The following is a 52,788-nucleotide window of genomic DNA, read 5'->3' as shown; positions in this document are numbered from 1 at the left end:
GCCTCGGGGGATGGACCGGATACTACGGAAAACCCGGCCCCGTCGTCATGCTTCAGGGCTGGCTCGAAATCCAAACCGCCAAGCGCGCCGTCCAAACCCTCGCCGCACACCTCAATGTGTGAATCTAGTAGCCCCTCAGGGAGAGGGGCCGAAACCAAATCCACCAACTCCCGCGCCGTCCCATAGAACAGCGCGTCCCGCTGCGCCGTACTCAGCCCGATCTGCCGCGCCCCGCGCTTCATCGCGCGCAACTGCTCGTAGCGGATATAGGTCATCCGCCCGTCGCAATGGCTCAGGCCCATCGAGTGGTTGGTCGGCGAGAGGTAAGCCCAGGCCCGGCCAAAGGTGATGTATTTGCCGCGCATCGGCCCGATCATATCGTCCGAGCCGTACATCACCCGCTCCACCCCGACCCCGGTATAGAGCGCGTCGAGCGCATCGGAATCGCACACCGTCGAGGTGTCGTACCAGACGTTCGGCAGCCCCCTGAGCCGCGCTGCCGCCGTCTCGATCGCCCAGGCCGAATAGCTGCGCGCGCAATGCGCCAGCACCCATTTGGCGCCCGGATATTTCTCGCTGAGCCGCACCATGTCCTCGATGTTCTCGGGGTCGGCGATGGCGTCGCGCTTGCCCAGGTGCATCATGATGATCAGCCCCAGCCGGTCGGCCACCGCGATCTGCTGCTCGGGCAGCATATCGGTGATCCGGCATTGCACCGGGTCGGCGGCATAGAAGCGGTAGGGCTTGAGCCCGATCAGCCCGGTGCGCCGGATTTCGGCTTCCACCGCCGCGGCGCTCATCCCCGGGTGCACCAGCATCAGCCCGCGCGAGCTGCCGCCGCCCTTCGCCACCTCGGCCGCGACATAGCTGTTCGAGCCCTCGAAGTCGCAGGGGTTGGGGAACGGGAACGGGAACGACAGCCGCTCGATCTGCCGCCCCGGGAACAGCGTTGCATCGACCTCGTCGGCCAGTTCCCAGGTCACTTCGGGGAAGTACGCGCCGATGCTGCCGGCAAACGGTCCGCTGAGCCGGTTCGGGTCGAGATCGAAGGCCCAGCGATAGATATGGGTATGGACGTCGAACACCCTCTGCGGGACGAAATCGGCAAGCTCGTCCTCCCAGATCTGCCGGTCCAGGTCGGTCGGGTCGAGATCGCGCATGAACTGGTGTGCCTCACAAGGTGTCCACCCTTGACACCGATACAGATGTTATAATGATAAGCTAATAGCAGAGACAAGGGGTGAGGGCCGCCATGAGTCGCTATCCGCGCACCGTGCTGGGCACGGTCTGCCTGCCCTGGCGTGACGATGGCGCGCTCGACGAGCCGCTGTTCCGTCGCACCATCGGCACCCTCGTCGCCGCGGGGCTGCCCGACCTCTACATTTTCGGCACCGCCGGCGAAGGCTACGCCGTCACCGACGGCATGTTTCGCCGTGTCGCCGCCATCTTTGCCGAGACCGTCAACGAAGCAGGCGGCGCCGCGCCGATGGTGGGCATCGTCAGCCAGTCGCTGTCCACCATGCTCGAGCGGATCGACTATTGCCTTGGCCTCGGCATAGCCAGCTTCCAGGTCTCGCTGCCCAACTGGTCGGTGGTCACCGATACCGAGTTGCGCCGGGTCTTCGCCGAACTCTGCGGTGGTTTCCCCGAAGCGAAATTCCTCCACTACAACCTGATGCGCTCGGGCCGGCTGGTGTCGCCGCGGCTCTATGCGGAACTGGCGGCTGCCCATCCCAACCTCGTCGCCACCAAATATGGCGGCGGCGATCCGTTCTTCATCTCGGGCCTGATGCAGCACGCGCCGCAACTGCGCCACTTCTTCACCGAGCAGGGCTACTATATCGGTGCCCCGCTGGGCGAATGCGGGTTGTTGACCTCTATCTCCTCGAGCAACCCAACGCGGGCCTTCGAATATCTCAACGCCGGCGCCACCGGCGACTGGCCGCGCCTTGCTACGCTCTATCGCGAACTTTGTGGCGTGCTGCACGCGTTGCTCGACAGCGCCGGCGGCAGCTTTGTCGACGGCGCCTACGACAAGACTATCCTGAAACTCTCCGAACCTGATTTCCCCCTGCGGCTGCTGCCGCCCTACGAGACGGTGGGGGAGGGAGTGTTCGAGGCGTATCGGAAGCGGCTCGCCGCGGAGTTCTCGGATTGGCTGCCGGCTGACTAGCTCCAGCGGCTTTCGCCTCCCTCCCCCTTGAGGGAAGGGCAATCGCATATGGGTCTCCCCACCGGCGTCTCGGTGGTCCTCCACCGTGAAACGGGGGAGGGGGACCGCCGAAGGCGGTGGAGGGGGCGGCAGGATACGCCGGTGTTTGGGGTCGCCCCCTCCACCAGCTTCGCTGGTCCCCCTCCCCCGCTTCGCAGGGGAGGACCACGGCGAGCTCAGCGGCTGTCCATATGCGATAGCCCTCCTCTCAAGGGGGAGGGGAGTCCCCGCGCATACTTGACGGCTACTTGGTTATTCTCATAACAATATAGCATTGCGTTGGGGGAGACGGAATGGGCAAGGGGCAGGACCTTTGGAAGACGGCGAAGACCGTCATACCGGGCGGCAACATGTTGCTGTCGAAGCGCCCCGAAATGTTCCTCCCCGAGCAGTGGCCGGCGTACTTCTCCAGGGCTGCCGGCTGTCGTGTCTGGGATCTCGACGGGCGCGAATATATCGACATGTCGATCATGGGCATCGGCTGCAACACGCTTGGCTATGGCCGGCCGGAGGTCGATGACACCGTCAAGCGAACCGTTGATCTCGGCAACATGGCGACGCTCAATGCCCCCGAGGAAGTCGAGCTGGCGCAGCGGCTGATCGCGCTCCACCCCTGGGCCGACATGGCGCGCTTTGCCCGCTCGGGCGGCGAGGCCAACGCCATCGCCATCCGCATCGCCCGCGCTGCGTCGGGCAAGGATGGGGTGGCGCTATGCGGCTATCACGGCTGGCACGACTGGTATCTCGCCAGTAACCTCGGCGACGAGAGCAAGCTCGCCGGCCACCTCTTGCCGGGGCTCAGCCCCAACGGCGTGCCGAAATCGCTGCGCGGCTCGGTGTTCACCTTCAACTACAACAGGCTCGACGAGCTCGAGGCGCTGATCCGCACACAGGAGATCGGCGTCATCAAGATGGAGGTGTCGCGCAACTACGACCCTGACCCGGGGTTCCTGGTCAGCGTGCGGAAGCTTGCCGACCAGCACAACATCATCCTGATCTTCGACGAGTGCACCTCCGGCTTCCGGCAAGCCCTCGGCGGCCTGCACAAAGTCTATGGCGTCGATCCGGATATGGCGGTGTTCGGCAAGGCGCTCGGCAACGGTTATGCCGTCACCGGCGTCATCGGCAAGCGCGACATCATGGAGGCGGCGCAGAACACTTTCATCTCCTCGACCTTCTGGACCGAGCGCATCGGCTCGGTCGCGGCGCTGGCAACGCTCGAGGTGATGGAGGCGGAGAAGTCCTGGGAGAAGATCACCGATACCGGCCGGGCCATCACCGCCCGCTGGCAGGCGCTGGGCCAGAAATACGGATTGCCGCTCACCACCGCGGGCGTCCCGGCGCTCACCGGCTTCAGCATCAAGTCGCCCAACGGGCTCGCCTACAAGACCCTGATCACCCAGGAAATGCTGGCGGCCGGCTACCTCGCCGCCACCAGCGTCTATACCTGCACCGAGCACACGCCGGAGATCGTCGACGGTTATTTCGCGGCGCTCGAGCCGATCTTCAACACCATCCGCGAATGCGAGGATGGCCGCGACGTCAAGGCGCTGCTCAATGGCCCCGTCGCCCATAGCGGCTTCACCCGGCTCAACTGAGAGTCCTTGACCATGTCCCTCCCGCCGCTCGCCTCCGCCGACCTCTCTCCTTTCGCCACGCTCGTCCGCGCCGAGGGCGGCAAGTTCACCACCATCCCTCAGGTGCTGGAGCCGGGCGACGTCCCTGGCCAGCACGCCTTCGCCGTGCTCTGTCCGCAACCGGTGGACCCCCAGTCGATCAGCATCAGCTTCCTCGAGCGCCACCCGCACTCGACCCAGACCTTCGTGCCGCTGCAGGTCGGCCGCTGGATCGTGCTGCTCGCCCCGACGCTTCCCGACGGCGCGCCCGATCTCGCCAACATCCGCGCTTTCCTCGCCGGCCCGGAGGATGCCGTCTGCATCCATCGCAATGTCTGGCATGCCGGCCTCACCGTGCTCGATCGCCCGGCCGAAGTCGGCATGATGATGTGGCGCTCCGCCGCCGGCCCGGCGGATGACGGCATCGTCTTCGAACTCAAGGCCCCCATCGTTCTCAGCGTGTGAGGCATGCGATGACGCGACTGGTCTATATCTCGGGCGAACTGGTGCCCGAACACGAAGCGCGGATTTCCATCTTCGACAGCGCCATCATGCTGGGCGACACGATGACGGAATCGACCCGCACCTTCCGCCACATCCCGTTCAAGCTCGACGAGCATATCGAGCGGCTCTACCAGTCGCTGAAGCTGACGCGCATCGATCCGCAAATGAGCCCGGCCGAAATGAAGCGGGTGACGCTCGAGGTGTTCGAGGCCAATCGGCCGAACTACGCCCCGCATGAGGATGCCTGGATCGTCCACAACATCTCGCGCGGCCTGTCGGTCGCCGGCGCCGATCCGACCAAGCAGCTGGGCGCCGCCACGGTGATGATCTTCACCCAGCCGATGAACCTCCTGCCCTGGGTGGATTTCTATTCGAAGGGCTGCCACGGCGTCACCCCGATGAGCCGCATGGTGCCGAGCCAGTCGCTCGACCCCCGCATCAAGAACCGCAGCCGCCTCGCCTATACGCTGGCCGAGATGGAAGCCAAGCTCGTCGACCCCCAGGCCCAGAGCGTCATCCTCGACCTCGATGGCCACGTCGCCGAAAACAAGGGCGGCAACATCTTCTGCGTTTCGAAGGGCGTGCTCCGCACCCCCTCCACGGTCAACTGCCTCGCCGGCGTAAGCCGCGCCACGGCGCTCGAACTGGCAAAGGGGCTGGGTATCCCGACCGAGGAAACCTCGCTGCTACCCTACGACCTCGCCACCGCTGACGAGATGTTCTTCACCTCGACGCCTTACTGCATCATGCCGGCAACCAAGTTCAACGGCTTGGCGGTGGGGGATGGGAAGGTTGGGCCGGTGACCAAGCGGTTGTTGGCGGCGTGGAGCGAGCTGGTTGGGGTGGATATCGTGGCGCAGGCGGAGGCGCAACGGGGGTAGTCTCACTCGGTTGAAGACAACATCAGGCCTTCCGCACTCACATCCCGCCAAAAACAAAAGGCCTCCCGTGAGGGAGGCCCTTGCGTAGCCATTGGTGCCCTGGAGAAGACTCGAACTTCCACGTCTTTCGACACACGGACCTGAACCGTGCGCGTCTACCAATTCCGCCACCAGGGCAATCCGATGGGCGCCGTTCACTAGGTGACTGGGAGGGGGCTGTCAACTCGGTTTCTTGCCCGACCACCTTTGCTCCACTCGACACGTCGTGACCCGCAGGCTAGAAGCGGCGAAACCCTAGCTCGATTGCCTTGCCCGGAGCCGCCTCAGCCATGGAATCCACCTCGAACCTGGTCACCATTTTCGGCGGCGCCGGTTTCATCGGGACCCAGGTGGTGCAGCTCCTGGCCCGTCGTGGCTATCGCATCCGCGTCGCGGTGCGTCGGCCCGATCTCGCCGGCCATGTGCGCCCGCTCGGCGCCGTCGGGCAGGTGATGCCGATCCAGGCCAATATTCGCAACCGCGAATCGGTCGAGCGCGCCATCCGCGGCGCCGGCGTCGTCATCAACCTCGTCGGCATCGGCCACGAGGGCGGCAAGCAGCGCTTCCGCGCCGTGCATGCGATGGGCGCGAAGAATGTCGCCGAAGCCGCCAAGGCACTCGGCGTCAGCACACTGGTGCATGTCTCGGCGCTGGGCGCCGACCCGCAGGCGCCGAGCGGCTATGCCCGTTCGAAGGCGCTGGGTGAAACCGAAGTGCTCGCCGCCTTCCCGTCGGCAGTGGTGATCCGCCCCTCGATCGTCTTCGGGCCCGGCGACGGCTTCTTCAACCGCTACGGCATGCTCGCCCGCATGCTGCCGGTGCTGCCGGTGATCGGGGCGAAGTCGCGGCTGCAGCCGATCTATGTCGGCGACCTCGCCGAGGCGATCTGCCGCGCCGCCGAGGGCCAGGTGAAGGGCGGCAAGATCTATGAGCTCGGCGGCCCGGAAATCGCGACCCAAAAGGAATTGGTGGCGCGGGTGCTGACCGACACCGGCCGCACCAACCTGCTGCTGCCGCTCCCCGCAGGGCCGGCGAAGCTCCTGGCGCTGCCGCTGTCGCTCTTGCCCTCGCCGCTGATCACCTCCGACCAGGTCGACCAGCTGCAGGCCGATAACGTGGTGTCGGAAGAGGCCAAGCGCGAAAAGCGCACGCTGGCGGCTTTCGATGTGGCGCCGACGGCGATGGATGCGATCCTGCCGAGCTATCTGTGGCGGTTCATGAAGAACGGCCAGTTCGACCGGCAGACGGCGTAGGCTGACTTTGGGTGGCAAGTTGCTCGCCACCCCCACCGGGTGTCATCCCAGCGAAAGCTGGGACCCATCTCACCGCCTGCACCAGCCGATAGTTGGGTCCCAGCTTTGCCTGGGATGACATCGAGTTTTGGGTGAAATCAGTGGTCAGGCCGCTCGTCGGCAAGCCCCTCACCGATAATCCTCAGGCACGCCGATATCCCGCAGCAGATGCGGGGACAGCTGGTCGAGCGGCGTACGCATCGTGCGACGCAGGGTCCGCTTCAGCATGGCGTTGGCATAGCGCCGGAGCACCAGGGTGCGGAACCACGCGCCAAAACCGCGTGCCGGCAGGTCGGCGCGCAACACGTTGATGCTGGCCACTGCCTGCCGCAGCTCCGTCGCGTCGCGTGCCCGCTCGTTTCTCACCTGCTCGAAAGCCATTTCGCGTCTCCTCGTATCTTCAGGAAACGACTCTATTCCGCTAAGACTGACACCCGCTGTCAGGGTTGCTGGTGTAGAGAGAGTTCATGCGTGCCAGTCGCCTCCTCACCATCCTGATGATCCTCCAGACCCGGGGGCGGACCAGTGCCGAGTCGCTGGCCGAGGAACTCGAGGTCTCGGTCCGCACCGTCTATCGCGACATCGACCAACTGAGCGCCGCGGGCGTACCGGTCTATGCCGAGACCGGCCGCAATGGCGGCTTCGCCCTGCTCGATGGCTGGAAAACCCGGCTCAACGGGTTGACCGCGCCGGAAGCCCGGGCGCTGTTCTTTTCCGGGCTGCCGGGGCCCGCTGGGGAACTCGGGCTCGGCGAAGAAGCGGCGCAGGCCGAACTGAAGCTGCTCGCGGCGCTGCCGTCGGATTGGCAGGCCGAGGCGCGGCGGATGAGCTCGCGCTTCCATCTCGATCCGCGCGGCTGGTTCCAGCCCGGCCACAAGCCGGAGTTCCTGAAGCTGGTCGCCGAAGCGGTGTGGAGCGAAACCCGCATCGCCATCCGCTATGAGAGCTGGAAGGACGTGAAAGACCGGGTGATCGAGCCGCTCGGCCTCGTCCTGAAGGGCGGCGTCTGGTACGTCGTGGCGCAGCGCGACGGCAATAGCCGAACCTACCGGCTGTCGCAGATCCAGGCGCTCGGCCCCACCGGGCAGACCTTTACCCGGCCCAAGGATTTCGACCTGCCCAGCTACTGGCAGGAGGCGACCAAGCAGTTCGAGCGCGATATCTATGTCGGCATCGCCCATGTGCGCGCCACTGCCGGCGGGCTGCGCAAGCTGCGGGATCTGAGCGATACGGTGCGACGCGCCGTTGAGGCACTGGCGCCCACGCCCGACGCCGATGGCTGGTGCGAGCTCGACATCCCGATCGAGGAAGTCGGCTGGGCCAGCCATGAGTTCATCAAGATGGGCGACGATGTCGAAGTGCTGGGCCCACCGGAGCTCCGCAGCCGCGTCGTCACCAATATCAGCAAGATGGCGCGACGCTACGGGATAACCAGCTGAAGAGTGGCGCATAACCGCCGCGGCGGTTATCAATCGGCACATGCCGCGCCCCAAGCTTGTCTCCGACGATCAGGTTCTCGATGCCACCCATGCCGCCATGCTGCGGCTGGGGCCGGAACGCTTCACGCTCTCGGATGTGGCCGAGGCGGTGGGGCTGAGCCGTGCCGCCCTGATCCAGCGCTTTACCGACAAGCGCACGCTGCATCTCAAAACCCTGGAACGCTCGACCCAGGAGGTGCGCGACTATTTCGCCTCTGCATCGAACGAGCGGGGTCTGATCCCGCTCTGGGCCATGCTGCGCGACCTGATCGGCGGCATGGGCTCGGGCGAGGGCTTTGCCGGCTACCTGCTGCTGGCCTGGGGTGATGTCAACGATGCGGGGCTGAACCGGCTGGCGCGCGAACGCAACCAGTTGGTGCGGCAGGCGATCTTCGAGCGGCTGCCGGAGACGGCTGATCGGGCCGATTCGGCGGCGCTGATCCAGATGGTGATCCAGGGCGCCTGCATGCTCTGGCTGGTCGAGCCACAGGGAACGCTGGCAGGGTTCACCGAGGCGGAAACACGCAAGGTGATCGAGCGGCTCTATCCGGGCGAGCGGCTGGAGTAGGGCCTCTACAGGCATCGTGGCTCCGCACACCCCCTCCGAGCTGCGCTAGGTCGCTACGCTCCCAAGCTTCGCTTGCCTCCCCCGTCGAGGGGGAGGTGGGCATCCAGTCCGTGGCAGGCTCTAGCCGAAATCACCGGCGGACACCCTCCCCTTGACGGGGAGGGATGGGGTGGGGTGTGCAGCGGGCGCGATGTTCGTGGCGACATCCACACATCATCTTGATTTATAACTGACACGTAAGTTATAAATATTGGATGCAACCGCCACCCTTCGCCCTCGACCTCAGCTCCGACGCCTTCGACGCGCTGCCCTCCGGCCCGCGCCTCAGCTATCGCGAGCTCTTTTCGCCGCACGAAGACCTGCCCAGGCCACTGCGCCGTTGGGCCGCCGCGCATGCCATTGCGCCGCGCGCCTTGACCCGGCGCGACCGCCAGCTCGGCGGCACCTCCGAAAAGCACCTGTTCGGGCTGCGCGACGGCTATGCCGTCGAATCCGTGCTGATCCGCCGGCGCGACGGCTTTACCGCCTGTATCTCGTCGCAGGTCGGCTGCGCTTTCGCCTGCCAGTTCTGCGCTTCGGGGCAGGCCGGGCTGAAGCGCAACCTCTCGCCCGGCGAGATCGTCGAGCAGGTGGTGCGGCTGGGGCCGAAGGTGAACCGCATCGTCTTCATGGGAATCGGCGAGCCCTTGAACAACTATGACAACGTGCTGGCGGCGATCCGCATCCTGCGCGACCGGCGGGGGCTCGATTTCCCAACCACCGGCATTACGCTATCGACCATCGGCATCCCCAAGGGGCTGAAGGCGCTACGCGAGGAGCATCTGGGGCTCAACCTCACCATCTCGCTGCATGCCACCACCGACGCGGTGCGCGGGCAGCTGATCCCCGGGGCGCGCAAGCACGCCATTGCCGACGTGGTGGGCGGCGCCTTGAGCTGGGCCCGGCGGCACAACCGCGTCGTCACCTTCGTCTACCTGCTGCTCCCCGGGATCAACGACAGCGAAGCCGACCTCAGCCGGCTGATCGGCATGTTTCGCGGGCAACCGGCCCGGCTCAACCTGATGCGCTGGAACGAAGTCGACGGCCTCGGCTTCGACCGCATCTCCGATCACCGCCTGATGCAGTTCCGCGCCGGGCTCGAGCGTGCGGGCGTTCCCGTCGTGGTGCGCGACACCCAGGGCAACCGCATCGACGCCGCCTGCGGCCAGCTCTGGCTCCGCGACCTGCGGGGGCAGCCGGTGGCGCGGGCGGCCTAAGGGGTTCGGGTTGGTTGCCCGGCTCAATGGTTGGGCTCGACCTTGCACCACCCGCCGGCTGTCATACCTGCGAAAGCAGGGACCCATTCCGCAGCCCGCGCAGGCGGATAGTTGGGTCCCTGCTTTCGCAGGGATGACACCGCGTTTGGCTCAACTGATCAGCAAGACCATTAACATTGAGAGCGCGCTACGCTCGAGTGCCCGAATGTCCTACCCCCTCAACCCCAGCAGCCGCTCCACCCCGCAGCCGGAGATCACCATGCGCTCCTTGCCGTTGCCGGTGAGCATGGCGCCCCAGTCGACCACGCCGCCATCGGCGAGCTGCATATCGCCGGCGAAGATGTGGAAGCAGCAGCCGGCGTAATAGCTGCCCGCCGCCGCGCGGCCGATTTCCTCGAACAGCTCGGCGCCATTGGCTTCGGCAACGCCGCGCAACGCCTCGAGCCGGGCGTCGATGTTCGGGGCGCTGGTGCGCGTGTAGCCGAGCCGCAGCGCCGTGCCCGGCGCGAGAAACTGCCCGAACGCCTCGAGCAGCAACCCCACCTGCCGGCCCAGCGCCTCGGCCTCAAAACCGTAGCCGCCGCGATCGCGGCCGCCGCTGACCAGGGCAAACAGCCGGAAATGCGCCAGCATATTGCCGTCACCATAGTTCTGCGGCCGCACCACGCGGTGGCTGGTCGCGAGGTGCACGTCGTCGCGGCCGCCCTGGCGCAGCCGCGCCGCCTCGAGCGCCAGCACGTTGGTCGGGTCCGACACCACTTCGCCGCGCCGCGTCGTGCCGATCGACCAGTCCTGGTCGACCGTCGCCACCACCGAGCAGGCCCCGAGCGGCGCTACCGGCGACAGTTCAACCGGTTCGAACCGGCCTTCGCACAGGCTGAGCGCCAAGTGCTCCCAGGCCAGCAATGCCGCCCGATCCGGCCGGGCCACGCCGAAGAAGCGGCTGGTGGCAAAATCCCTGAGCAGTTCGGCCGGGCTGCGCCTGCTGGCGCGGCGGCGGGTGACTTCGATCAGCAGCGACTGCAGGTCGGACGGATTGAGCCGCGCGGCCAGAATCTCCGCCAGCCCTTCGACGCCGCTCTCGCGCTCGATCCGCTCGATGATCCCGCTCATTGCCAGTCCTCCTTTCTGACCCATTGCAGGGGGAGGGGGTATCGATCAAGCCCTCGGCTTTGACATCGGCGGCCGCGCTAAGTAACCAAGTGGTTCGGAGGAACTGTTGACCATGACTTTGCTCGACGAGAACCGGCTGTTTGATGCCGAACCCAGGGCGCGTGGCATCGCGCAGGCGCTCTATGCCGGGATCAAGGACCTGCCGCTGGTCTCGCCGCATGGCCATACCGAGCCGCGCTGGTACGCCGAGAACGAGAAGTTCCCCGATCCGGCGCAGCTGCTGATCGTCCCCGATCACTACGTGTTCCGCATGCTGTTCTCGCAAGGCATCCGCCTCGAGGATCTGGGGGTGCCCACCAGCGACGGTTCGGCGGTCGAGACCGACGGCCGGACGATCTGGCGGCTGTTCGCCAAAAACTACTACCTGTTCCGCGGCACCCCGACCCGCTCCTGGCTCGACCACACCTTCGCCACCCTGTTCGGCGTCACCGAGCGGCTGAGCGAGAACAATGCCGACGCGGTCTACGACCAGATCGCCGAGTGCTTGCAGCGCGACGACTATCGCCCGCGCGCCCTGTTCGAGCGCTTCAACCTTGAAGTGATCTCCACCACCGACGCGGCGCTCGACGACCTCAAGTGGCACCGGATGATCAAGGGCAGCGGCTGGCAGGGCCGGGTGGTGCCGGCATATCGCCCCGATTCGGTGGTCGATCCGGACTTTGCCGGCTTTGCGGCCAATCTCGACAGGCTGGGGGAGATCACCGGCGAAGATACCGGCCACTGGAATGGCTATCTCGAGGCGCACCGCAAGCGCCGCGCCTACTTCAAGCAGTTCGGCGCCACCTCGTCCGACCATGGGCACCCGACCGCCGAAACGGCCAACCTCCTCCCCAAGGAAGCCGGCCAGCTCTACGACAAGGTGCGCAGCGGCAAGGCCGAGCCGCGCGATCGGGCGCTGTTCCGCGCCCAGATGCTGACCGAGATGGCCCGCATGTCGATCGACGACGGGCTGGTGCTGCAGATTCACCCCGGCGCCTGGCGCAACCATTCGCCGGCGATGCTGGCAAAGTTCGGCCGCGACAAGGGGTTCGATATCCCCTCGCGTACCGACTATGTCGGGGCGCTGAAGCCGCTGCTCGATGCGGTGGGGACCGATCCGAAGCTGTCGATCATCCTGTTCACCCTCGATGAGAGCGTCTATGCGCGCGAGCTGGCGCCGCTGGCCGGGGTCTATCCGTCGCTGAAGCTCGGGCCGCCCTGGTGGTTCCATGACAGCCCCGAGGGCATGCGCCGCTTTCGCGAGATGGCGACCGAAACGGCGGGTTTCTACAACACCGTCGGCTTCAACGACGACACCCGCGCCTTCCCCTCGATCCCGGCGCGCCACGACGTCGCCCGCCGCGTCGATTGCGCCTTCCTCGCGCGCCTCGTCACCGAGCATCGGCTCGACGAAGACGAGGCCCACGACGTCGCCAAGGACCTCGCCTACAACCTGGTCAGAAAGGCCTACAAGCTGTGAGTGACAGAATGTCCCCCCTCTTTGCCCAGCCCGGCGACGGCAAGCACACCGAGCTCGATGGCTCGTCCCGCCGCGTCATCCTCGATCTGCCCGAACTGATGCTGGTCGAATTCACCTTCGAAAAGGGCGGCATCGGCGCGCTCCACTCGCACCCGCATCTGCAGACCAGCTACGTCGCCGAAGGGCTGTTCGAGGTAACCATCGACGGGGTCACCGAAGCCATCGGCAAGGGTGGCGCCTATATCGTGCCGTCGGGGCTGGTGCATGGGGTCAAGGCGCTCGAAGCGGGCAAGCTGATCGACAGCTTCACGCCACGGCGCGACGATTTTTTGTAGGAGTCCGCGGGCACCGGCGGGTGGCGCCGGTATGCAAAGTGACCCTCAGCAAGTCCCCCACACTCGGTGTCATCCCAGCGAAAGCTGGGACCCATTTCGCAGCCCGCGCAAGTGGACAGTTGGGTCCCAGCTTTCGCTGGGATGACAGCCGGTGGGTGGGGCACGACCCGTGATGTGCACCAGGTTCCCGCCTGCGCCGACCTCACTCGGCGCGGCGCCCAGCCCCCTCACCAGGTCTCGATGCCGGCGCGCGCCATGGTGAAGCCGTGGGTTTCGTCCTCGGTGTTGCAGGTGAGGCCGGTGGTCTCGGAATAGCAGACGAAGCCTTCCATCGCCGCCCGCTCGCCATACTCCAGCACCTGCTCTGCTCCGCAGCAACTGGGGTCGGCAACTTCGTCCAGTTCTTCGGCGGCGTCGGCGCCCAGCACGACGCGGACATAGTCCGGCTCCACCCGGTCGCATACGATTTCGGGGCCGCCGTCTTCCGGCTGATAGACCTCGGTTCCCCCTTCGGGGGTGATGACGCAGCCGATATTGCCCGACGGCATGACGAACTCGATTTGCCCGCTGTCGTTGGCGTCGAGATCGACCTCGGCGGCCGTCGCAGGCATCGCCAACAGCACTGCAATTGCGGCGCCGAGCATCAGTGACCTGAACATTGCAGTCCTCCCTGCGTGGTGCCCGGGAGACTGCGCCGGCGCCGCTGAAGCCGCGATGAACCGCGCAGTCATTGTGCTGCGCTTTGGGCGGCGGCATGACCTCCGGTGGCCGCCTCGTCGAGGCGATTTCCTCCGAAGCATGACAGGTCCGATCACGTTTCCTGTTCTCCACACAATCCACACCGCGCAGCAGTTGTGATCGAGCGCTCGTTGAGCCAGTGGAACCCCGGGTGCAGCGTCGCATTTGAGTAAGCATAACCACGCGGGGGATTACGCATTGGACGATAGCTATCGCGGCTATATCATCCGCGTGACGCGTGCCGCCCAATGGCATGCCATTCTGCTCGAACCCGGCACCGGCGCGGTGCTGCCCACCAAGGCCACGGCGCTGCTGCGCGAGGGGCGCGGCATGGCGCTGGAGCGGGCCAGAAAACTCGTCGATCTCTACGCCGCGGCCTTTGCAGAGTTGCGCGACCGCGCCGCCTGAGCGCTGCTCAGCCCACCCCGGCCGCATCGCGCGGCTTCCAGCCCAGCACCCGGTTTCGCCCTGCCGCCTTGGCCTCATACAGCGCCTCGTCGGCGCGCGACAGCAACTGCCCAGGGCTGCGCCGGCTCTCGCTCGTGGCATAGCTGGCGACGCCGGCGCTGAGCGTGACGATGCGCCCAGGCGAGGCGGGATGCGGCAGCCTGAGCTCGGCCAGCGCCCTCCGCACCCGGTCGGCGACAACCAATGCACTCGCCTCGTCGGTACCGGGCAGGATGGCGACGAATTCCTCGCCGCCATAACGGGCGGCCAGGTCGCCTTCGCGCAGCAGCGCCATCCTGAGGCAGCGGCCGACCACGCGCAGGCACTCGTCGCCGGCCGGGTGGCCGAGCGAGTCATTGTAGGATTTGAACCAGTCGACGTCGAACATGGCGAGGCTGACGGCGCGCCGCTCGTGCTGGCTGCGCTCGAGTTCCTCGGCCAGCCGCAGGTCGAACGAGCGCCGGTTCATCAGCCCGGTCAGCCCATCGGTCTCGGCCAGCAGCTTCAGTTCGGTGGTGAGGCTGCGCAGCTCGCCCTCGGTCTGCTTGACGCTGGTGATGTCCGAGATCACCACCATGGCGGCGCCTTCCTCGGTCGGCCGGGTCTGGATCAGCAGCCAGCGCCCGTCGAACAGGTTGACCTGCTCTTCGGAATGTTTGCCGAGCGAACCGGAGACCACCTGCAGCCAGACCTCGGGGTCGCCCAGGTTCAGCTGTTCACCGGTCTCGACCACCCGCATCAGGATGTCGCGGATATGCGCGCCGGGCTTGCGCGCCTCGCCGGTGAGCGGAAACAGGCTCTGGTAGCGTTCGTTGCAATAGACCAGGTAGCCGTTGCGATCGAACATCGCGAGGCCGTCCGACATCTCGTTGACGGCGTAACTGAGCAGGTTCCGGCTGTCGGTCAGCTCGACTTCGAGCTGCTGCTGCTCGGTGATGTCGCGCGTCGTGCCGGCAATGCCGATCGCCTCGCCGTCGGAATTGTGCAGCGCCACCTTGGAGGTGAGAAACCAGCGCTCGCCGCCCGCAGCGTCGACCAGCCGTTCCTTGCGGCCGAGCACCGGCTGTCCGCTCTGCATGATCTGCTGCTCTTCCTCGAACAGCTGCGTGGCGCGTTGGCTGTCGGTCAGGTCGAAGTCGGTCTTGCCGATCAGGTCTTCCGGCTGCCGGTAGCCGGCATTCTGCGCCACATGAAGGTTTGCCGCGACGAAGCGGCTGGCCCGGTCCTTGATGTAGAAATACTCGGGCGAGCGGGTCAGCGCCGCGCTCAACAGGTCGCGTTCGGCCGAGCGCGCTTCGCCGCGCGTCACCACGAACCCAGCGAGCAGCGTCGCAACGAAGATCAGCGCCGACGCCGGCACGGCCATGGCGCGCAGCGCGTCGGTGAGCGCCGGCAGCGTCAGCGTGATGAGCAGTGACACCAGCGCAATGGCCGACGCCACGCCGACGATGTGCAGTGCCCTGGGCGTTCGCCCGTTCAGCGCCAGATTTACGATCAGCCCGATCAGCGCGACGATGCCGATCGAGATCAACCCATGCACCACACCGGCGCCACCGACGGCGATGCGATAGGCGCCGGTCAGTGCGGCCGCGACGATTGCCGCGAGGGGGCCACCGAACAAACCGGCGATCGCCAGGGGCGCCGAGCGCAGGTCGAGCAGCACGCCGGGTTGGCCTTCGACGGCGAAGACCATCGTCGCCATGGCGCTGAGGCCCATGAAGCTGCCCAGCGCCAGCTGCCGCACCGGCCGGCGGTGCCGGTGCAGCCATTCCTGCGCCAACGTCCATAGGGCGAACACCGTGCCGACCACGGCAAAGTTCGCCACCAATGCGTGCAAGAAGTCGTCCAAAACCCTGCCGCCAACTCGTGCGTTGGCAGCAGCCTAGCCGGTGATGGTTGTGTTTTCGGTAACGCCGGCCGGCAAACTCCGCCGACCGGTCGCCCTCATTCGACCGTGACCTCCAGCCGTTCGCCGGCAACGACGGTGATGCTGGTTTCCTTCGGCGCGCCCTCGGCCGGTGACGCGACGACCACATAGTCGCCCGCCGTCAGCGTCGTCTGCAGGGCCCCGCCATAGCCGTAGGTGAAGGAGGTGCGGTTGCCCTGGATGTCTTTCTTGGCCCCGAACACCTCGACCTTGTCGGTGCCAGGCGCCGTAATCGCCACGACCCCGGCCCCGAGGATGGCGTTGACCTCGGTGCGCTCGCCGGCAACGACGCTGAACGGCGTTTCGAGCTTGGCGCCGCCGACGCTCGACACCAGCACATAGTCGCCGGGCGGCAACTCGAAATTGTGGTCCGGGCCGTAACTATAGGTCAGCGACTTGCGGTTGCCCTGGATGTCTTTTTTGGCTTCGAGGATTTCCTCGAACAGCTCGCTGTCTTCGACCTTCATGCCCTCGATATAGAAGGCGTTGACCGCCGCGACGCCGACCCCGACGACGATATCCTGGCTGATGAGCTCACCGGCCTTGACCGCAATGGCTTGGCTGGCGACCCCGGTGCCGATCGTCACCTGCACCCTCGTCTCTCCGGCCGGCACCCAGACCTTGGTTTCGCCATAGCTGGTGGTGCTTTCGCCATTGGGAAACTCGGTGAACACCGCGGCATTGCTGTCGGGCTCCGCCCCGGCGCTGGGCAGCGGCCGGATGGTCAGTTGGCCGGCATTGAGCATGAAGAACGGTTCCGCCACCTTGTCCGCTTCGATGGTCACCGGCATCTGCACGTGGGCATAGCCGATGCTCGAGCGCACCAGATAGTCGCCCGGCTCGAGCTTGCCCTTGTAGTTGGGGCCATATTCGGTGGCGACATATTCGCCCTCGCTGCCATCGGCATTGGCCTTGTGGATTTCCCAGACGATGTCGGCATCGGACGCGATGGAACTGTCGCCCTCGGCAATCACCACCTGCGGCACGAGATTGAATTCCACCGCCACCGGCTCGGGTTCGGGCGCCGGCTCGGGTTCCGCCGGCGTCGTCACCTCTGCCACCGTGCTCCTCAGCGCCTCGGTGAGCGTTTCCTCGTCGCCGGCCGCGATATACTTGCCGCCGGTGTTTTCGGCGAGGCACGCGACCTGCTTGCCCTCTTCATCGGTGAGCCCGAAGCCCACCACATGGGTGGTGAAATCGACGCCCTGGCCCTCGAGTGTCGATGCCAGCGCGCAGGGATCCGCCTCGCAGGTCTCGAGCCCGTCGGTGATCAGGATTACCGTCGCCTTGTCTTCGGTATATTTCAGGTCCTCGGCCGCGAGTTGCACGGCCGCCGAGATCGGCGTCTTGCCTTTGGGGGTGATGCCCGCCGCAGCCTCGCTGATTGCGGCACCGGTTCCGGCGGCCGGTGGCACCAGGAGCTCGATATCGTCGCAGGCGCCCTTCTCGCGGTGCCCGTAGCTCATGAAGCCGAGCTCCAGCTCCTTCGGCACGCCGGCCAGCACCTGGTCCAGTGTCTCGCGGGCGATCTCGATGCGCGCCTTGCCATCGATCTGCGCCCACATCGAGCCGGAGCCATCGAGGATGATGATCGCCTTCTCGGCGGCTAGCGCCGGTGCCGCAAACAGCAACAGCATGACGAGCAGCGAACGGATTGATGGCAGCATCGAAAACCCCCTTTGGTGCCTATGCACTGCTCAAGGGGTAGCGAAGCCAAGCTGAAGGCTAGCTGAACCGCCGCGACGCATCGAGGGCGAGGCCGAGCCCGACGCTGCCGAAGGCATCGGTTTCGACCGCCCTGGCCTCAGGGAACAGCGCTCTCAGCATGTTGCCGACCGCCGGCACCCGGGTCGAGCCACCGGTCAGGATCAGCGTATCGATGCGGTCGCCCGGTACGCCCGCCGCCGTCAGCGTCTTGCCGATTGCGGCGGCGATCGATGCCGTGGCGCCCGCGAGCGCACCATCCAGCTGCTCGACGCTGATCGGCGTCTCGAGTTTCACGTCGCGGGTCGCGAAGCGGAACTCGGTTTGCGGCGCCTCGCTCAGCGCGATCTTGGCTTCCTCGACCCGCCCGGCCAGCCGGTGTCCCTGCCGATCCTCCACCAGCGCGATCAGCATGCCGACCAGGTCGGGGAACTGCGCCTCCTGATAGGTCGAGTGCAGCTCGAGCAGCGTCTTCTGGTTGTAGAGCCGGTTGATCCGGTGCCAGGTGGCGAGATCGTAATAGGGCGCCGAGGGCAGGGGGCGCTTGCCGTCCGCCGTCTCGGTCCCGTAGCCCATCAGCGGCATCACCTTTTTCAGCGACAGCAGGCGATCGAAATCGGTGCCGCCGACATGGACGCCGGCCGTGGCAAGAATATCGGCCTTGCGGTCGGCGCGCCTGGCGCGATCCGGCGACAGCCGGATCACCGTGAAGTCCGAGGTGCCGCCACCGATATCGGCGACGAGGCCGAGCTCTTCACCCTTGACCTGCTGCTCGTAGTCGAGCGCCGCCGCGATCGGCTCGAACTGGAACTCGATATGGCGAAAACCTTGCGCCTTCACGGCCCCCTCGAGCTGGCGCTGCGCCTCGGCATCGGCCTTGTCGTCGTCGTCGACGAAGCGCACCGGCCGGCCGCAGACGATGTCTTCGATCTCGTGGCCGAGCGAGGCTTCCGAGCGCCGCTTCAGTTCCGCAATGAAGCGCCCGAGGATATCGGAGAATTTCAGCGCCTCGCGCTTGACCCGGGTGGTGTCGTTGAACAGCGAGGTGCCGAGCACGCTCTTGATCGAGCGCATCAGCCGCCCGTCGGCGCCGGTGACATACTCGGAAACTGCCTGGCGACCGAAGAAGGTCCGGTCTTCCTCGAACGAGAAGAAGATCGCCGACGGAATGGTGGGCTTGCCGTCCTCGAGCGGCAGCAGCCGCGGCGGCATGTTGTGGCCTGCCGCGGCCAGGGTAGAGTTGGAAGTGCCGAAATCCATGCCGCAATGGGTTCGCGCCATTCTCTGCTCCAGAACTGTACCGAAAGTTGCGCCGGGCGAACCGGCAGCAGGGCCGCGCGATATAGGCGGTATGGCGGGACCTGTCGAGGGGCAGTCCAACTCCGCCGACATTCCGCCCCGATATGCGCAATTGTCGCAAATGCGGCGCGTACGCGTTTACGCTTATTGGCGTTGTGAGCGCCCCGCTGATCACGAGATAGGTCTCGTTAAGGAATCGGCGACGAGCTGCCCGGCCTATGGCTCGCGAAGTTGATGTGAGCGGGCAGGAGGCCCCCATGCTTAACAGGATGTTGACGTTGCTCGGGCTCGTCATGGTGATGAGCGTTGCTTCCGGCTCGGCGGTACTCGCCGATGACTGGGTGGCGGTGAAACTGCGCGGCCAGGTGCTGCAACTGGTCGCAGGCGACTGGGCCAAACTGCAGCGTGGCGATGTAGTGCCCGACGATCGGGTGATCCGCACGCTCGGCAACGGCCGGGTCGACCTGCAGCGCGATGCCGAAGTGGTCAGCCTCGGCGGCAACACGCAGATCCAGATCCGCGACAAGGCCGGCAAGCGCTTCACCACGGTGCAGCAACATTTCGGCACGGTCGAGATCGAGGCCGAGGTGCGGAACGTGCAGCACTTCGCCGTCGAGACGCCATTCCTTGCCGCCGTGGTCAAGGGCACGCACTTCACCGTCAAGACCAGCAAGACCGGATCGTCGGTCAAGGTGAAGCGCGGCAGGGTCGAGGTCAGCGACAATAAGAGTGGCGCGCATGTGCTGGTGCCGGCCGGCCAGCAGGCGACGGTGGCGGCGACCGGCGAGATTGCCGTCAGCGGCCGCGGCGCCAGGTCCTCGCAGGTGGTCGGTGCCGACGGTCAGGTGATCTCGGGTTCCGCCACCGGCGGCGTCAACGTCACGGCAGGTGCCGTCGGGACCAATGCCAGTGTCGGAGCTGGCCCCGATGGTGTGACGGTCGAGGTGTCGACACCGGTCGGTGTGAGCGCCGGCGCGGATGTCGGCAGTGACGGCGCGTCCGTCGATGTCGATGTCGGCGGCACCAATGTCGGAGTCAGCGTCGGCGGTGGCAACGGCGTCTCGGTCGATGTCGGCGGGGTAGGTGTAAGCCTGGGGCTGGGCGGGTTGCTGTAGCCCTAAAGCGTCCTCTAGCACCGGCCTCGCGCTTCCCTCCCCCTTGAGGGAGGGGGTGGTGCAGTCAGCACCGAGGTTCCCCTCACCACCCCCACCCCCAACCCCTCCCCTCAGGGGGGAGGGGAGCTCAAGCCGCTGCGCGTTCCGCTTCGATCCGTGCGGCGATCTCGGATGCCGGTACCGGCCTCCCGATCAGATAGCCCTGGCCGATATCGCAGCCCATGCCGGCTAGCAGCTGGCGTTGCGCTTCGGTCTCGATGCCTTCAGCGACCGTAGTCTTGCCCAGCCGCCGGGCCAGGTCGATGATGGTCTGGACGATGGCGGCGTTGGCGGTGTCCGGCGCGAGTGTCCGCACGAAGCTCTGGTCGATCTTCAGCTTGTCGAAATCGAGCCCGCCCAGGTAGCTCAGCGACGAGTAGCCGGTGCCGAAATCGTCGATGGCAATGCCGACGCCCAAAGCGCGCAGGTCAGCGAACATCTGCGATAGTCGCTCGGGTGTGTCGACCAGCACGCTCTCGGTGATCTCGAGATCCAGCCGTCGCGCCGCGAACCCCGTCTCGACCAGCACATCGGCCACCCGCTCGCCGACATCGTCGAGCCGGATCTGCGCCGCCGAGACGTTCACCGCCAGCCGTCCGGTCCAGCTCCACGCCGCGGCGGCCCGGCAAGCCTCTGCCAGGACGAACGCCCCGAGCGGCACGATCAGCCCGGTCTCTTCCGCCAGCGGAATGAAATCGGCCGGCGACACCGGCCCGAGCACCGGGCTCTGCCAGCGCACCAGCGCTTCCACCCCGACGAGCGTTCCGTCGGCGAGGCTGATCTGCGGCTGGAAGACCACGGTCAGCTCGCCCCGGCCGATCGCCTGGCGCAGCTCCGCATCGATCCGCCGCCGTCGGTCGACCTCGATCTGCATGCCGGCCTCATAGGTGGAAACGCCGAGGTCCGGCGCTCCGACCCGCAGCGCCAGTTCGGCGCGCCGCAACATCTCATCGGGCAAAATACCCTCGGCGGCGCTGTCGACTGCGAGGGTCACGTCGACATGCACGTTGTGCTCGTCGACGACGATGGCCGGCCGCAGCGCGGCGCGCAGCCCCCAGTCGAGCCGCTTGAGGTTCGCCTCGGTCGGTGTCCTGCTCAGCGCGATGGCAAAGACGTCGCGGTCGATCAGCCCGACCGCTCCGAGGTCCAGCAGCTGCAGTCGGCCGGCAATGGCCCGCAGCGCCCGCTCGGCCACCCGCTGGCCGAGGGCGCCGCGCACCAGGTCCATCCTGAGGATCCCCACCAGCATCAGAGCCGCGGGTGGGCTTGCCGTCATCTGCTCGAGCAGACCGTTGCGCGACAGGGCGTCTGTTGCGGCATCGTGCCGGGCGAGGTGCAGCAGCCGCGCCTGCGCCCGGCGCCGTTCGGCATACTCGCGCATCAGGGCGAACACCACATGCTGGCCGAGCAGCAGCAGCGCTGCGATTTCGAAGCCGGCCGTTTGCAGCACCAGCCCATAGTGCCGCTGCAGCAACAGCGCCGCGAGTTCGCAAACAACGATGGCGGCGAGCGCCAGCACCACTGCGTAACGCACCCGCAGCCGCCAGCCCAGCAGCGCCGACCCAAGCGCCAGCAGCGCCGCGGCGGCAAGCCCGGGCCAATAGCCGAGCGGCGTCAGCGCCCGGTTCGCCTTCAGCGTCTCGAGCCCGGCAATCTGCACCAGTGGCCCCGGCAGCATGCCGTAGCGCGGCACCGCGAAGATATCGCGCAACTCTATTGCGCTGGCCCCGATCACCACTTGCCGATCGGCCACCCGCTCCGCGTCGACCCTGCCGGCCAGCAGGTCGCCCGCCGGAATGCGGTCGATGCTCCTGAGGTCGATGCCATAGTCGATATGGATATCACCATCCGGCGCGGGCTTGCCGAAAAGCGCCACCGGCAGCGCCGGAACGCTGATCTCGCCCTGGGTGGTAATCGCCGGGAAGCGATCGATCAGGCCTTCGCGGGTCGCCGAGACATTGACCGAAACCGCCGTCGCCTGTGCGAGGAGCGGCGCGATCGGCAGGCTGAGCTGCGTAACCCCGGTCGCCCCGTCCACCTGTTCGAAGGCTGCGAGATAGGCATATCCACCGGCGGCCTCGAGCGCCGCGGCCAGCGCCGCATCGCCCTCGGGGCTGGAGCGCGCGGAAAAATCGATGTCGAAGGCGACGTCCGCCGCGCCGAGCGCCATCAGCCGGTCGAGCAGTTCGGCATGCACCTGCCGTGGCCAGGGCCAGATGCCGACCTGCTGCAGGCTCGCACTGTCGATATCGACGAACACCACCTGGCCGCTGGCCGGCCGGTCGCTGAGCTGGAACCGGGTATCTCCGCTCAGCCGGTCGAGTGAAGCGAAGGCGCCGAAATGACCGGCGAGGAACACAAGCCCCACAATCAGGGCCGCAAGCCCAACCCGCGCCAGCACCGCCACTTGCAGATCCGCCCCAGCCTCTTGTCGGCTCGACGATAACCGCAACGGCTCTGGGAAGCATTAACGGAGGGCCGAACAGTGGGTATGCAGATCGGGCTAGAACGGCCCCCGCCGGGCCTTCGGCAACCTCATCGCCACCATGTCCCCACTTCGCGGGTGAGTTGAACACCGCAAGTGCACCACCCACGATGTCATCCCAGCGAAAGCTGGGACCCATTTCACAGCTCGCGCCGGCAGAGCGTTGGTCCCTGCTTTCGCAGGGATGACAGCCGGTGGGCAGTCAAGAGTTGAGCAAAACCCAATCCAACCTCGAGTAAGCCTGGCCGAAAATGGCATTCGGACGCCGCCGCAGCGGCGTCCGCTACGCCAGTCACTGGATGTAGAGCTGCACGTTGCCGCCGACGTCGACGATATCGACCACCTGGTCGACCTTGATCTTGTTGTCGGCGAGCAGCTTTACCGCGGCCGGGTTCTTGTTCAGCGCTTCGCGCAACAGCCCGATGCTCTGCGAGTCCTCGGTGAGCAGGTTCACCGCCTTGCCGGATTTGTCGGTCCAGGCGGTATCGTAGTTGTAGACCGTCACGCTTTTGGCGCCGATGAGGTCGGCGACCTCCCGGGCATTGAAGACCGCCAGCTGGCTGGCGAATTCATCGACGCCCATCGCTGTGCCGGGCGCGCCATTGGTGAACTTCGGCACGGCGGCGAGCACCGGGCCGGCGGCGATCAGCGCGGCGACGAGGGCGACGACGGAAAGGCTGGAGAGCTTGTTCATTTCTGGATACTCCGCATGATGTGTTGGCGTCGGCGGAGGGGCCGGCGGTCGGTGCAACGGCATCGGCGGGGAGGGTTATGCGCTGCGCGGTTTACGCGATGCTCTCGCCAAACTTACAAATCCTCAAGCCGCGGCGCCGAGGTCGGAGACCGGGAAGCGGACGATCACCCTGAGACCCGGCTGGTTGTCCTCGAGCCGCACGCTGGCGCGATGCCGCGTGGCAATGGCCTGCACCAGCGCCAGCCCCAGGCCTGCACCCCTTTCGTCGCGCTCCGGGTTGAGCCGCCGGAACGGCTCGAACACCTCGGTGCGTCGCTCGGCCGGGATTCCCGGCCCGTTATCGGCGACGATCAGCACCGGATGCTGGTCCTCGACGCCGGCGCTGAGCTCGATCCGTGCGCCCGGCGGACTGTAGCGCGAGGCATTGGTGATGAGGTTGACCAGCAACTGCACCACCATGCGGCGATCGCCGACAATGGTGGCATCGCCGCTGAGCGGTGCCTCGATCAGCTCTTGCCGCGCTTCCTCGACCACCGGCTCGAAGGTCTGCAGCGTTTCGCTCACCAGTTCGCGCGCCGAGAACGCCGCAAAGCCGGACTGGTCGTCGGAGGCCTCGATGCGCGAAATCCTCAGCACCGTGTCGAAGATGCCGTTGAGCCGCTCGATCTCGGCCTGCGCCTCTTCGAGCAGTTGCGTCTGCTCCGCCTCGCCCGGCGCCTCCTCGGCCTCCTGCAGCAGGATATAGGCGCGGCTCAGCGGCGACTTGAGGTCGTGGGCGATCGAGATCACCGTGTTGCGCATGGTGTCGAGCAGGTCGCTCAGCCGGTCGAGATGGGCGTTCATCTGTCGCGACACCCGGTCGACCTGGTCGTTCGAGCGGCCGACCGGCAGGCGCACCCGGCTGTCGCCGCGCGCCACGCGCTCGAGCGTTTCGGCCATCCGGTCGAGCTTGGCCGAAACGCCGTGGCTGGCGAGGTAGCCGATGGCCAATGCCCCGATGCCGACCACGATGCTCGCCAGCATCAGCGCGCGCCACAGCGCCGCCGAGCCCACTTCGACGAAGAACAGCGTGCGCCCGAAGGTCACCCGATAACCGCCGATATCCTCGGTCAGCGCCAGGTATTTCTCGGTGGGGGTCTTGGTGTTGACGCCCGAGGTGATGGTGCTCCAGCCCAGCTTTTCCGGCCGCGGAATGTCGTCGCCGGCGAAGAGCGTGCCGTCGGGGCGATAGAGCGCCACGACGAAGAAGCGTGGCCCCGCCGCGGCGGCCGAGCTGTCCACCAATTGGCGCAACTGGTTCATGTCGCCGGTCTCGGCGGCTTCGCGGAACAGCTCGAACTCGTTGCTGACCAGTGCCCGGATCTCGCTCTCGGCCTCGCTGCTGGTCTGGCTGACGATCACCACGCCGGCAACCAGGAACACCGCGAGGAACAGCAGCAGCAACAGCACCGCCGAGCGGAACGCCGCCCCGGCGAGGATGCTACTGACGCGGTGCATGGATCGAGTAGCCGGTATTGCGCGTGGTGTGGATCAGCGGCACTTCGAACGGCTTGTCGATCTTGGCCCTGAGCCGGCTCATATGGGTTTCCACCACCGTGGTCTGCGGGTCGAAATTGAAATCCCACACCTGCTCGAGCAGCATGGTCTTGGTGACGATCCGCCCGGCATTGCGCATCAGCAGCGCGAGAATCGCGAACTCCTTGGCCTGCAGGTCGATGCGGGTGCCCGCCCGTGTCGCGGTGTGGGCCATCAGGTCGAGTTCGAGGTCGTGAATGCTGAGCCGGCTCGAAGCCTCCGCCGTCTGCGGGCGGCGCGCCAGCACGGTGATCCGTGCCAGCAGCTCGGAGAAATGGAAGGGTTTCACCAGGTAATCGTCGCCACCGGCCATCAGCCCTTCGACGCGGTCGTCGACATCGCCCATCGAAGTGAGGAACAGAATCGGCATGGTGCGGCCGGAGGCTCTCAGTGCCTTGGCTACCGAGAGCCCGTCCATACCCGGCATCATCCGGTCGAGCACCAGCACGTCGCAGCTGTTGTAGAGGCAAAAGGTCAGGGCATCGCGGCCGTCATACACCGTCTCGACGCTATGCCCCTGCTGGGCCAGCCCCTTGCGGATGAACTCCGACGACGTCCGGTCATCCTCGGCGACAACCACCTTCACCGTGCTTCGAGCTCCAAACGGGGCGCACCCGACATGGGCTTGCTGCCGTGCGCGAACCTATACCCGGTCGCCCGCCGCTGTCGGCTTACGAATATGTAAGTTTCGGGAAAGGCGGGGGCAATCGGGTGGTCGCAGCTTCCGTCTCGCCGCTGCACCACGCACCGGCCGCCACCGCTAGCTGATGTGGCGAACCCGACGAAAAGGAGATCGTCATGCGCAAGATCCTCATTCCCCTGATGCTCGTTGCCTCGGTTGGCGCGTCCTCGATGGCGCTGGCTGCCCCCAGCACTGCCCACGGCGCCATCCAGTCGATGGACGGCAAAGCCTGCACCGTCACCCTGGCCGACAAGGCCGTCTACCAGTTTGCGCCCAAGTGCGATTTTTCCAAGCTGAAGGCCGGCGAGAACGTCGCCATCACCTATACCCTCAACGGCAAGACGAACCAGGCCACCGCGATCGTCGCGAGCTGATCAGTCTCCCGATCATCGAGCGGCCCGAAGGCGAGGAGCTTTGTCCCGGCTCCTCGCCGTTTCGTTTGCCCGGAACGGCTAGGCGTCGTCGCGCACCAGCTCGGTGCTTTGGCTCGATCCCGGCCGCTTGATGTTGGCGGCACGCCAGGCGCGCCAGCCATCGAGCGCTGACCGCGACCTGAGCCGTATCTCGTCGACCAGCATGGCGAGCCGGCCCTTCAGCGTCGCCGGCCCCATCACCGAGGTCAGGGTCAGCGTCTGCGTGGCAAAGCGGACCTTGAACGGCTCCTCACCACAGAGGAAATCCACCATCTCGAGTCCCTGGTCGATCGACCACTGGACATAATCCATCAGCAGCACCATGCCGGGCGAACCGCGCTCGAAGCTCGGATCGTAGCTGGTGAGGAACGCCATCAGGGTGCCGCGCTGCACGAAATTGACCGAAATGGCGACGGTGGTCCCCGCGCATTCGATGACGAAAATCCTGAGCGCGCCGGCCTTCGCCAGCACCTCGACCAATGCCGGCAGCGCCGGAGCGCCTGCATCGAACAGCGGCGCAACGCGGCCGTTCCCCGCCAGCCACTGCCGCTTCAGCTCGCCGAGCCGCGCCAGCACCGGGCCCGCGGGCTCGTCGAGCGGCAGCAGGCGGAACACCACCTTGCCGCTCTCCTCCAGCGCCTTGCGCCCACGCCGGTAGTTCTGCCGGGTCTTCTTCGACTGCGACTCGAACCACTGGGCCCCCGTCGCCCAGTCCCCCGCGACCTGCGAGCAGATTTCGGTGCGGCGATTGGCGACCAGGCTCAGGCCACCGGGTGCGTCGAGCAGGGCGCGGAACTTCGCGTCCGGCCGCAGCCGGTTGAGGAAGTAGAGGTCGAACCCGCCGGCAGCGACCACCTGCCGCCACAGCTGGCTGAGCGCGGCGGGCGGGCAGCGCGGGTGGATCAGCACATCGGCATAATCGGTGCAGTCATTGGCCGCCCATTCGAGGAACCTCAGGCCTTTGCGCCGCTGGATCGCCAGCGGCAGGATGGCCAGCAGGTCCTCGCCGCACCACACCAGCCCGATGCGCAATTGCCGTTCGGCCTGGCCCGGCACGGTCTTCCACCAGGCGGAAACCCAGTCGTGGCTCTGGAAGATCAAGCCGTTGCCCTCAGCCCAGAGCGCGCTCCATGCCGCGCCGATGCCATCGAGGCCGGCGCCGCTGTCGACGATCTCGAAGCGACAGTCCTCGAGGCGATGATCCTCGAGGCGATCGTCGAGGCGCGACAGGGGAGCGTGAACGTTCATGACTGGGCCGGATCCCTGGGGGGCGGGGTGACGGTCGCGGGGCGGCGGCCGAGCCACCGCGCCACGTGGCCGGCCATTTTCTTCAGCGGCAGCAGGTAGAGCCCGAACAGCGACTGGTAGTCGTCCTTGTCGCGATCGAGCAGCCCGAACTTCATGTCTTCGTTCGGGTCGGGCACGTAGGCGGTCCCGAACATGCGGTCCCAGACCGACAGCAGCAGGCCGAAATTCTTGTCGTAATGGCGCGGGTCGGCGCTGTGATGCAGCTGATGCCAGTGCGGCGACAGGATGTAGTTGTCGAGCGGCCCGAACGAGATTTTGTAGTGGGTGTGCCGGACGAAATCCATCATCAGCAGGTTGCGCATCGCATAGACATTGATGCCGAACACCGTGAGTTCGACCGGATCGAGCGCGATGATGCTCCACAGCCCGAACATGACGCCGGGAATGGCGCCATCCCAGATGCGGTTGATCAGGTCGTCGAGCGGGTGGACGCGATCCTTGGTGATACCCACCAGCACCTCGGCCGAGTGGTGCACCTTGTGCAACTCCCACAGGAACGGGATTTTGTGCTGCGCCACATGGTAGAGGTAATACGAGATGTCGTAGGCGATCAGCATCGAGATGGTGAACAGCACCAGCACCCACCAGGGCGTCGGCCCCGCGATCAGCGGGCCGTGGATCTGGAAGATCCAGCTGATCAGCTGGTTGGTGCCGAAGCCGACCAGCGCCACGAAGATGATGCCCGTCGGGATCAGCAGGAACGGCATCATCAGCCGCTTGGTGATGTAGAACAAGAGATCGGCGCGCGCCGACGGGTGCAGGATCACTTCCTTGGGCAGCGCAAAGCTGAAGAAGTCACCCAGCGATTTGTGCTCGACCGTGCGCCAGTAGGCGACGAGCGCGCTGATGAAGGCGGTCGAGAACAGGATGAGCAGGGTAATGCCGTTCTCGCCGCTGACGGCATTGACGAGCTTGGCCATGACCAAATCGACGATTTCGGACATCATCGCGACCTCGGGAGGATCCAGATATTGGCGGCAAAATGCCAGACCGGCGCGTCTGATGCCTGCTCGTAGTCGAATCGTCCTTAATTCGTCCGCGGCTTGAACGATCCGGCGCTCACCCCGGCTTGTCGGACGTCTGCTTGATGCCGTTGGCATTGTAGGCCAGCACCAGGACGATCATCATCATGATGAGCGGCGTCTTGGAGGAGAGCGTGTTGTTGGAAAGCGCCGCCAGCAGCGTTGCCGCGACGCCGATCCAGGCGGCGGGTTGGGCGTGGCGCAGCATGCGCCACAGCATCCAGAACACCAGCCAGGCAAACAGCAGCGCCAGCGGCAGGCCGAACAGCAGCACGATGACCACCTGCGCGCTCTCGATGGTCGGCATGTGCAGCTTCTCGTTGACGATGCGCAGCAGTTCGTTCCCGTCCATGCCGAACATTACCTGCTCGAAGCTGACATGGTTGAACACGTCGTAGATGCTCACCCGAACGAAGAAGTTTTCGTCGAACAGCGTGCTGGTGAAGCGGCTGAGCAGGCCCGCCGCGAACATGATTGCGGTCAGCACGGCGCCCCCCGCTGCGGTGGCGAGCAGCACGAACAGCTTGGCCTGCCGCTGATGCCGCGGCGACAGGCGAGGCCATGGCACGACGATGATGAGGGCGAAGATCTCGAGGGCAGTGACCAGCAGCGCCAGGCGCGCGCCTGAGGCGGCAGCGCCGATGAACAGGATGCCGATTGCGGCGACCCGCAGCCAGACGGGCCACCTGGTCAGCGCCACGAACCCCACCGCGGTCGCGCAGGTGGCGCCGAGCGCCAGCGGATGTTCGGACAGGCCGACCGGTCGGAACACCAGCTCGACCGCGTCATAGGGCATGATCCGCTGCTGGGTCAGCGCCTCGAAGATCCCGACGAGCGCGCTGAGGATGAGGAACCCCAGCGTAATGTCACCGAGCACCCGGCGCGACGCCGGGTTGAGCGCCAGCATGATCAGCCCCGCTGCGCCAGCCACCAGATAGGTATCGACCAGCAGCACCGACGAGCCGGCCTTGCCGGTGACGAACATGAACACCGCCATCAGCAGCATCAGCCCGCCATAGCGGAGCAGCGCCCGGAATTTGCCGATCTCGTCGCCACGCAGCACGAACGGCCGGCTGAGCACCGCCACCGGCAGCAGCAACAGCACGGCATAGGTGCCAAAATGCAGCTTCTCGTAGAACGAGCCGGTTTCGGTGGTGTAGGCCACCATCTTGTTCATCAGCTGCGCCGGAATGGCGAAGCGGATGAGAAAGGCGACGGCGGTCAGTAGCAGGAACAGCAGGGCCACTGCGTTCTGGCGACGCGCATCCTCGCTTGACGATCTGACAAAAGCTGCCGAAGTGGAACCCACTGAAGCATCCCGGCTGAATTGGCTGCAGCCGCCGGGCACCCTGGCGACCGCGCCAAGGCTAGCCCGGCTTCACCAATGTGGCGTTAAGATAGCTCGCGTCGCTGTATTCATCGCCCGGCTCAAACCACTCTGCGCGCTCCGCTCATCGGCCGATCAAGGTTGCAGCCACGATTGCCGCCGCCAGCAGCGTATCCAGGACGAAGCAGAACTCCGCCATCGAGCGAACGACAACCTTGTTCGCCCGGTGGTGATAGATGTCCCATGCGGCGTGGGCGAGGAGACCGCCGGCCACGAGCTAGGCGCCCAGCGTTTCGTTGAAATAGAGTGCTGCGGAGGCGACCAGGCCGAGGACGGCCATGGCGATTGCCTGTAGCGGCAGGCCAGCTGTCGAGCGGGCCTTGCCGCGCCACAGGCCGTAGATCACCAGCGCGCCGGCAATGCCGAGCAGCGGCCAGGTGGCGTCAAAGCCGATGACGCCGAATTTCGCCAGGGTAATGACGATGACCGAGAGGAAGAAGACTGGCCAGGCGGCCGCCGGTTTGTGCAGCGCCGCTGCCGCCAGATAGACCAATCCGGACGCAGCGACCACCGGGGCCAGATCGCTGCCGGTGTCGCTGCCGGTAAAGAGTCCGATCGCGGTAAAGGCGGCAAATGCCGCGCCCAGGATGGCTGGCCACCATTTGAGACTGGCTTGGCTCGCGCCGTCCTGCGTGTGTGCCGGCGAGGGGGCGGTGGCCTGGTCCAGCCCAGGCTTGAGTTCCTGTGTCATGGTCGATCCCCCTTGCTGGTTGCTACCTGTTGCCGATCACTTGCGGTGAGTTGCTGGCGGCGAGCTGCTCCCGGGGCCATGGATACTCCATCGCCAGGGCAACGATGTCGGCGGTCGGCCGGTCGTAGCGGGAGACGATGTCGGGCAGCACCGTCTCCAGTGTCAGCGCGACATTGTCGGTGGGTGGTGCCGGCAGCATCCTCGTGACTTTGGCCGGCTCGATTGGGTCGACGTGGATCGTGAGGCCGCTCCTGGTCGTTACCGAGCCGCCCTCGCCCATGACGACAACTGTTCCCAGTTGCGTGCGCGAGTAGGCGTCGACCATGAGCCCCATCGCCACCTCGTCGACCCCGTCGGCAACGGGCACGCCCAGCGTTTCGCGCCGCCAGACGCTCATGATGTTCCGCACGAACGTCTTCCTGAGCTCGAGCGTCAGTGCAAAGGCCTCGGAATCGTGCCGCGCGTCCCAAGTGGCAACGCCGATGTCGGCCGCAATGCGCGCCGCCGCATCGCGACCGCCGATGGCTTCGACCAGCGCGATCATCGAGGGTATGTTGGCCGTTATCCCCGTCGACGTCATGACACGGTCGTCCACCACATAGCGGCGGTCGGGCACCCATTGCATTGTGGGATTGTTCTGCCTGAGTTCGTCGCGGGCACTCCAGTGCCCGGTGGCGCGGCGCCCGGTGAGCAATCCCGCCGTCGACAGCATGCGCGAGCCGTTGCACACCGAGACGATCGTCGCGCCCTTGTCGCGCTGGGCCTTGAGCCATGCCGCTATCGCTGGGTCCGTGCCCGGATCCATCGCCGGCACCAGCACGTAGTCCGCGCCATCCGGATGGGCCTGATCGAAGGCCGCCAGCGTCGCGTCCGGGTCGATCGACATGGTCGAATAGTAGAGCCGCACCGGTTCGTCATGTTCAGCGACAACCGACACATCCGCGAGGTCCGCGCGCTTGATGATGCCGTAGATACTGAGAAAGTCAGAGACTTCGGTCCCCTCGTTGCGGGTCGCGATGGCAATGACCGGCCGCGTCCGCCGGGGCGGTGCGAGGGCGGCTATGGTTGCCGCCTGTTCATCGACGGGCACTGCCATTGCGGCGGGCCGCGGAGCGCTGGGCGCACCCGGGATGAGAAACAGCGGCACTGCAATGGCTGCCAGAGCCACGACGGCGCCGACGCCGAGCACTATCCTGCGGATCATCATGTTGGCCTCCATCCGGTGAGTAGAACCGTTTGCGGGACTAGGACGCGCAGGCCACGCAGCGTGCCAGCGCTGCATCGGCGCGCTCCGCCTGCCGCCTGGCCAGGTGCTGACCGGCAGATCTCCGCGCCCGGACCGCCTCGAGCACGTCCTGGTGGGTGATGCCGAGATCGTCGAGACGGGCAGGGCTCATGGTCAGCAGGTCGGCCAGGGCGAGCCGCTGGCGCCTGTCACGCGCGGCCCGGCCCAGCATTTCAGCCACGGCGCGAATGAGGCGGGTTACAACCGAGAGAGGCTCGGTACCAAATGTCAGGGTCACGTTATCCTCCGTTGCCTGGGTGTGTCGTTCACAGGGTGAGATTGAATGTCGCCGTATCCGCTCCACCGGCGCTATCGACGTGGACATTGACTTCCCACCAGCCGGCCTTGCTGAACACCAGTTCTTCGAGCGCAAATTTGCCGCCGCCGAGAGCGCATGCCTGGAGGCGGGCATCTGGTGGTTCCGTTGAGGACTTACCGTGAATGTCCGCCACCGATCAGCCGAACGGGGCGCGACCAGGGTGAGGGGTCGGCGGCCGCCATTCCGCATCGTCAGGGCGCAATCGGATCGTTGTTATGGATTAGTCGTGCGCTGGCGTAGTAGCGCGGCAGCGCGTTGGCCGCCATGCCATTGATCGGGCGAAAACTGCCATGCCTTGGTGGCGGTGCTTTGATTGCCTGATGCCTGCCTCGACGGTGCGACCCCGCAGCAAACGCGGGGTGCATCAGATCAGCCACTGCGCTCCTGCGGTGATCAGAGCGTCGTCAGCGTGCTCCGCTGCCGCTGCGGACAACGACACCGCCAGCACCGGGACGATCCACAGCCCGTGCCATGCTGACGACAGATGCATCGCGGGACGGCAACGACGGCGCCGGCCCGGTCCGGCGAGAAGCCGGCAATGCGGGCGAAAACTGTCGCGCGGCTACCTGCTGCGGGTGCAGCAAAGCGGAACCACCGGCGTCATTCCCGCAAAGCCACACCACCGTCCGGGAGCCATCGCAGACGAAGGGTGCCGCTTCGAGGCGGAGAATGACCCGGTGGAGCCGGGCAGCGCGGGGGGGCGGCGCTGCTGGCACTCCCCGCCTTCTGCGAGGAGCATTTCTGGTGGGCATCTCGACCTTCCGTCGAACGATGCCAGGTCGTCGCACCTGGGCGAGCGCTCAGCTCTCGATGGCGAGCCGAACCAGTTCGGCAGTGTTGCGGGCGCCGATCTTTTCCATGATGTGCCGGCGATGCACCTCGACCGTGCGGTAGGAGAGGCCGAGATCGACGGCGATCTCCTTGTTGGTGCGGCCATCGACGACATATTGCAGGATCTGGCGCTCGCGATAGGTGAGCGTACCGAAGCCTTTCACCGTAACGGTGGAGGGCCCGTCCTTGGATTGCTCGACATGGATATCGCCGCGGAAGATTTCCTGGGCGGCAACCGCCAGTTCGACCGGCGCATAAGGCGGAGAAAACACCGAGCTGGCACCATGTTTCATGGCAGCCACCACCATCTCGGCACGGACATCGGGCGGTGCCAGCAGGAAGGTGTGAATGCCCAGGTGCTGGCCGCGGATGGCGGTGAGCGCTTCGAGCGCCTCGCACATGTCGCGTTCCTCGCCACACAACGGCATCAGCACGAGATCTGGCCGTCGGAGCGCCATCAGCCGCGTGAGCGCCAGTACGTCCGGCACCATGGAGACCTGAAAGCCCTGCGCGATGAACTCGTCGCACAGTCCCTTGGATATCCGTGCTTCCGGGTGCGTCAAATAGATCAGCCGGTCTCTATTGAGGTAAGGCCGATAAGGTATCGAGTCCGCAAGTCTGTCCACTTTGCCACCTGGGGTTGCAGGCCAAAGCTGCTGCCGGTCCGTACCGGCACCAGTAGGTAACGAGGCTCATCCCCGTACCTTCGAATCGCGTCCACATAAGTATTAGAACACGACTGACAGGAGCCTGACAATGCACAGTAACCGGGTCGTTACCTAGTTTGGCAGTGTAATCTGCGTGCCATCTACGGTGATAACGATAGTCATCCATTAGTTCTATTTTAAACCAAATAGGAATTTCCATTGCCGAGCTTTGGAAAAGCTGAATTCCAGAATCCGCATTTGTAGCGCTGCTAAAGTTTCCGCAAACGTTTTCGGCAACCAAGCATAGAGCAGCTGTTTCCGCCGAACGGCGGCCAGATGCCTGCACCGGCTAGGCTTTTGGCGCTCGAGGGCACAACAGTGGTGCAAAACCCAGGCGCGCCGATTCACCGGCGCAACAAGTGCGCCTAACAGTGACGCGGTGGGAACGACTCCTCGGAGGGTTTGGGAATGTTCAGAAGACTATCGGCCGAAGCATTCGGCACTTTCTGGCTCGTATTCGGCGGATGCGGCAGCGCCATTCTTGCCGCGGGCGTGCCGGAAGTCGGCATCGGCTTTGTCGGCGTGTCGCTGGCATTCGGACTGACGGTACTGACAATGGCGTACGCGGTGGGCGGCATTTCGGGTGGCCACTTCAACCCGGCAGTATCGCTCGGGCTCGCGATTGCCGGCCGCTTTGCCTACAAGGATCTGGTGCCGTACTGGGTGGCGCAGCTGATCGGCGGCATTGCCGGCGCGGCGGTGCTCTACATTATCGCCTCGGGCGTTGCCGGCTATACGCCGGGTGGCTTTGCCTCGAACGGCTATGATGCGTTGTCGCCGGGCGGCTACGGCCTCACCGCGGTGCTGGTCGCCGAAGTGGTGCTGACGGCATTCTTCCTGATCGTCATCCTGGGCTCCACCGCCAAGGCGGTGCCGGCCGGCTTCGCGCCGATCGCCATCGGGCTCAGCCTGACGCTGATCCACCTGATCTCGATCCCGGTGTCGAACACCTCGGTCAACCCGGCGCGCTCGATCGCCGCGGCGATCTTTGCCCAGAATGGCGCGTTGGGGCAGGTCTGGCTGTTCATCGTGGCGCCGCTGATCGGTGCGGCCATCGGCGCGGCGATCTGGAAATATGTGCTGTCGCCGGGCGAAAGCCCCGCCAATATCGGCCAGGTCGAGTAAGATCGGGTTTCGACACAACGACAAAGGGCCGGGAGACCGGCCCTTTTACTTTGGTCGGCCGGGGCCCCGATCCACGCCGTCTTGGGCCGCAATGGGGTGGCGCCGGTACGCTAACCGACGCTCTGCACGCGCCCCGTACTCGGTGTCATCCCTGCGAAGCGGATCCATCTCACCCCCGGCACCAGCCGAAAGTTGGGTCCCTGCTTTCGCAGGGATGACAGCCGGTGGGTGAGGCTCGTTCATAACTGGCGCCACGCTGCTCACGCTTCTCCGATGCCGATCGGAACACGCCGCAGCACATGCAGCAGGTACTCCTTGCGGTTCAGCGGATTGTTGTCGGAGCGTCGGCGGCTGGGAGGCGGACCGGCGACTGCCCGATAGCCGGCGAAGCTGGTTTCGAGAGCGCCCTCGCCATGCGTCAACCCGGGCAATAGCTGCTGCAGTTCGTGCACGCGCGCCGCGGCGATCTCACCTTCCACCGTGTATCCCGCCCCGTCCGGCACGGGCTGGCCGGGCGGCGCGTCGAGCCGGGCCAGCACCGAAAGCGCAGCGGCCAATGTCTCGGTCGGGACATCGACATGGAAGTGATGGATCGGCTCGCATACCGCCGTGCCCGCCTGGCGCAGCGCCTCCATCAGCACCAGCGGCGTCAGGTTGCGGAAATCGCCTGCCGTGCTCATCGGCGCCCGCTGTGCGGCGTCGGTGATGCTGATGATGGCGTCGGTCACCTGCCAGCCGGCGAGGCCCTGCTGCAACGTCTCGCCGATTGTGGTTTCGATGACCTCATAGAAGGCCACCGGCATGGCGCCGAACATCGCCGCGAGCCGGATCTCGAGCCCCGAACCGATCGGGCCGGGCTCGACCCGGATGCCGACCGTGGCGAGGAAGGGGTTGGGCGGCTTGAAGATCAGCTCCACCGCCGCGCCGGTGCCGCTCGGGCGCTCGACGCAGATCATCGTGGTTTCGCGGAACGCGACCTGAAGTCCGTAGTCGGCCAGCAGCGTCGCCTCGATCACCTCCTTCTGTACCTCGCCATAGAGCGAGACGAACATTTCGGCGTGCGCATCGTCCTTCCTGAGGTTGATCAGCGGATCCTGTTCGGCCAGTTGCCCGAGCGCCGCCCACAGGGCGCGACGGTCGGCGGCGTGTGCCGGCGCCACCAGGGTCTCGAGCGTCGGTGGGGCAAAGTGCTGTGACACCGCCCTTGGCGGCGTGCCGATGCTGTCGCCGATCCGCACGTCAAGGCCGCGCAACCGGGCGATCTCGCCCGCCACCACCCGATCGCGCCGCAGCGTCGCACCGCGCTCGAACACCTCGACACCGGTAATCTTTGCATCCTCGCCCCGCAATTGCAGCCGCTGGCGGTTATGCAAGGTGCCCGAGAACAGCCTGACATAGGCCAGCTTCTCACCGGCCGGACCGCGCTCGACCTTGAACACCGTACCGGAAGCCGGCGCCTCGAGGTCAGCCGCCGTGGCCGGCAGCAGCTCGACGAGGCCGGCCAGCAACGTCTCGACGCCGGCGCCCGAAATCGCCGAACCCATGAACACCGGATGCAGCTGGGCGACGCGGCTCTGCTCGGCCAGCGCGGCGCGCAGCCGGTCATAGGGCAGCGCACGGTTCTCGACATAGGCGGCCAGTAATGCCTCATCGTGCTCGGCCAGCCGCTCGGCGAGGGCTGCGTGGAAGCCCTGGGCCGCCGGACCGAACGGCACGAAGGCCGCGTCGGCGGTGCCCAGCCCCTGTCCCCTGCCCATCGGTACGATATCCGCGGTCAGCCGCCGGCGGATGGCCGCCACTACCCGATCGGGATCCGCGCCGGCCCGGTCGAGCTTGTTGATGAAGATCAGGGTGGGGATCTTCAGCCGCTGCAGCGCCCGCATCAGCACGCGGGTCTGGCCTTGCACGCCTTCGACCGCCGAGACCACCAGCACGGCGCCATCGAGGACGTTGAGCACCCGCTCCACCTCGGCGATGAAGTCAGGGTGGCCGGGCGTGTCGATCAGGTTGATCGTCGTGTCATGGGCGACGAACGATACCACGGCGGCCTTGATGGTGATGCCGCGCTGGCGCTCCAGCGCCAGGGTATCGGTCTGGGTATTGCCGCCATCGACACTGCCGAGACGGTCGATGACCCCGGCTGCATACAGCAGCCGTTCGGTCAGGGATGTCTTACCGGCGTCGACATGCGCCAGAATCCCAAGGTTCAGTGTTCGCATTGCGCGTCACGTTCTCAAGTTCGGGGAGGGCTCCTTTCTCGATGAACATGACTCGGGGCATTGCGACCTCCATGGGATGGCGAAGGGCGGAATAGATCACGGGCAGAACAGGTGGGCAACCTTAGCCTGGCCGATCGAGACGGCCCCCGTCCCTTCTCCCCTGCAGGGGAGAAGGTGGCGCGAAGCGCCGGTTGAGGGGTGAAGCGGTGCCACATGCTGGACGAGCCAGCATGCCGAGCGGCTGAACCCCTCACCCGACCTCCGCTAGCTCGCTGACGCTCACAAGCTGCGCTTGCCCTCTCCCCTCAGGGGCGAGGGAAGGTCGGACATAACCGGAGCGGCGACTCATCCTGTGGCCGAGACCGGCGCACTGCCCGATGCTAGTTCAGATAATCCTTGTACACCCAGCCGGTGCGGCCCTGGTCGTCGGTGATCTTCAGCCAGCCGCGACGGTTTTCGCCCACCGTGACCTTCTCGCCGCCGGCGAGGCCGAACACCCGGCCGTTGGATTTGCCCGGGCCGGAACGCACATTGACGCCGGAACCGCCCACGGTTCGCGTGTCTCCCGAAGCGTCCGCCTTCGTCTCGGGCTTGGGCTCCGGCTTCGGTGGGGGTTCGACCTCGTCGATGGGCTCGGGTTGGGATTTCGCCACTTCGGCGAGCTTCTTCTCGGCTGCCGCCTTGACGTTGGCGGCGGTCTCGGTCGGGGCTTCGGCGAAGGCGGTGACCTCAAGCGGCGTCGGGCGCTCGAGCACCTCGCCGGCAACGGCGTCCGCCGCTTCGACCGCTGTCTCATCCACGGGCGCCGGGGGCCCGGCGCCATCACCTTCGGCATAGGTTTCGGAATCGTCGGCGGCATTGGCTGCGGCGCCGCGCAGCCAGCCCTCGTCATCGGAGGCGAGCGCCACGAAGGTGTTGCCGATCATCTGGTCGACCCGCTGCGCCCGCTGCACCCCGGCCGGCACCTCCGGCGCCTTGCGCATCGCCACGCTCGACGCTGCGGGAGCCGGCGCTGCGGGCGCGGCCTGAGGCACGGCGTCCGGGCTGAGCGAGGCTTCGACCGGGGCGGGCAATGTCGCAGCCGGCGTTGCGCTGGCGGCGGCAACCGGCGGCTTGCCGGCAAAGCACCGATCGAGGCCACCGCACTGCAAGCCGATGAGCACCGCGCCGATCGCGCCAATGCCAAGCACTGCCATTGCCGGCGCGCCGACACGGATCAGAAGTTGCCGAGTTGTTGCCCTTCGCCGACGCACCGAATGGCGCGAAAGCTCGTCGAATGCCCCGTTCATGGCCCTACAATGCTTAACAAGCTTGGGGAAACTCTGTTCCGAAAGCGACACAATTCGGGCAATGGCTTGACGGACTCGGGTTTGCCACGATTTGCATTGCTTTGCACCTAACCGGCCAGCTGCAGCACGACGCTGCCGCGCTTCCTGCCGGTATCGACATGACGATGCGCCTCAACCACCTGCTCGAGCGGGTAAATCCGGTCGATCACCGGCCGTAGCGCACCGGCTTTGGCGAGCTCGATCTCGAACGCGACATCCTCCGGCTTCGGCTTGAAGTTGATCGGGATGACCCGCTTGCCGCTGCGCCGGCTGTCCTTGCCGGCCCCGAGCATGCCCTTGAGATCGATGATCACCAGCAGCAGCGTGCCGCCTGGCTTCAGCACCTGTTCGACCCGTTCGAACGGGGCGTTGCCGACGCATTCGAAGATCACGTCGTACTGCTTGCCGCTCCTCGTGAAATCTTCGGCCTTGTAGTCGATCACCTGGTCGGCCCCGAGCGAGCGCACCAGCTCGGCATTGCCGGCGCTGGTAACCGCCGTCACCACGGCGCCAAAGTGCTTGGCCACCTGGATAGCTGAGCTGCCCACCGCGCCCGAGGCCCCGTTCACCAGCACTTCGTCGCCCGGCTTGATCGTGCACTGCCGGATGCACTCGGCGACAGTGTGTCCGCCGAAGACCAGCGCCACGGTGTCCTCGAAACTCCAGCCCTCGGGCTTGAGCACCATCGCCTCAGTTTGTTTCAGCGTGACGTATTCGGCGTGCCCGCCGAACTTCATGCCGGTCAGGCCCACGACCGCATCGCCGGGCTTGAAGCGCGTCACCCCCTCGCCGACGGCCTCGATCACCCCGGCGAAATCCATGCCGAGGATCTTCTTGCGCGGCGCAAAGATGCCGATGGTCAGCGGCCCGAAGAATTCGAGGCCCTTGGGCAGGTCGCGGGTCCGCATTCGGTAATCGCCGACGCTGACGGTGGAGGCATGCACGCGGATCAGCACTTCGCCGGCCCGCGGCACCGGCTTGGGCAACTCCTCAACCCGCACCACCTCCGGCCCGCCGAACGATCGATACACCGCTGCCCGCATTGCACTTGTCTCCCCTCATGCCCGACCCGTAGCCTAGACATGGTGCGCGTCGGGGCGATTACAATCGCGCGGATTATCCCCTGCGGCGGTTGGCAAGGCGGTGTTGCAGCCGTGCCAGGGCGGCCAGTGGGCCGGGTCGCCCTTCGAGCTCGAACACCAGGTAGCGCGCCGGCTCGGCGCCGACGGCGCGGATGCCGTGCTCGGCCCCGGCGGGGTGGTAGAGCAGAGCCGGGGCGGACACCTCGCGACCGAGCGTCTCGACGCGGCCTGTAAGCAACAGCATCGCCACGTCGTAGCGGTCGGCATGCGGCGCGTAGCCCTCACTCGGGGCGAGCACGCTCACATGGGCATGCAGCCGCCTGAGCCAGCGGGTGCGCTCCTGCCAGAGCGGTGCGCCGATGCCTGGCGCAGCCGAGCGGAGCGTCTCTCCGGAGCGGATGATGGCCCGACCGGCGGCGCGCCGATCAGCAGGCTTACCGTAATTGACCCATTTCAGCATGGTGTAGAGCAGGGGGGTGTCGCCCGCATTGGATAGGGTGTGGTGCGTGCCCGCCGGGTAATAGGCGAAATCGCCCGGCCCGATCCGCACGCGCTCGGCATTGGCGGAACCGGCGGCATCGTCGGAGACGTGGAGTTCCGCCGAACCGGAGACGACGACGAGGATCTCCTCCTCGATATGCTGGTGCAGCGGATGCGGATTGGCGCCGGGCGCCAGGATCGAGCTGTGGCCCTCGACATCGATGAGAGTGGGCGTGCGACCCCACAGATGCGGAAACGAAGTAAAGCGCTGTTCGGGCCGCAGCGTCGCCGACGGGAGCTGAAAGATGGCATTGCCGAGGGCCCTCGAACCGCGCGGGGCAGGGACAATGCGGTTGCGATCGCGCCGGCCCTTGCCGCTCACCACGACGACCGGCGGCCGTTTCGAGCGGTGGAACTCGATCGGCCAGCTGAAGGTCCTCGGCATGTTCACCGGACGATCGGCCCGGGCATACTGCAGCAACAGCGCCGTACGTACCGCCCTGGTCTTGTTGTGCGAGCCGTGCCAGGCCCGGCCATCGAACACCAGCGCCTCGCCATCATGTACCTCGGGCTGGACGATCCGGGCCGCCGGATCGTACTGGCGCGCCGCCGCCAGCGTCGTCTCGTCGGTGCTCGCGTCCCGCGCCACACCGGCGCGGTGGTTGAGCTCCTGCAGGGTGACGCCATAACGGTGCGAGCCGGGGATGAACTTCAGCCCCGAAGAACGATCGGTATGCTCGAGCCCGATCCACACGGTGACGAAGCCGCCTTCGGGCGCCATCGACTCGACGTCGGTATGAAAGGGATGGATATCGCTTTCCGCCTTGATGATCAGCGAAGCGCCCCACAATACAATGTCGGCGCCGAGCGTCGGCCGCACCAGCGCGAGGATGCGCGGATCGGTCGCGACGCGATGGAAGGCGGGGCTGCTGGCGGCCCAGCCCTTGAACCAGGCCCGGGGCCTTCCGGTCGCGGCGCGCAGGCTCGACAGGATTTGCGCGCACTCCGCGCCATCGAATACCGCAACCGGTCCGGCATAGCCGTCCGTTTCCAGCGCTTGTTTGCTCACGATGACTCCCCGGACCACCGGCTGGACCATGCCAACGGGCCCTGCCAGTGCGCAAGCCCCGTGTCAGCCTTCGTCAGGGTTCATCCCCGGCGGCTTCTCGGTTAAGGTCCGGCCCCGACCATCCGGAATCGTTTCATGCATCTCGTTCTCGTCGACGGCTCAGGCTTCATCTTCCGGGCCTTTCATGCCCTGCCGCAGCTTACGCGCAAGAGCGACAAGCTGCCGGTCGGCAGCGTGATCGGGTTCTGCAACATGATCTGGAAACTCAGCGAGGATCTGCAGGGGGAGGATGCGCCCACCCACATGGCCGTGGTGTTCGACTATTCGTCGAAGACGTTCCGCGACGAGATCTATGCCGAATACAAGCAGCACCGGCCGCCGGCGCCGGAAGAGCTGGTGCCGCAGTTCCCGCTGACCCGCGCCGCCACCCGCGCCTACGGCCTGCCCTCGATCGAGATGGAGGGCTACGAGGCCGACGACATCATCGCCACCTACACCGCGCTGGCCAAGGACGCCGGCGGCAAGGTGACTATCGTCTCCTCCGACAAGGACCTGATGCAGCTGGTGGAGCCGGATGGCTCGGTGCGGCTGCTCGACACCATACCGCGCCCCGGCCAGCCGCCACTGCGCTGGATCGGCTCGGACGAAGTGTTCGCCAAGTTCGGCGTCGGGCCGGACAAGGTCATCGAGGTGCAGGCGCTCTGCGGCGACGCGGTCGACAATGTGCCCGGCGTTCCCGGCATCGGGGTGAAAACCGCGGCCGAACTCATCAATACCTTTGGCGATATCGAGACGCTCTTGAGCCGCACCGCCGAGATCAAGCAGCCGAAGCGGCGCGAGGCGCTCGAAACCAATGCCGAGCTGGCCCGGATTTCGAAGCGCCTGGTGACGCTCAACCGCGAGACACCGGTGGAACTGCCGCTCGAGGACCTGGTGCGCCAGCCGGTCGAGCCAGCCAAGCTCTTCCCCTTCCTCAAGGCGATGGAGTTCTTCGCCATCTCCAAGCGCCTCGGCACGCTGCTCGATGCCGACCCCGAGGCGTGGCCGGCCGATCCTGAACTGGCGGCCAAGCCCGCCGAGCCGGTGGGCTTTGACAATAATGCCCGGGCCGAAGCGCGCGCGGCGCGGCAATCGGCCGAGGGCCGGGCCGATTCCGCCCCGGTGCTGCATGCCAAGCTCGAGCACGAAAAGATCAAGGCGATCCCGCTCGACCATTCGAAATACGAGATCATCCGCGACGCCGCGCACCTCAAACGCTGGATCGACGCGGCCTATGCCGAGGGGATCGTTGCCACCGACACCGAGACCACCGGGCTCGACAACCAGACCGCCGACCTCGTCGGCATCTCGTTCTCGACCGGCCCGGGCACTGGCGCCTACCTGCCGCTCGGCCATACCGAGGGGCATGGCGACCTGCTCGGCGGCGGCATGGCGGAAGGACAGATGGACCTCCGCGCCGCGCTCGAACAGCTCAAACCGCTGTTCGCCGATCGCTCGATCCTCAAGCTCTTCCACAACGTCAAATACGATCTCGGCATCCTCGCCCGCTACGGCATCGAGGTGCGCTCGTTCGACGATAACCTGCTCTTGAGCTATTCGCTCGATGGCCCGCAGTTCAACACCATGGGCGAGCTATCCGATCACTGGCTCGGCCTCCCCGGCATGTCCATCAAGGAACTGCTCGGCACCGGCAAGACGCAGAAGACCTTTGCGCAGGTCAGTATCGAGGATGCGGCGAAATATGCCGCCGAAGATGCCGACCTGACCTTCCGGCTGTGGAAGGTGCTGAAGCCGCGACTGGTGGCCGAGAAGATGACCACGCTCTACGAGACCATCGAGCGGCCGCTGGCGCCGGTGCTGGCGCGCATGGAAGGCCGCGGGATCACCGTCGACCGGCAGATCCTCAGCCGCCTCTCGGGTGATTTCGCGCAGCGCGCCGCGGCGCTCGAAGCCGAGGCCTATGAGCTCGCCGGCTCCAACTTCAACCTCGGTTCGCCCAAGCAACTGGGCGAAATCCTGTTCGACCGCATGGGCCTGCCCGGTGGCACCAAGACCAAGACCGGCGCCTGGTCGACCGGCGCCGACGTGCTCGAGGAGCTGGCGACGCAGGGCATTCCGCTCGCCCGCACCATCGTCGACTGGCGCCAGCTGACCAAGCTCATGGGCACCTATACCGATGCGCTGCCGAGCTACATCAACCCGAGGACCGGGCGCGTCCACACCACCTATTCGCAGCACTCGGTGCTGACCGGACGGCTCAGCTCGAACGATCCGAACCTGCAGAACATTCCGGTGCGCACCGAAGATGGCCGGAAGATCCGCACCGCCTTCGTGGCGCCGGCGGGCAAGACCCTGATCAGCGCCGACTATTCGCAGATCGAGCTCCGCGTCCTCGCCCATATCGCCGATATCCAGGCGCTGAAGGACGCGTTCGAGGAAGGGCTCGACATTCACGCCATGACAGCGTCGGAAATGTTCGGCGTGCCGGTCGAGGGCATGCCGTCGGAAGTGCGCCGCCGCGCCAAGGCGATCAATTTCGGCATCATCTACGGCATCTCGGCCTTCGGCCTCGCCAACCAGCTGGGCATCGAGCGCTCGGAGGCCGGCGAGTACATCAAGACCTACTTCGCCCGCTTCCCCGGCATCCAGGATTACATGGCCGAGCAGCGCCGCAAGGTGAAGGCCGACGGCTATGTCGAGACCATTTTCGGGCGCAAGGTGAACTTCCCCAACGCCAACTCCTCGCACCCGGCCGAGCGCAGCTTCGTCGAACGCGCGAGCATCAACGCCCCGATCCAGGGCTCTGCCGCCGACATCATCCGCCGCGCCATGATCCGCATGGAACCGGCGCTGAAGGCGGCAGGCTCGGATGCGCAGATGCTGCTGCAGGTGCACGACGAACTGATCTTCGAGGTGGACGAAGGCAAGGAAGACGGCGTGATCCCGGTGATCGTCAAGACGATGGAGAACGCGTCGGAGCCAGCGGTGCGGCTGACCGTGCCGATCAAGGTGGACGCGCATGCGGCGCGGGATTGGGACGGGGCGCATTAGGGCGCGCCACAAACAATGCGGCAGTGTTTACTGGTTGATCGAAATATCCTAGCATCTCCCCCGGGATGGGGACGCCATGGGTCAACTGGAGATTACGCTGTAATATAAGGGCAGCGAAGCAGATAACAATAGAATAGATTTCTATGACGTTTCACAGGCGCTGATTGGGTTTCAGCGCACCTTAGCGCTTACAACTCACCTTGTTCTCAACGGCGAAATTATCACTCAGGCTCCTTCATTAAGAAATGCGAGCATCGAAGTCCTCGCGCCTGAGGCTGGCAGCTGGAAGATAACTGCGATAATCGGCACGATACTTCTAAGTGCAGGAGTGTCTTCGCAGGACTCTGTGTTAGGCCACCTTATGACGTCGGCTTACTCTTACGTCCTCTCAGAAACGATGGGCATCTCCGTAGATTTCAGCAAGACCCTCGGCCAGACTATCACTGAAAGCAGAAGCCCCCGGGTCCCGGAGGGGCTTGACGAAGGCAAGTTCGACGCCGTGATCGAAAAGGTCGAAAAAGCCATTACGGACATTCATCGACCGATAAGTCACTCAGGGACCGCGACTAGCGCCATCATCGGCGTTTCAAGCGGAGGTCGAATAGTACACCCACTAGGACCTACCCTTAGTTCTGAGACTTTTGATTACCTGAACACAGAGATCCGAGGCGACCGCAGGCATAGCTACGTAGGTAAGGTTTCCAGCTACAATACAAACACCTACAAGGGCAGAGTCTATGTCGAAGACGAAGGCCGGCCCGTCCCTATGACACTAGCCGAGGACGTCCAATCGCGTAGATACGTTAGAAAGGTGGTCGATAGCCTGGCGGCCAACGCGATGGACCGCTTTGACGCTGGCGCGGAGATTGAGTTTGAGGCATACGAATCCCACTCCAAGAGTGGGCGCCTGAAGCGCTACTACGTTGTGGATATTGACCTCGGAACCAAGCCTCGCTAGCGGTCTACGGAAAGACCTCATCAGAGCATGGACAGGGCAGACGGAGCCGACCGCCCTCCTGCGAATGACGGCAGCTAGTTCTTCTTCACCCTAGGCATCGGCAGCGCCGCAGTGGTTACCCGTACCAGCTCGACCATCCGCTCCGCGTCGTCCCAGCGCGCCCCTGCAATCCGAAAACTTGGCCTGGCTCCGCTGTAAGCCGGCTGCTCATCCACGGCCTCACCAAGAAACGTCCCCTCCGGCGTCGGCTTCAAAAAGAACTGGTCGTCACAAGCCAGCGCAACGATTTGCCATCGCAGTAGACGCCGTACTCGCCGAACATTTTCCGGGCGGAGACGGAGCCGGCCGCGTCGAGTTGCTCGAGCAGGTAGTCGAGGGTGGAGGGTTGGGTGGACTGGGGAAATGAGGACGGCAGATTGCCCCCAATCCTTTCAATAGTTAATGACTTGTTACTTGCGCTTTCAAACGATAACTATGTTGTCGAACGCTTGGGGGGCCGCGAATGACAGTACGCTACGTGCCATTCTTGAGATGGAAATCTGGAGAAAAGGAGGCGCTGCGCAACCTGTCTCCAACAGCTCGACTAAATGTCGTGCCTTTCTTCCTGCTTGGTGCAGACAATTTCAAGGATAAGAAGGCCACCAAGAAATCCAGCAGCATACCCGCGCCGTCGGTCTTTGCGATGGAGGCGTTAGGTTCGTGGGGAACAGCACCTTTCTTCTTGGACGCCTCCCCTTTGCCGAACGATGCCAGTGGGGCGCACCCACTGACAAATATCGCGTCTAGTGTTCTTTCCTCAGGCGGCCAACCAATTCCGGCGACGTCGCTAAATGCGTCACCAGCCTACAGCGCTGCAGTCCAATCGGTCGTCCACACCCAGCAACTTGGGGTGGCCTTGAGGGTCACGCTGTCAGAGATGACTTCGGCGCCGAGCTGGCTCCCTTCCTGGCCATTTCCGTTGCCCGAGACAGACCTTATCGTTGATCTTGCAGACAGCGCGGAAAGCGTACTGGCCCTGGGAGCCGCCGTGAACACTGCGTTTGCCTCGTTGGCAAGCGCGGCAGTGTGGCGATCAGTTACGCTGGCCGGGACATCTATACCCGAGAACTTCTCAAAGCTGGCGGCAGGCAACTACACCAGACCAAGGTTCGAGGCACAACTTTGGAGCCAGGTCGCGAACTCCGGCCTCTTCTACCAACTGGATTACGGCGACTATGCCACAGTGTCGACTGCCACTCCCGCTCCCAACATCGCGTGGGGCTATCCAATCACCGTAAAATATACGCTCGTCGCTGACTATCTCATCTGCCGCGGGGTGAAAACCACGGGCGTCGGTTCTCAAGACATGGGGCCACAGCTAGTCAAGCATGCGAAATTCATTCTTGGATTTGCGGGACGGGGTCGGCTTGCTACCTGCTGGGCGGACGACACTATCGACAAGATCGCTGGGGGGACACAAAGTCCCAAAGCGCTGGCCCATTGGGTCAGCCTGGCTGTTAACAGGCACATCGAGTTGGTGAGATCCGTTCTGCCCTAGCCAACCCACACGGCGTTTCAACGCTTCGCGCACGTGGGCGAAGAGCTCGGGCTTGGGAACTTCGCGAGCGAGATGCTCGTAAATTTGCTTCGAGCGTTTTCCCCGCCAACCTCTGGCCAACCCATAGCGATCAAGAACGGTCAGCGCCTCAGCCTTCCAAAGAAGATGCGCAACCAGGAATGGATCGGCGCCCGGATTAAGTGAGCCGTCGCGGAGTTCTGTCAGTTGCAAGTGGCTGTCTTGGACTGACGCGACTGTTATGCCCCACCAAGTCGGTACCATGGGCAGAGCCTTTTCAAGGTGCCTCGTTCCCACGACTAGCCTTAGTCGGTCAAAAACGCGGCTGTAGATTTCGGCCTGCAACGGCAGCCTAACTAGCGTATCGCGGTCGCTCTTCAGTTCAATGCCCGAGAGTTCGCCGTTGATTACCGCGATGTCGATGCGAACGGAATTTGCCCATACGCCCATTTCCTCAACAATGAGGGTGTCTGCGTCGTCTGAATGGTCAGAAGCGAGTCTTTGCCTTACCGCTTGTCGAACATCGGCGTCGCGCATGAAGGAGGAATCCCGAGCACTCCGGCGGTAACACGATCATGGTTAACGCACTTTAAAAGGTCAGTACAGCTGACATTACAGGCCGGATGTTTATATTCTGCTCCAGCTATATCGGCAACTTCAAGCGGGAGGAGGGGGGCGCTGCCAAGTTTCCCTCGGCATCCATCCCGGCCCCCATGCGTTCCCCCTGCTCCAACAAACAAGGAGCAGTGTCATGTCGAACCTTTCCGGTATCCGAGAGCATATGGAAGTCATCGGCGCCGATGGGGTGCATGTGGGGATTGTGGATCGGGTCGAGGGTGGGCGGATCAAGCTCACCAAGGCCGAGGCGCCGGGTGGCAGCCATGAGGGGCATCATCACTACGTGCCGGGCATCCTCGTCGCCGCCGTCGAGGGCGACAAGGTGCGGCTGTCGGCCGATGCGGCCAATGCCGAGCTGTTCGAGGAAGAAGAGGACGGCAAGACGCGGCATTGAGGGTTTGCACCAGTCACCCTCCCCCTCGCGGGGAGGGTAGCGCAGCCGGGAGCGACGCGACCTGGCGGAGCTTGGGTGGGGGGCGAGGCTGGGCTCGGTGGCGGGTGATGGGCACTCGGCACGGAGGGGGCGGGGCTACCTCGCGGTTCCAGTATGCCGCTCCCCCCACCCTTGATCCCTCCCCGCGAGGGGGAGGGTGACGACTGGGACACCGAGCGCTTGGCGCCGCTCACCCGGTCCTCTCCCGAGGGGGCGACGGGGGCGCGGCCCGGTGGCTTCCGTAAGTTCACCAGAGGTTGCGCCCGTCGATGACGTTGACCGGCAGCGATTGCATCAGGTCGTAGTCGTCGAGGATCTTGACGTTGATCGCCATTTTCTTCCGCTCGGGCACCGCCGTGTCCTCGAGCGAATAGTCGGGGCTGACGCCGTAGGTGGTGCAGCCGCAGCGGGTGCAGAAGTGGTGCTCGTGCAGCGGGCTGACCGGGGAATAGACCGCGCCATAAGTGTCGGAGACGATGCGCGGGGCCGTGACATCGTAATAGGCCCAGAGGCCGCCGGACTTGGTGCACCAGGTGCAGGTGCATTGCGTGGCCTCGGTCGGCGCCTCGGGCAGCTCGATGCGGGTGCCGCCGCAGTAACAGGTGGCGATAGTGGTCATCTCGGGTCTCCTTGTCTGATCACGACAAGGTTTGGCTGGGGGCTGCTGACAAAGGCTGTCAGGAGTGATGTCGGCGACGGGCACGTGGTCGCTCCGGCGCTGGAGTGACAGCCACTGGGAGGCTCGAATCCAACCCCAATCTCGATGTCATCCCCGCGAAAGCGGGGACCTCTGTTTTCTTTGCCGGCACCGCAAACGGAGGTTCCCGCTTTCGCGGGAATGACCCGGTGGGTGGAACGATCGTGACAAAAAGAGCCGGCGGTTTTCCGCCGGCCCCTCGTCTCAGACCCGAGCTGCACTCAGCCCGGGAAGCTCGGCTTGGCCGGGAGTTCCTGCTTGAGGAAGACCGGGACCACGGCCTTCATGATCTCGACGTTCGCCGGGTTGAAGAACACGCCGGTGTGGCTGGCGCCGGGGAGAACCATCAGCTGGGTCTTGGGCAGGCCGGCCATGTCGCCGTTGACGAGGCCGCCGGCGGCCTGGTGGTGCTTCGAAATGTAGTCGAGCCCGACGATATCGGCGTCGCCGAAGATATAGAGCGAGGGCACGCTGATCTTGGCGAAATCGGCCGACCAGTCGAAGCTGTTGAGGTCGAGCTGCTTCAGCTTTTCGACCAGCACCGGGAAATTATCGGGGTTGGGGGCGAGGCGCTTGTACTCCGCATCGAACGGGGTGTTGGCGAACATTTCGGGGGTGATCGTCTCGATCATCTTGAAGAAATCGGGCCCCATCACCTCCTCGTTGTAGATGTAGCCGGCAGAGGCGGCGACGATGCGGGTGACGCGCTCGGGGTAATCGATGGCGAAGCGCATCGCGGCGGCGCCGCCCATCGAATAGCCGAACAGTTCGGTCTTTTCGATCTTGAGGTGATCGAGCAGGCCGGCGACGTCGGCGGCCATGTTCTCGTAGGTGATCGGGGTATCGCGGTCGGTGGTGCGGCCGTGGCCCTGCAGCTCGACGGCAATCACCTGGTGATCCTTCGCCAGCGTCGGGATGATGGCGGCCCAGTTGTTCTCGATGTTCATGTAGGCGCCGTGCAGCAAGACGATCGGCTGACCTTCGCCATGCACCTCGTAGTACATTTCGAGGCCGTTGATGCTGGCGGTTTCGGCCTGGGCAAAGCCGGCAAAGCCGAGGGCAAAGGCGGCGGCAAGAAGGGCGGTCTTCATGGTCGTTTCTCCTGTTGTCGTCGGCGCGTCCCTCGCGCCTTCTGACTTCACGACGAGCGGTGAAAACCGGAATCGACACGGGCGACGAAAAAACTTGGCGCGGGGTTTGGGAGTTCCAAAGCCAGGGGTAGGCTTGGGCCATGTTCGAGCACTTCGTCGCAGCGCAGGATCCGGTTTACGCCCAGGTGCTGGCCGAGCTCAGCGCCGGGCGGAAGCAGACGCACTGGATGTGGTTCATCTTTCCGCAGCTGCGGGCTCTGGGCCGCAGCGCTGCGGCGCTACGCTTCGGCATCGCCGACCTCGCGGAGGCGCGCGCCTATCTCATCCATCCGGTGCTGGGGGCGCGGTTGCGCGAGTGTGCCGGGATCGTCGGCGGGATCAGCGGGCGGACGGCGCATGAGATCTTCGGCTCGCCCGATGATGTGAAGCTTCGCTCGTCGATGACGCTGTTTGCGCATGCGGCGGCGGATGCGGCGCCGTTCCGGCGGGTGCTGGAGCGGTATTACGATGGGGTGGAGGATGCAGTGACGGTGGGCTTGATCGGCAGATAAGCCACTGCGACACGATCCAAACTCGATGTCATCCCGGCGAAAGCTGGGACCCAACTCTCCTCCCGCGCCAGCCGACCGATGGGTCCCAGCTTTCGCTGGGATGACCTCCGGTGGGGGTGGTGGGATCGAGGACACCAGAGGGATGAGCTCCCCTTACCCCTCAGCCTCCAACGCCGCGATCAGTTCGATTTCGCTCTCATAATTCCCCAGTTCGGCCAGCGCCGTTTCCAGCATGGCGACGCGGCGTTTGATGGTGCGGTGCTGTTCGGCCTTCGCGGCGACCTGGGCGTCGAGGCGCTCGGCGAAAATGTTGCGGTCTTCGTCAGTGCGGCGGATGCGGGCGCGGAGTGTCTGCAGGGCGCCGATCTCGGTGTCGGTGCGGGCCAGCGACAGCCGGGCATCGGCGAGGCCGGTCTGCACGGCGGCCGACATCTGGGCGATGAAATCGACGTTCTCGAGCTTCAGCCGGGTGGCGATGGCGGTTTCGACCGCCGCATCGAACATGTCGGCGAGGATCGCCGCCACCTCGCGGCGATAGCTGGTCACCGCCTCGTCGTCGATGATGCCGGTCTCGTCGAACAGCCGGCGCGAGTCGGGATCGGAGAGCAGCCCGAAGGCGCGGACCACGACGACGAAATACTCCGGGTCGCCGCCGCGGTCGGGGTGGGCGACCTGCACTTTGCGGCGGTAGGCCTGCTTGATGTCGGCGGGGCGCGCGGCCTTGCTGACTTCAAGCACCTCATAAGGATCGAACACAGTCATCGCGCTGGCTCATAGCAGGTCGTCGCCCACGGTTGAAGCCAAGGGTAGCGGCGGGGCGGAAATCTGCCTATATCCCCAACCATGTCTCCCACCGTTCCGACTGCTCCGCTCCGCCCGTTCTCCGCCATTGTTTTCGACATGGATGGGACGCTCCTTGATACCGAAATGGTGTTCAAGCAGATCGTCTGGGATGTGAGCACCGAGCTCGGCTTCGAGATGACGGAGACGGTGCACCACGCCATGGTCGGCTCGAGCCACGAGACCACCAACCGGCTGCTGGTCGAGGCCTATGGCGTCAGCTTCCCCTACACCATCTTCGACGAGAAGTGCCGGGTGCTGATGAAAGCCAAGATGCACGAGGCCGTGCCGGTGAAGACCGGCGTCCACGAGCTGCTCGCCGAACTCAACGCCCGCCGCATCCCGGCGGCGGTCGCCACCTCGTCGCGCTCGGCGCATGCGCTGGGGCACCTGGGCGGCGCCGGCATCCTCGAAAAGTTCGAGACGGTGGTGACGCGCGACGACGTCATCAACCCCAAGCCGCACCCCGAGCCCTATTTGATGGCGGCCGGGCGCCTCGGCATCGATCCGAGCCTCTGCATCGCGGTGGAAGACTCCCATACCGGAGTGCGCGCCGCGCATGCGGCGGGGCTGCAGACCATCATGGTGCCCGACATCGTCGCCCCCTCCGACGAGATCAGCGCGCTCTGCGTCGCGGTGATGGACAGTCTTCATGACCTGAGGACTGCCGCCTTCGCCTGAGGCTTCAGCGAGCCAGAAGTTTTACGGGAATCGTTACGTTAATTCTCACGTCCTCGCGGGCGTGAGGAACTGTGTCGTTCGGGCAACGATTCGGATCGATTAACTTTTATCGATTGCCGCAAGGCCCGCTTACCCATTCGCAAAACTCAAGAAAATCAGGGCTTTCACCCCGGCGTGAGAGCCGTTAACCTCAAATTAGGAACCTAACATTCATGGTTAAGTAACTGTAAATTCTGGGTTCCATCGTTCCCCAAGCTCGGCTAGGTTCCGGGCACGGGTAACTAGACAACTGGGGCTGCCTCGGGGGCGGCATCGGGGGAAGGTAGGCGGATTGCGAGCAGGCTCGATCGCACCAGTGATGCGTGTTTTCACGCATGCCCTCGCGTTCGCCGCAGCAGCACTCGTGCTGCTGGTTACGTTTGCTCCGTCATCCGCTGAAGAACTCGTCAACGAGACCGTGGTTCCCGCCGCCATCACCCAGACGGTGGCGCTGAAGCGCGAGCAGTTCCAGACCAGTGCGCAGCCGCAGCTGACCAATGCGCTGCTGCAGGCCTATGTGGATCGCCGCCAGCAACTCGACAATTTCGAAGGTTTCGACGTTCCGGCCCCCAAGGCCGAACTGACCGAAGCCATGCTGATGGGCTATATCGCCAAGCGGCAGAATCAGGCCCTCGACGCGATCGAAAGCGTCGATATCTCCGACAAGCCGGCGCTGACCTCAGCCGTGCTCTCCAGCTACGTGAAGGCCGATTTCGTGCCGACCACCAAGCGGGTGAAGCTGGCCGAAGGCGAAAAGCTCTGCCTCGCCCAGGCGATCTACCACGAAGCCCGCGGCGAAAGCCGTGAAGGCCAGCTGGCGGTCGCCAACGTCATCATCAACCGGGCGATGAGCAAGAAGTATCCGTCGACCATTTGCGGCGTGGTGTTCCAGAACGCCGACAAGGGTCGCTACAAGTGCCAGTTCACCTTCGCCTGCGATGGCCGCTCCGACATGGGGCGTGAGCGCTCGGCGTGGAACCGCTCGATCAAGATGGCCGAAGACGCATTCTACGAATTCCAGCGCGGCGAACGCCCGGGCGTGGTACCGGCCTCGGTGCTGTTCTACCACACGACGGCCGTGGCGCCGAAATGGTCCCACACCTTCAACCGCGTCGCCGCCATCGGCTCGCACGTCTTCTACTCGACGAACTGAGACCTAGCAGTCGCTGGATGAATGGGCCCTGAACGGGGCTTTTTTCATTTTGGGGGGTGAGGATCGTGCCCGCCAAAATCCCCTCTCTTGCGATTTCTAAGGCTTAGCGAAGGGCTAAGCCCAAGAAATCGCTTTCTCCCCCGCAAGGGGGGAGATGATTGGTGGCCTCCATTCGCATCAGTGCATCAGTCAGGACTCTCCCCCTTGGCGGGGGAGAAAGCGAAAACTTGGGCTTAGCGCAGCTAAGTCCTTAGTTTTCGCAAGAGAGCATCTGTGTTCTCGGTCAAGCTGTTTTGGGCTGAGTAGGCTCCCATAGGCGGTTCTGCGTGAGCAGGGC

47 protein-coding genes, 1 tRNA gene and 1 pseudogene are annotated in these 52,788 nt (G+C 65.3%); 21 read left to right on the top strand and 28 right to left on the bottom strand.

The window, feature by feature from the left end:
- Positions 1 to 1,160 (bottom strand): amidohydrolase family protein (locus VGV07_RS10140; protein WP_326868564.1); only part of this gene is annotated, 1,160 nt, incomplete at its 3' end.
- A gap of 92 nt (positions 1,161 to 1,252) precedes the next feature.
- Here VGV07_RS10140 and VGV07_RS10135 point away from each other — a divergent pair.
- The 4 genes from VGV07_RS10135 (at position 1,253) to VGV07_RS10120 (ending at position 5,213) form a co-directional block, all read left to right on the top strand.
- Entirely contained in the window at positions 1,253 to 2,173 is a 921-nt protein-coding gene (locus tag VGV07_RS10135; protein WP_326868563.1) for a dihydrodipicolinate synthase family protein, read from the top strand.
- Positions 2,174 to 2,505: 332 nt separating this feature from the next.
- A complete protein-coding gene (locus VGV07_RS10130; protein WP_326868562.1) occupies positions 2,506 to 3,810 on the top strand; it encodes an aminotransferase class III-fold pyridoxal phosphate-dependent enzyme in 1,305 nt (434 codons plus the stop codon).
- A gap of 12 nt (positions 3,811 to 3,822) precedes the next feature.
- Positions 3,823 to 4,293, top strand: a complete 471-nt coding sequence (locus VGV07_RS10125) for an ureidoglycolate lyase (RefSeq protein ID WP_326868566.1) — start codon at positions 3,823 to 3,825, stop codon at positions 4,291 to 4,293.
- An 8-nt stretch (positions 4,294 to 4,301) separates the two neighbouring features.
- A complete protein-coding gene (locus VGV07_RS10120) occupies positions 4,302 to 5,213 on the top strand; it encodes an aminotransferase class IV (RefSeq protein WP_326868561.1) in 912 nt (303 codons plus the stop codon).
- Between the two features lie 92 nt (positions 5,214 to 5,305).
- On the opposite strand, the gene VGV07_RS10115 is transcribed toward VGV07_RS10120, so the two are convergent.
- Positions 5,306 to 5,390, bottom strand: a tRNA-Leu gene (locus VGV07_RS10115).
- 152 nt (positions 5,391 to 5,542) lie between these two features.
- Between VGV07_RS10115 and VGV07_RS10110 the strand changes: the two genes are divergently transcribed.
- Entirely contained in the window at positions 5,543 to 6,505 is a 963-nt protein-coding gene (locus tag VGV07_RS10110) for a complex I NDUFA9 subunit family protein (protein ID WP_326868560.1), read from the top strand.
- Positions 6,506 to 6,673: 168 nt separating this feature from the next.
- Here VGV07_RS10110 and VGV07_RS10105 read toward each other — a convergent pair whose 3' ends face one another.
- The gene (locus tag VGV07_RS10105; protein WP_326868559.1) at positions 6,674 to 6,925 is read right to left on the bottom strand and encodes a hypothetical protein; all 252 of its coding nucleotides are present in this window, start codon (positions 6,923 to 6,925) and stop codon (positions 6,674 to 6,676) included.
- Positions 6,926 to 7,011: 86 nt separating this feature from the next.
- Here VGV07_RS10105 and VGV07_RS10100 point away from each other — a divergent pair, with 86 nt between their 5' ends.
- From VGV07_RS10100 to rlmN, 3 genes are all read left to right on the top strand, one after another.
- Positions 7,012 to 7,983 (top strand): YafY family protein, encoded by a 972-nt coding sequence (locus VGV07_RS10100; protein WP_326868558.1) that lies wholly within the window; start codon positions 7,012 to 7,014, stop codon positions 7,981 to 7,983.
- 40 nt (positions 7,984 to 8,023) lie between these two features.
- Positions 8,024 to 8,590 (top strand): TetR/AcrR family transcriptional regulator, encoded by a 567-nt coding sequence (locus VGV07_RS10095; RefSeq protein ID WP_326868557.1) that lies wholly within the window; start codon positions 8,024 to 8,026, stop codon positions 8,588 to 8,590.
- 254 nt (positions 8,591 to 8,844) lie between these two features.
- Positions 8,845 to 9,846, top strand: a complete 1,002-nt coding sequence (gene rlmN, locus VGV07_RS10090) for a 23S rRNA (adenine(2503)-C(2))-methyltransferase RlmN (RefSeq protein WP_326868556.1) — start codon at positions 8,845 to 8,847, stop codon at positions 9,844 to 9,846.
- Between the two features lie 210 nt (positions 9,847 to 10,056).
- On the opposite strand, the gene VGV07_RS10085 is transcribed toward rlmN, so the two are convergent.
- The gene (locus tag VGV07_RS10085) at positions 10,057 to 10,959 is read right to left on the bottom strand and encodes a hypothetical protein (protein WP_326868555.1); all 903 of its coding nucleotides are present in this window, start codon (positions 10,957 to 10,959) and stop codon (positions 10,057 to 10,059) included.
- Positions 10,960 to 11,071: 112 nt separating this feature from the next.
- Here VGV07_RS10085 and uxaC point away from each other — a divergent pair, with 112 nt between their 5' ends.
- Together uxaC and VGV07_RS10075 are read left to right on the top strand one after the other, a co-directional pair.
- Entirely contained in the window at positions 11,072 to 12,478 is a 1,407-nt protein-coding gene (uxaC, locus tag VGV07_RS10080) for a glucuronate isomerase (RefSeq protein WP_326868565.1), read from the top strand.
- A gap of 8 nt (positions 12,479 to 12,486) precedes the next feature.
- Positions 12,487 to 12,813, top strand: a complete 327-nt coding sequence (locus VGV07_RS10075) for a cupin domain-containing protein (RefSeq protein ID WP_326868554.1) — start codon at positions 12,487 to 12,489, stop codon at positions 12,811 to 12,813.
- A gap of 227 nt (positions 12,814 to 13,040) precedes the next feature.
- Here the strand turns inward: VGV07_RS10075 and VGV07_RS10070 are convergent, their stop codons facing one another.
- Positions 13,041 to 13,472 (bottom strand): hypothetical protein, encoded by a 432-nt coding sequence (locus VGV07_RS10070; RefSeq protein WP_326868553.1) that lies wholly within the window; start codon positions 13,470 to 13,472, stop codon positions 13,041 to 13,043.
- Between the two features lie 277 nt (positions 13,473 to 13,749).
- Here VGV07_RS10070 and VGV07_RS10065 point away from each other — a divergent pair, with 277 nt between their 5' ends.
- Positions 13,750 to 13,959, top strand: a complete 210-nt coding sequence (locus tag VGV07_RS10065; protein WP_326868552.1) for a hypothetical protein — start codon at positions 13,750 to 13,752, stop codon at positions 13,957 to 13,959.
- 7 nt (positions 13,960 to 13,966) lie between these two features.
- Here VGV07_RS10065 and VGV07_RS10060 read toward each other — a convergent pair whose 3' ends face one another.
- The 3 genes from VGV07_RS10060 to VGV07_RS10050 all read right to left on the bottom strand — a co-directional run bounded on the left by VGV07_RS10060 (position 13,967) and on the right by VGV07_RS10050 (position 18,910).
- On the bottom strand, positions 13,967 to 15,847 hold the full coding sequence (locus tag VGV07_RS10060) for a diguanylate cyclase (RefSeq protein ID WP_326868551.1): 1,881 nt from the start codon (positions 15,845 to 15,847) through the stop codon (positions 13,967 to 13,969).
- Between the two features lie 95 nt (positions 15,848 to 15,942).
- Positions 15,943 to 17,592, bottom strand: a complete 1,650-nt coding sequence (locus VGV07_RS10055; RefSeq protein WP_326868550.1) for a vWA domain-containing protein — start codon at positions 17,590 to 17,592, stop codon at positions 15,943 to 15,945.
- Between the two features lie 58 nt (positions 17,593 to 17,650).
- Positions 17,651 to 18,910, bottom strand: coding sequence for an Hsp70 family protein (locus VGV07_RS10050; protein WP_326868549.1), 1,260 nt, complete (start codon positions 18,908 to 18,910; stop codon positions 17,651 to 17,653).
- A 275-nt stretch (positions 18,911 to 19,185) separates the two neighbouring features.
- On the opposite strand from VGV07_RS10050, the gene VGV07_RS10045 reads away from it, so the two are divergent.
- Complete coding sequence (locus tag VGV07_RS10045; RefSeq protein ID WP_326868548.1) at positions 19,186 to 20,043, top strand: FecR family protein; 858 nt, start codon at positions 19,186 to 19,188, stop codon at positions 20,041 to 20,043.
- A gap of 127 nt (positions 20,044 to 20,170) precedes the next feature.
- On the opposite strand, the gene VGV07_RS10040 is transcribed toward VGV07_RS10045, so the two are convergent.
- From VGV07_RS10040 to VGV07_RS10025, 4 genes are all read right to left on the bottom strand, one after another.
- Entirely contained in the window at positions 20,171 to 22,489 is a 2,319-nt protein-coding gene (locus VGV07_RS10040) for an EAL domain-containing protein (RefSeq protein ID WP_326868547.1), read from the bottom strand.
- A gap of 370 nt (positions 22,490 to 22,859) precedes the next feature.
- Entirely contained in the window at positions 22,860 to 23,261 is a 402-nt protein-coding gene (locus tag VGV07_RS10035) for a hypothetical protein (protein ID WP_326868546.1), read from the bottom strand.
- Between the two features lie 123 nt (positions 23,262 to 23,384).
- The gene (locus VGV07_RS10030; protein ID WP_326868545.1) at positions 23,385 to 24,758 is read right to left on the bottom strand and encodes a HAMP domain-containing sensor histidine kinase; all 1,374 of its coding nucleotides are present in this window, start codon (positions 24,756 to 24,758) and stop codon (positions 23,385 to 23,387) included.
- The gene (locus VGV07_RS10025) at positions 24,742 to 25,422 is read right to left on the bottom strand and encodes a response regulator transcription factor (RefSeq protein ID WP_326868544.1); all 681 of its coding nucleotides are present in this window, start codon (positions 25,420 to 25,422) and stop codon (positions 24,742 to 24,744) included. The genes VGV07_RS10030 and VGV07_RS10025 overlap by 17 nt, the downstream gene beginning before the upstream one ends.
- A 212-nt stretch (positions 25,423 to 25,634) precedes the next feature.
- On the opposite strand from VGV07_RS10025, the gene VGV07_RS10020 reads away from it, so the two are divergent.
- Complete coding sequence (locus VGV07_RS10020; protein ID WP_326868543.1) at positions 25,635 to 25,892, top strand: DUF1344 domain-containing protein; 258 nt, start codon at positions 25,635 to 25,637, stop codon at positions 25,890 to 25,892.
- A gap of 78 nt (positions 25,893 to 25,970) precedes the next feature.
- On the opposite strand, the gene VGV07_RS10015 is transcribed toward VGV07_RS10020, so the two are convergent.
- The 8 genes from VGV07_RS10015 to VGV07_RS09980 form a co-directional block, all read right to left on the bottom strand.
- Positions 25,971 to 27,179 (bottom strand): GNAT family N-acetyltransferase, encoded by a 1,209-nt coding sequence (locus VGV07_RS10015; RefSeq protein WP_326868542.1) that lies wholly within the window; start codon positions 27,177 to 27,179, stop codon positions 25,971 to 25,973.
- Positions 27,176 to 28,186, bottom strand: a complete 1,011-nt coding sequence (locus VGV07_RS10010) for a sterol desaturase family protein (RefSeq protein WP_326868541.1) — start codon at positions 28,184 to 28,186, stop codon at positions 27,176 to 27,178. Before VGV07_RS10010 ends, VGV07_RS10015 begins: the two co-directional genes overlap by 4 nt.
- A 112-nt stretch (positions 28,187 to 28,298) precedes the next feature.
- Positions 28,299 to 29,507 carry a VpsF family polysaccharide biosynthesis protein gene (locus VGV07_RS10005; protein ID WP_326868540.1) on the bottom strand — a complete coding sequence of 403 codons (1,209 nt, stop codon included), beginning with the start codon at positions 29,505 to 29,507 and terminating at the stop codon, positions 28,299 to 28,301.
- A gap of 205 nt (positions 29,508 to 29,712) precedes the next feature.
- Positions 29,713 to 29,862, bottom strand: coding sequence for a hypothetical protein (locus VGV07_RS10000; protein ID WP_326868539.1), 150 nt, complete (start codon positions 29,860 to 29,862; stop codon positions 29,713 to 29,715).
- A 3-nt stretch (positions 29,863 to 29,865) separates the two neighbouring features.
- On the bottom strand, positions 29,866 to 30,339 hold the full coding sequence (locus tag VGV07_RS09995) for a hypothetical protein (RefSeq protein ID WP_326868538.1): 474 nt from the start codon (positions 30,337 to 30,339) through the stop codon (positions 29,866 to 29,868).
- A 22-nt stretch (positions 30,340 to 30,361) separates the two neighbouring features.
- Positions 30,362 to 31,546 carry a DJ-1/PfpI family protein gene (locus tag VGV07_RS09990; protein WP_326868537.1) on the bottom strand — a complete coding sequence of 395 codons (1,185 nt, stop codon included), beginning with the start codon at positions 31,544 to 31,546 and terminating at the stop codon, positions 30,362 to 30,364.
- A gap of 37 nt (positions 31,547 to 31,583) precedes the next feature.
- The gene (locus VGV07_RS09985; RefSeq protein ID WP_326868536.1) at positions 31,584 to 31,862 is read right to left on the bottom strand and encodes a hypothetical protein; all 279 of its coding nucleotides are present in this window, start codon (positions 31,860 to 31,862) and stop codon (positions 31,584 to 31,586) included.
- An 881-nt stretch (positions 31,863 to 32,743) separates the two neighbouring features.
- Positions 32,744 to 33,400, bottom strand: a complete 657-nt coding sequence (locus tag VGV07_RS09980; RefSeq protein WP_326868535.1) for a response regulator transcription factor — start codon at positions 33,398 to 33,400, stop codon at positions 32,744 to 32,746.
- A 489-nt stretch (positions 33,401 to 33,889) separates the two neighbouring features.
- Here VGV07_RS09980 and aqpZ point away from each other — a divergent pair, with 489 nt between their 5' ends.
- The gene (gene aqpZ, locus VGV07_RS09975) at positions 33,890 to 34,606 is read left to right on the top strand and encodes an aquaporin Z (RefSeq protein WP_326868534.1); all 717 of its coding nucleotides are present in this window, start codon (positions 33,890 to 33,892) and stop codon (positions 34,604 to 34,606) included.
- 260 nt (positions 34,607 to 34,866) lie between these two features.
- On the opposite strand, the gene VGV07_RS09970 is transcribed toward aqpZ, so the two are convergent.
- The 4 genes from VGV07_RS09970 to VGV07_RS09955 all read right to left on the bottom strand — a co-directional run bounded on the left by VGV07_RS09970 (position 34,867) and on the right by VGV07_RS09955 (position 40,784).
- Positions 34,867 to 36,825: a translation factor GTPase family protein gene (locus VGV07_RS09970; protein ID WP_326868533.1), complete on the bottom strand. Its 1,959-nt coding sequence runs from the start codon at positions 36,823 to 36,825 to the stop codon at positions 34,867 to 34,869.
- A 380-nt stretch (positions 36,826 to 37,205) separates the two neighbouring features.
- Positions 37,206 to 38,021 (bottom strand): SH3 domain-containing protein, encoded by an 816-nt coding sequence (locus tag VGV07_RS09965; protein WP_326868532.1) that lies wholly within the window; start codon positions 38,019 to 38,021, stop codon positions 37,206 to 37,208.
- A gap of 200 nt (positions 38,022 to 38,221) precedes the next feature.
- The gene (locus tag VGV07_RS09960; RefSeq protein ID WP_326868531.1) at positions 38,222 to 39,196 is read right to left on the bottom strand and encodes an NAD(P)-dependent alcohol dehydrogenase; all 975 of its coding nucleotides are present in this window, start codon (positions 39,194 to 39,196) and stop codon (positions 38,222 to 38,224) included.
- A gap of 73 nt (positions 39,197 to 39,269) precedes the next feature.
- Positions 39,270 to 40,784: a cupin domain-containing protein gene (locus VGV07_RS09955; protein WP_326868530.1), complete on the bottom strand. Its 1,515-nt coding sequence runs from the start codon at positions 40,782 to 40,784 to the stop codon at positions 39,270 to 39,272.
- A gap of 135 nt (positions 40,785 to 40,919) precedes the next feature.
- Here VGV07_RS09955 and polA point away from each other — a divergent pair, with 135 nt between their 5' ends.
- From polA to VGV07_RS09940, 3 genes are all read left to right on the top strand, one after another.
- Entirely contained in the window at positions 40,920 to 43,835 is a 2,916-nt protein-coding gene (gene polA, locus VGV07_RS09950) for a DNA polymerase I (protein ID WP_326868529.1), read from the top strand.
- A 361-nt stretch (positions 43,836 to 44,196) separates the two neighbouring features.
- Complete coding sequence (locus VGV07_RS09945) at positions 44,197 to 44,793, top strand: hypothetical protein (protein WP_326868528.1); 597 nt, start codon at positions 44,197 to 44,199, stop codon at positions 44,791 to 44,793.
- A 502-nt stretch (positions 44,794 to 45,295) separates the two neighbouring features.
- The gene (locus VGV07_RS09940; protein ID WP_326868527.1) at positions 45,296 to 46,330 is read left to right on the top strand and encodes a beta family protein; all 1,035 of its coding nucleotides are present in this window, start codon (positions 45,296 to 45,298) and stop codon (positions 46,328 to 46,330) included.
- Positions 46,331 to 46,351: 21 nt separating this feature from the next.
- Here VGV07_RS09940 and VGV07_RS27395 read toward each other — a convergent pair.
- Positions 46,352 to 46,885: pseudogene (locus tag VGV07_RS27395) on the bottom strand (sce7726 family protein); the annotation flags it as partial.
- Positions 46,886 to 47,099: 214 nt separating this feature from the next.
- Here VGV07_RS27395 and VGV07_RS09935 point away from each other — a divergent pair.
- Positions 47,100 to 47,360, top strand: coding sequence for a DUF2171 domain-containing protein (locus tag VGV07_RS09935; protein ID WP_055876270.1), 261 nt, complete (start codon positions 47,100 to 47,102; stop codon positions 47,358 to 47,360).
- A 286-nt stretch (positions 47,361 to 47,646) separates the two neighbouring features.
- Here the strand turns inward: VGV07_RS09935 and VGV07_RS09930 are convergent, their stop codons facing one another.
- The gene (locus VGV07_RS09930) at positions 47,647 to 48,018 is read right to left on the bottom strand and encodes a GFA family protein (protein ID WP_326868526.1); all 372 of its coding nucleotides are present in this window, start codon (positions 48,016 to 48,018) and stop codon (positions 47,647 to 47,649) included.
- Positions 48,019 to 48,317: 299 nt separating this feature from the next.
- Positions 48,318 to 49,187, bottom strand: a complete 870-nt coding sequence (locus VGV07_RS09925; RefSeq protein WP_326868525.1) for an alpha/beta hydrolase — start codon at positions 49,185 to 49,187, stop codon at positions 48,318 to 48,320.
- A 140-nt stretch (positions 49,188 to 49,327) separates the two neighbouring features.
- Here VGV07_RS09925 and VGV07_RS09920 point away from each other — a divergent pair, with 140 nt between their 5' ends.
- A complete protein-coding gene (locus VGV07_RS09920) occupies positions 49,328 to 49,738 on the top strand; it encodes a DUF1810 domain-containing protein (protein WP_326868524.1) in 411 nt (136 codons plus the stop codon).
- A 153-nt stretch (positions 49,739 to 49,891) separates the two neighbouring features.
- Here the strand turns inward: VGV07_RS09920 and VGV07_RS09915 are convergent, their stop codons facing one another.
- Positions 49,892 to 50,500 carry a J domain-containing protein gene (locus tag VGV07_RS09915; RefSeq protein ID WP_326868523.1) on the bottom strand — a complete coding sequence of 203 codons (609 nt, stop codon included), beginning with the start codon at positions 50,498 to 50,500 and terminating at the stop codon, positions 49,892 to 49,894.
- Between the two features lie 81 nt (positions 50,501 to 50,581).
- Here VGV07_RS09915 and VGV07_RS09910 point away from each other — a divergent pair, with 81 nt between their 5' ends.
- Both VGV07_RS09910 and VGV07_RS09905 read left to right on the top strand, forming a co-directional pair.
- Positions 50,582 to 51,259, top strand: a complete 678-nt coding sequence (locus VGV07_RS09910) for an HAD family phosphatase (RefSeq protein WP_326868522.1) — start codon at positions 50,582 to 50,584, stop codon at positions 51,257 to 51,259.
- 358 nt (positions 51,260 to 51,617) lie between these two features.
- A complete protein-coding gene (locus VGV07_RS09905; protein ID WP_326868521.1) occupies positions 51,618 to 52,451 on the top strand; it encodes a cell wall hydrolase in 834 nt (277 codons plus the stop codon).
- Positions 52,452 to 52,788 lie beyond the last annotated feature (337 nt).

Source organism: Devosia sp. (assembly GCF_035944845.1).
Lineage (GTDB): Bacteria > Pseudomonadota > Alphaproteobacteria > Rhizobiales > Devosiaceae > Devosia_A.
Note: the sequence above shows the minus strand (reverse complement) of the source record. Positions and strands in the feature narration are given on the sequence as shown.

Bases quoted from the DNA above. Each gene is read 5' to 3' on its own strand.
- VGV07_RS09925 (WP_326868525.1), bottom strand. From the start codon at position 49,187: ATGAAGACCGCCCTTCTTGCCGCCGCCTTTGCCCTCGGCTTTGCCGGC.
- VGV07_RS10095 (WP_326868557.1), top strand. From the start codon at position 8,024: ATGCCGCGCCCCAAGCTTGTCTCCGACGATCAGGTTCTCGATGCCACC.
- VGV07_RS10075 (WP_326868554.1), top strand. From the start codon at position 12,487: ATGTCCCCCCTCTTTGCCCAGCCCGGCGACGGCAAGCACACCGAGCTC.
- VGV07_RS10100 (WP_326868558.1), top strand. From the start codon at position 7,012: ATGCGTGCCAGTCGCCTCCTCACCATCCTGATGATCCTCCAGACCCGG.
- VGV07_RS09970 (WP_326868533.1), bottom strand. From the start codon at position 36,825: ATGCGAACACTGAACCTTGGGATTCTGGCGCATGTCGACGCCGGTAAG.
- VGV07_RS09905 (WP_326868521.1), top strand. From the start codon at position 51,618: ATGCGTGTTTTCACGCATGCCCTCGCGTTCGCCGCAGCAGCACTCGTG.
- VGV07_RS10110 (WP_326868560.1), top strand. From the start codon at position 5,543: ATGGAATCCACCTCGAACCTGGTCACCATTTTCGGCGGCGCCGGTTTC.
- uxaC (WP_326868565.1), top strand. From the start codon at position 11,072: ATGACTTTGCTCGACGAGAACCGGCTGTTTGATGCCGAACCCAGGGCG.
- VGV07_RS10070 (WP_326868553.1), bottom strand. From the start codon at position 13,472: ATGTTCAGGTCACTGATGCTCGGCGCCGCAATTGCAGTGCTGTTGGCG.
- VGV07_RS09990 (WP_326868537.1), bottom strand. From the start codon at position 31,546: ATGATGATCCGCAGGATAGTGCTCGGCGTCGGCGCCGTCGTGGCTCTG.
- VGV07_RS10020 (WP_326868543.1), top strand. From the start codon at position 25,635: ATGCGCAAGATCCTCATTCCCCTGATGCTCGTTGCCTCGGTTGGCGCG.
- VGV07_RS10015 (WP_326868542.1), bottom strand. From the start codon at position 27,179: ATGAACGTTCACGCTCCCCTGTCGCGCCTCGACGATCGCCTCGAGGAT.
- VGV07_RS10135 (WP_326868563.1), top strand. From the start codon at position 1,253: ATGAGTCGCTATCCGCGCACCGTGCTGGGCACGGTCTGCCTGCCCTGG.
- VGV07_RS09945 (WP_326868528.1), top strand. From the start codon at position 44,197: ATGACGTCGGCTTACTCTTACGTCCTCTCAGAAACGATGGGCATCTCC.
- VGV07_RS09960 (WP_326868531.1), bottom strand. From the start codon at position 39,196: ATGCGGGCAGCGGTGTATCGATCGTTCGGCGGGCCGGAGGTGGTGCGG.
- VGV07_RS09935 (WP_055876270.1), top strand. From the start codon at position 47,100: ATGTCGAACCTTTCCGGTATCCGAGAGCATATGGAAGTCATCGGCGCC.
- VGV07_RS10050 (WP_326868549.1), bottom strand. From the start codon at position 18,910: ATGGCGCGAACCCATTGCGGCATGGATTTCGGCACTTCCAACTCTACC.
- VGV07_RS09965 (WP_326868532.1), bottom strand. From the start codon at position 38,021: ATGGCAGTGCTTGGCATTGGCGCGATCGGCGCGGTGCTCATCGGCTTG.
- aqpZ (WP_326868534.1), top strand. From the start codon at position 33,890: ATGTTCAGAAGACTATCGGCCGAAGCATTCGGCACTTTCTGGCTCGTA.
- VGV07_RS09995 (WP_326868538.1), bottom strand. From the start codon at position 30,339: ATGACACAGGAACTCAAGCCTGGGCTGGACCAGGCCACCGCCCCCTCG.
- VGV07_RS10045 (WP_326868548.1), top strand. From the start codon at position 19,186: ATGCTTAACAGGATGTTGACGTTGCTCGGGCTCGTCATGGTGATGAGC.
- VGV07_RS10035 (WP_326868546.1), bottom strand. From the start codon at position 23,261: ATGAACAAGCTCTCCAGCCTTTCCGTCGTCGCCCTCGTCGCCGCGCTG.
- VGV07_RS09910 (WP_326868522.1), top strand. From the start codon at position 50,582: ATGTCTCCCACCGTTCCGACTGCTCCGCTCCGCCCGTTCTCCGCCATT.
- VGV07_RS10055 (WP_326868550.1), bottom strand. From the start codon at position 17,592: ATGCTGCCATCAATCCGTTCGCTGCTCGTCATGCTGTTGCTGTTTGCG.
- VGV07_RS09940 (WP_326868527.1), top strand. From the start codon at position 45,296: ATGACAGTACGCTACGTGCCATTCTTGAGATGGAAATCTGGAGAAAAG.
- VGV07_RS10010 (WP_326868541.1), bottom strand. From the start codon at position 28,186: ATGATGTCCGAAATCGTCGATTTGGTCATGGCCAAGCTCGTCAATGCC.
- VGV07_RS10085 (WP_326868555.1), bottom strand. From the start codon at position 10,959: ATGAGCGGGATCATCGAGCGGATCGAGCGCGAGAGCGGCGTCGAAGGG.
- VGV07_RS10105 (WP_326868559.1), bottom strand. From the start codon at position 6,925: ATGGCTTTCGAGCAGGTGAGAAACGAGCGGGCACGCGACGCGACGGAG.
- VGV07_RS10030 (WP_326868545.1), bottom strand. From the start codon at position 24,758: ATGCACCGCGTCAGTAGCATCCTCGCCGGGGCGGCGTTCCGCTCGGCG.
- VGV07_RS09930 (WP_326868526.1), bottom strand. From the start codon at position 48,018: ATGACCACTATCGCCACCTGTTACTGCGGCGGCACCCGCATCGAGCTG.
- VGV07_RS09920 (WP_326868524.1), top strand. From the start codon at position 49,328: ATGTTCGAGCACTTCGTCGCAGCGCAGGATCCGGTTTACGCCCAGGTG.
- VGV07_RS10120 (WP_326868561.1), top strand. From the start codon at position 4,302: ATGACGCGACTGGTCTATATCTCGGGCGAACTGGTGCCCGAACACGAA.
- VGV07_RS09915 (WP_326868523.1), bottom strand. From the start codon at position 50,500: ATGACTGTGTTCGATCCTTATGAGGTGCTTGAAGTCAGCAAGGCCGCG.
- VGV07_RS10130 (WP_326868562.1), top strand. From the start codon at position 2,506: ATGGGCAAGGGGCAGGACCTTTGGAAGACGGCGAAGACCGTCATACCG.
- VGV07_RS10125 (WP_326868566.1), top strand. From the start codon at position 3,823: ATGTCCCTCCCGCCGCTCGCCTCCGCCGACCTCTCTCCTTTCGCCACG.
- polA (WP_326868529.1), top strand. From the start codon at position 40,920: ATGCATCTCGTTCTCGTCGACGGCTCAGGCTTCATCTTCCGGGCCTTT.
- rlmN (WP_326868556.1), top strand. From the start codon at position 8,845: ATGCAACCGCCACCCTTCGCCCTCGACCTCAGCTCCGACGCCTTCGAC.